Genomic DNA, 57671 nt, shown 5'->3' with positions numbered 1-57671 from the left:
CAGCACCTTGCGCATTTCACCGCTGCGCAGACGCACGGTGACGTAGGCGCCTTCACGGGCGACCAGCTGAGCGGAGGTACCCGCGGAGCGAGCGATCTGAGCGCCTTTGCCAGGCTTCAGCTCGATACCGTGGATGGTGCTACCGACCGGCACGTTACGCAGCGGCAGGTTGTTGCCGGCCTTGATGGGCGCGCCAGCGCCGGACAGCAGTTGGTCACCGGCAGCAACGCCCTTGGGGGCGATGATGTAGCGACGCTCGCCATCGGCGTACTTCAGCAGAGCGATGTGTGCAGTACGGTTCGGATCGTATTCGATACGCTCAACGACGGCAGGGATGCCATCCTTGTTGCGACGGAAATCGACCAGACGATAGTGCTGCTTGTGACCACCGCCGATGTGGCGAGTGGTGATACGACCATTGTTGTTACGGCCGCCGGACTTGCTCTTCTTCTCCAGCAAAGGAGCGTAGGGCGCGCCTTTGTGCAGATCAGAGTTGACCACCTTGACCACAAAGCGGCGGCCAGCGGAGGTCGGCTTGCATTTTACGATTGCCATGATGCCCCCTGATTACTCGGCGCTGCTGGAAAAGTCGAGATCCTGGCCCGGCTGGAGCGCGATGTACGCTTTTTTCCAGTCGTTACGCTTGCCCAGACCACGAGCGGTGCGCTTGGTCTTGCCCTGGACGTTCAGGGTGCTGACGCTGCGAACCTTGACCTCGAACAGCTGCTCGACGGCCTTCTTGATTTCCAGCTTGGTTGCATCGGTGGCAACCTTGAATACGAACTGCTTCTGGCTGTCCGCCAGCATGGTGGCCTTCTCGGAGATGTGCGGGCCAAGCAGCACTTTGAATACGCGTTCCTGGTTCATGCCAGCAGCTCCTCGAATTTCTTCACGGCGGACACAGTGACCAGCACCTTGTCGTAGGCGATCAGGCTGACCGGGTCGGAACCCTGGACATCACGCACGTCGACGAAAGGCAGGTTGCGGGCGGCCAGATACAGATTCTGGTCGACAGCGTCGGTCACGATCAGCACGTCGCTCAGGCCCAGGCCGTCCAGCTTGCTGACCAGGGTCTTGGTCTTGGGCGCGTCGACGGCGAAGTCGTCAACCACGACCAGACGATCCAGACGGACCAGCTCGGCGAGGATGGAGCGCAGTGCAGCGCGGTACATCTTCTTGTTCAGCTTCTGGCTGTGATCCTGGGGCTTGGCTGCGAAAGCCACGCCACCGGAACGCCAGATGGGGCTGCGGATGGTACCGGCACGGGCACGACCGCTGCCCTTCTGACGCCAGGGCTTCTTGCCGCCGCCGCTGACTTCGGAACGGGTCTTCTGGGCACGGGTGCCCTGACGACCGCCAGCCATGTAGGCCACGACTGCCTGGTGAACCAGGGTCTCGTTGAATTCACCGCCGAAGGTGTGCTCGGAGACTTCGATAGCTTGAGAGCCATTCACATTGAGTTGCATGTTCTCTCTCCTCTCAACCACGGGCCTTGACAGCGGGACGCACGATCACGTCACCACCCGGCGCGCCGGGGACGGCACCCTTGACCAGCAGCAGGTTGCGCTCGGCGTCTACACGCACGACTTCCAGCGACTGAACGGTTACACGCTCCGCACCCAGGTGACCGGACATTTTCTTGCCCTTGAACACTCGACCAGGAGTCTGGCACTGGCCGATGGAACCAGGTGCACGGTGGGAAACGGAGTTACCGTGGGTGTTGTCCTGACCACGGAAGTTCCAGCGCTTGATGGTACCGGCGTAGCCCTTACCTTTGGACTGACCAGTGACATCAACCATCTGACCGGCTTCGAACAGGGCTACGGTGACTTCGTCGCCAGCCTTGTACTCACCGTCTTCCAGGCGGAATTCGAGGACGCTACGACCAGCAGCAACGCTGGCCTTGGCGAAGTGACCGGCTTGCGCCTTGGTCACGCGGGAAGCACGACGCTCGCCCACGGTTACCTGAATGGCACGGTAGCCATCGGTTTCTTCGCTTTTGAATTGGGTTACGCGATTCGGCTCGATCTCAATGACCGTAACCGGAACGGAAACGCCTTCTTCGGTGAAAACGCGGGTCATACCGCATTTACGACCGACTAAACCAATCGTCATGTTGAGAACCTCTTGAGTGTACGGGGCTTTCACCCGCTATGGCCGCCCATTTCAGAGCGTTACACGACTGAAACCTTGACGGTCTCAGCCGAGGCTGATTTGCACTTCAACGCCAGCGGCGAGATCGAGCTTCATCAGCGCATCGACGGTCTTGTCGGTGGGCTGAACGATGTCGAGCACACGCTTGTGGGTACGAATTTCGTACTGGTCACGAGCGTCCTTGTTGACGTGCGGAGAAATCAGCACTGTGTAACGTTCCTTGCGGGTTGGCAGAGGAATCGGACCACGCACCTGAGCACCAGTACGTTTCGCGGTTTCCACGATTTCCTGGGTAGATTGATCGATCAGGCGATGATCAAAAGCCTTCAACCGAATACGGATTTGTTGATTTTGCATTTGACCTCAGACTCCAAGCTTTCCCCTCGGGCAAAAAGGTGCCCGATTAAAGGAGGCGCAATTCTAAGGATGTCGCTGACAGCTGTCAAGAACGCCTCTTTTGCCATCTGTCAATTTCATGAGGCAAGAAAAAAGGCCCCGAAGGGCCTTTTTTCGTTTCAGATCAATCGATTACTCGATGATCTTGGCAACCACGCCGGCGCCGACGGTACGACCGCCTTCACGGATGGCGAAACGCAGACCATCTTCCATCGCGATCGGAGCGATCAGGGTGACAACCATCTTGATGTTGTCGCCCGGCATCACCATCTCGACGCCTTCCGGCAGCTCGCAGTTACCGGTCACGTCGGTGGTGCGGAAGTAGAACTGCGGACGGTAGCCCTTGAAGAACGGGGTGTGACGACCACCTTCTTCCTTGGACAGCACGTACACTTCGCACTCGAACTTGGTGTGCGGCTTGATGGTGTTCGGCTTGGCCAGAACCTGGCCACGCTCCACGTCCTCACGCTTGGTGCCACGCAGCAGCACGCCGACGTTCTCGCCAGCACGGCCTTCGTCCAGCAGCTTGCGGAACATCTCGACGCCGGTGCAGGTGGTCTTGACGGTGGCCTTGATGCCCACGATCTCGACTTCTTCCTGGACCTTGACGATGCCACGCTCGACACGACCGGTTACCACGGTGCCGCGACCGGAGATCGAGAACACGTCTTCGATCGGCATCAGGAACGGCTTGTCGATGGCGCGCTCGGGCTCGGGGATGTAGGAGTCCAGGGTTTCGACCAGCTTGCGCACGGCGGAAACGCCCATCTCGTTGTCGTCCTGGCCGTTCAGGGCCATCAGCGCGGAGCCGATGACGATCGGAGTGTCGTCGCCCGGGAAGTCGTAGGTGTTCAGCAGATCGCGAACTTCCATTTCGACCAGTTCCAGCAGCTCGGCGTCATCAACCATGTCGGCCTTGTTCAGGAACACGACGATGTAGGGAACGCCTACCTGACGGGACAGCAGGATGTGCTCGCGGGTCTGCGGCATGGGGCCGTCAGCAGCCGAGCAAACCAGGATCGCGCCGTCCATCTGGGCAGCACCGGTGATCATGTTCTTCACGTAGTCGGCGTGGCCGGGGCAGTCGACGTGCGCGTAGTGACGGATCGCCGAGTCGTACTCAACGTGGGAGGTATTGATGGTGATACCGCGAGCCTTTTCTTCCGGCGCGTTGTCGATCTGGTCGAAACCACGAGCGGAACCGCCCCAGGTGTCGGCACAGACTTTGGTCAGCGCTGCGGTCAGAGTGGTCTTGCCATGGTCGACGTGACCGATGGTGCCCACGTTCAGGTGCGGTTTGTTACGTTCGAATTTTTCTTTAGCCACGAGATAAAACCTCTAGTCAAAGCGCTGATTAAGCTTGTTTCTTGATGATGGCTTCGGCGATGTTCGACGGAGCTTCGGCGTACTTGGAGAACTCCATGGAGTAGCTTGCGCGACCCTGAGACATGGAGCGGACATCCGTAGCGTAGCCAAACATCTCGCCCAGCGGAACCTCGGCACGGATGACCTTGCCGGTCACGGTGTCTTCCATACCCTGGATCAGGCCACGACGACGGTTCAGGTCGCCCATGACGTCGCCCATGTAGTCTTCCGGGGTCACGACCTCGACCTTCATGATCGGCTCGAGCAGCACGGCACCACCCTTCTGGGTGAGCTGCTTGGTCGCCATGGAGGCAGCGATCTTGAACGCCATCTCGTTGGAGTCGACGTCGTGGTAGGAACCGTCGAACACAGCGGCCTTCAGGCCAAGCAGCGGATAGCCGGCAACGATACCGTTCTTCATCTGCTCTTCGATGCCCTTCTGGATCGCCGGGATGTATTCCTTCGGAATCACACCACCCACGACTTCGCTGACGAACTCCAGACCTTCCTGACCTTCGTCGGCCGGTGCGAAGCGAATCCAGCAGTGACCGAACTGGCCACGACCACCCGACTGACGAACGAACTTGCCTTCGATCTCGCAGGTGTTGCGGATGGTTTCGCGGTAGGCGACCTGAGGCTTACCGATGTTCGCTTCCACGCCGAATTCGCGCTTCATGCGGTCCACCAGGATGTCCAGGTGCAGCTCGCCCATGCCGGAGATGATGGTCTGACCGGACTCTTCGTCGGTCTTGACGCGGAACGAGGGGTCTTCCTGGGCCAGCTTGCCCAGTGCGATGCCCATCTTTTCCTGGTCGGCCTTGGTCTTCGGCTCGACGGCGACCGAGATCACCGGCTCCGGGAAGTCCATGCGCTCGAGGATGATCGGCTTCTCGATCGAGCACAGGGTGTCACCGGTGGTGACGTCCTTCATGCCGATCAGGGCGGCGATGTCGCCAGCGCGAACTTCCTTGATCTCTTCTCGGGTGTTGGCGTGCATCTGCACCATACGGCCGACGCGCTCCTTTTTACCCTTCACCGAGTTGATGACGGAGTCACCGGAGCTCAGTACACCCGAGTAGACGCGGGCGAAGGTCAGGGTACCCACGAAGGGGTCGGTAGCGATCTTGAACGCCAGAGCCGAGAAGGGCTCGTTGTCGTCTGCATGACGCTCGTCGGTGATTTCCTCGTTGTCCGGGTTGGTACCCTTGATCGCAGGAATCTCGATAGGCGCCGGCAGGAAGTCGATCACGGCGTCCAGAACCAGGGGCACGCCCTTGTTCTTGAAGGACGAACCGCAGACGGCCGGGACGATTTCGCAGGCGATGGTACGCTGACGCAGGCCGGCCTTGATCTCGTCGATCGACAGCTCGCCCTCTTCCAGGTACTTGTTCATCAGCTCTTCGTTGGCTTCGGCAGCAGCCTCGACCATGTTGGAGCGCCACTGCTCGGCATCGGCCAGCATGTCCGCAGGAATCTCTTCCTCGCGGTAGGTCATGCCCTGGTCGTCATCGTTCCAGAAGATGGCCTTCATCTTCAGCAGGTCGATCTGGCCCTGGAAGTTCTCTTCCGCGCCAATGGCCAGCTGAACCGGGACCGGAGTGTGGCCCAGACGCTTCTTGATCTGCTCGACGACGCGTAGGAAGTTGGCGCCGGCACGGTCCATCTTGTTGACGTAGACGATGCGCGGTACGCCGTACTTGTTGGCCTGACGCCATACGGTTTCGGACTGAGGCTCGACACCGGAGGTGCCGCAGAACACCACGACCGCACCGTCCAGCACGCGCAGGGAACGCTCCACCTCAATGGTGAAGTCCACGTGGCCGGGGGTATCGATGATGTTTACGCGGTACTTGTCGTACTGCTTGGTCGAACCGGACCAGAACGCGGTGGTGGCAGCGGAGGTGATGGTGATACCACGCTCCTGCTCCTGCACCATCCAGTCCATGGTCGCAGCGCCGTCGTGAACCTCACCCATTTTGTGGTTCACGCCGGTGTAGAACAGAATCCGCTCGGTAGTAGTCGTCTTACCTGCGTCCACGTGGGCGCAGATACCGATGTTCCGATAGCGGTTAATAGCGGTTGTACGAGCCATAAGGTCCTCGCTTGATTGGAAGCGCTAGGCTTAGAAGCGGTAGTGCGAGAAGGCCTTGTTGGCTTCTGCCATGCGATGCACGTCTTCGCGCTTCTTGACTGCGGCACCCTTGCCTTCAAAAGCGTCCATGAGTTCACCCGCCAGGCGCAGAGCCATGGACTTCTCACCACGCTTGCGCGCGGAGTCCACCAGCCAGCGCATGGCCAGGGCATTACGACGGGAAGGACGAACCTCAACCGGCACCTGGTAGGTAGCACCGCCGACACGGCGGGACTTCACTTCGACCAGCGGAGCGATGGCGTCGAGCGCTTTTTCGAAAACTTCCAGGGGTTCGGCATTCTTGGAACGCTCTTTGACCTTGTCCAGAGCACCATAAACGATACGCTCGGCAACGGCTTTCTTGCCGCTCTCCATCACGTGGTTCATGAACTTGGCCAGGATCTGGCTTCCGTATTTCGGATCGTCAAGTATTTCGCGCTTGGCCGCTACACGACGTCTTGGCATTGATAAGCCCTCAAAACGGTCTTCAGGTTAGCTCGGGACTCGTTGCCCGACCTTACTCTTATCGACTCGAACAAAAAGAAAGGTGATTACTTCGGACGCTTGGTGCCGTACTTGGAACGGCCCTGCTTGCGGTCCTTCACACCGGTGGTGTCCAGCGAGCCGCGCACGGTGTGATAACGCACACCCGGCAGATCCTTGACCCGGCCACCGCGGATCAGCACGACGCTGTGTTCCTGCAGGTTGTGACCTTCACCGCCGATGTAGGAGGTGACTTCGAAGCCGTTGGTCAGACGCACACGGCAGACCTTCCGCAGTGCGGAGTTGGGCTTCTTGGGAGTGGTGGTGTACACGCGGGTGCACACGCCACGACGTTGCGGGCAGTTTTGCAGCGCAGGTACGTCGGATTTCTCGACGATACGCTTGCGTGCACTACGCACCAGCTGGTTGATAGTTGCCATCTATAGCTCCACTGATTGTCTTGCGACATAAACGAAATAGCAGAACGTCAGTCCTGCCCATTTTCGGGGAACGAAAGTCTAAAGAGCTTCAGCGCTCCAGTCAAGACAAAGCCCCCGGACGCCTAGGGCGCCGGGGGCTTTGTCAAGCGAGACCTGCTACCGAACTCAGCTGGCGCTGGAGTTCAGCGCTTCGGTCAGGGCGGCTTCGGCCTCGCTGGCGCTCACGCGCTGCGGCTTGCCGAGTTCGCGCTGGCGCTTGCGCTCGCTGTGGTAGGCCAGACCGGTACCGGCCGGGATCAGACGACCCACCACCACGTTTTCCTTCAGGCCGCGCAGGAAGTCGCGCTTGCCGGTCACGGCGGCTTCGGTCAGGACACGGGTGGTCTCCTGGAAGGAAGCGGCCGAGATGAAGGACTCGGTGGACAGCGAAGCCTTGGTGATACCCAGCAGCACGCGCTCGTACTTGGCGACGAAGCGATCATTGCCGACCAGCTGCTCGTTCTCTTCCAGGACGTGGGTCAGTTCGACCTGATCGCCCTTGATGAAGCTGGAGTCGCCGGTGTCGCTCACCTCGACCTTGCGCAGCATCTGGCGCAGGATGGTCTCGATGTGCTTGTCGTTGATCTTCACGCCCTGCAGGCGGTACACGTCCTGGATCTCGTTGACGATGTACTTGGCCAGCGCGCTGACACCCAGCAGACGCAGGATGTCGTGCGGGTTGCTCGGACCGTCGGAGATGACTTCGCCGCGGCTTACCTGTTCGCCTTCGAAGACGTTCAGGTGGCGCCACTTCGGAATCAGCTCCTCGTAGGGATCGGTGCCGTCGGTCGGGGTGATGACCAGACGACGCTTGCCCTTGGTTTCCTTGCCGAAGGAGATGGTACCGCTGATCTCCGCCAGGATTGCCGGCTCCTTGGGACGACGCGCTTCGAAGAGGTCGGCCACGCGGGGCAGACCACCGGTGATGTCGCGGGTCTTGGAGGTTTCCTGGGGGATACGGGCGATAACGTCACCCACATGCACCTTGGCACCGTCGCTCAGGTTGACCAGCGCGTTCGGCGGCAGGAAGTACTGGGCCGGTACGTCGGTACCCGGCAGCAGCAGGTCCTTGCCGTTGGCGTCGATCAGCTTGACGGCCGGACGGATGTCCTTGCCGGAAGTCGGGCGATCCTTGGCGTCGAGCACCTCGATGTTGGTCAGACCGGTCAGTTCGTCGGTCTGGCGCTTGATGGTGATGCCCTCCTCCATGCCGACGAAGGCCACGGTACCGTCCATCTCGGTGACGATGGGGTGGGTGTGCGGGTCCCACTTGGCCACGATGGCGCCAGCGTCGACCTTGTCGCCTTCCTTGACCGAAATCACCGCACCGTAGGGCAGCTTGTAGCGCTCGCGCTCACGACCGAAGTCGTCGGCGATGGCCAGCTCACCGGAACGGGACACGGCAACCAGGGCGCCATCGGCACGTTCGACGTGCTTCAGGTTGTGCAGGCGGATGGCACCGCCGTTCTTGACCTGGACGCTGTCGGCCGCGGAGGTCCGGCTGGCCGCACCACCGATGTGGAAGGTACGCATGGTCAGCTGGGTACCCGGCTCACCGATGGACTGGGCAGCAATGACGCCGACCGCTTCACCGATGTTGACCTGGTGACCACGGGCCAGATCGCGACCGTAGCACTTGGCGCAGATGCCATGACGGGTTTCGCAGGTGATCGGCGAACGCACCACGACTTCGTCGACGCTGTTGAGCTCGAGGAACTCGACCCAGCGCTCGTCGACCAGGGTGCCGGCCGGCACGATGATCTCTTCGGTACCCGGCTTGGGCACGTCGCGGGCGATGACCCGACCCAGAACGCGCTCACCCAGGGGCTCGACCACGTCGCCGCCTTCGATGTGCGGGGTCATGATCAGGCCGCGCTCGGTACCGCAGTCGACCTCGGTCACCACCAGATCCTGGGCCACGTCGACGAGACGACGGGTCAGGTAACCGGAGTTCGCGGTCTTCAGGGCGGTATCCGCCAGACCCTTACGGGCACCGTGGGTGGAGATGAAGTACTGGAGTACGTTCAGTCCTTCACGGAAGTTGGCGGTGATAGGCGTCTCGATGATGGAGCCGTCCGGCTTGGCCATCAGGCCACGCATGCCGGCGAGCTGACGAATCTGGGCCGCGGAACCCCGGGCGCCGGAATCGGCCATCATGTACATGGAGTTGAAGGACTCCTGGTCGACTTCCTTGCCCTCGCGGTCGATGACCTTCTCTTTCGAGAGGTTGGTCATCATCGCCTTGGACACTTCGTCGTTGGCCTTGGACCAGAGGTCGATCACCTTGTTGTACTTCTCGCCCTGGGTCACCAGGCCGGAGGCGTACTGGCTCTCGATCTCCTTCACCTCGGCGGTGGCGGCATCGATGATGCGGGCCTTCTCGTCCGGAATGACGAAGTCGTTGACGCCGATGGAGACGCCGGACAGGGTCGAATAGGCGAAACCGGTGTACATCAGCTGGTCGGCGAAGATGACGGTGTCCTTGAGACCCACCACGCGGTAGCAGTGGTTGATCAGCTTGGAGATGGCCTTCTTCTTCATCGACTGGTTGACCACGTCGTACGGCAGACCGGCGGGCACGACCTGGAACAACAGCGCGCGGCCGACGGTGGTGTCGACGATGCGGGTGTTCTTGGTCAGGCTGCCGTCCTTGTGACGGATGGTCTCGTTGATGCGCACCTTGACCTTGGCGTGCAGGGCGGCTTCGCCGGCACGGAAGACGCGATCGACTTCCTGCAGGTCGGCGAACACGCGGCCTTCGCCCTTGGCGTTAATGGCTTCACGGGTCATGTAGTACAGACCCAGAACCACGTCCTGCGACGGCACGATGATCGGCTCGCCGTTGGCGGGCGACAGGATGTTGTTGGTCGACATCATCAGAGCGCGCGCTTCCAGCTGGGCTTCCAGCGTCAGCGGCACGTGCACGGCCATCTGGTCACCGTCGAAGTCGGCGTTGTACGCGGCGCAGACCAGCGGGTGCAGCTGGATCGCCTTGCCTTCGATGAGGACCGGCTCGAACGCCTGGATACCCAGACGGTGCAGGGTCGGGGCGCGGTTGAGCAGCACGGGGTGTTCGCGGATGACTTCGGCGAGAACGTCCCAGACCTCGGGCAGTTCGCGCTCGACCATCTTCTTGGCGGCCTTGATGGTGGTCGCCATGCCGCGGGCTTCCAGCTTGCCGAAGATGAACGGCTTGAACAGCTCCAGAGCCATCTTCTTGGGCAGACCGCATTGGTGCAGACGCAGGGTCGGGCCCACGGTAATCACGGAACGACCGGAGTAGTCGACGCGCTTGCCCAGCAGGTTCTGACGGAAACGACCCTGCTTGCCCTTGATCATGTCGGCCAGGGACTTCAGCGGGCGCTTGTTGGAACCGGTGATGGCACGACCGCGACGGCCGTTGTCCAGCAGGGCGTCAACGGCTTCCTGCAGCATGCGCTTCTCGTTGCGCACGATGATGTCGGGCGCAGCCAGGTCGAGCAGCCGCTTGAGGCGGTTGTTCCGGTTGATGACGCGACGATAGAGATCGTTCAGGTCGGAGGTCGCGAAGCGGCCGCCATCCAGCGGCACCAGCGGACGCAGGTCCGGCGGCAGCACGGGCAGCACGGTCATGACCATCCACTCCGGCTTGTTGCCGGAGCCCTGGAAGGCTTCCATCAGCTTCAGGCGCTTGGACAGCTTCTTGATCTTGGTCTCGGAATTGGTCTGCGGAATCTCTTCGCGCAGGCGGCCGATCTCGTGCTCCAGATCAATGGCGCCGAGCAGTTGGAACACGGCTTCCGCACCCATGCGGGCGTCGAAGTCGTCGCCGAACTCTTCCAGTGCCTCGAAGTACTGCTCGTCATTGAGCAGCTGGTACTTCTCGAGGGTGGTCATGCCCGGATCGATCACCACGTAGCTCTCGAAATAGAGCACGCGCTCGATGTCACGCAGGGTCATGTCCAGCAGCAGGCCGATACGGGACGGCAGCGACTTCAGGAACCAGATGTGGGCGACGGGCGAAGCCAGCTCGATGTGGCCCATGCGCTCGCGGCGCACCTTGGCCAGGGCGACTTCCACGCCGCACTTCTCGCAGATCACACCGCGGTGCTTGAGGCGCTTGTACTTTCCGCACAGGCACTCGTAGTCCTTGACCGGGCCAAAGATCTTGGCGCAGAACAGACCATCGCGCTCGGGCTTGAAGGTACGGTAGTTGATGGTCTCCGGCTTCTTCACTTCACCGAACGACCAGGAACGAATCATCTCGGGCGAGGCCAGACCGATACGGATGGCATCGAACTCCTCGAGTTGACCCTGGTTTTTCAACAGATTGAGCAAGTCTTTCAAGGCCTTTCCTCCTCACGGACCGGAGGCGACCGCCGCGCGGTCGCCTCCTCTAGGGTCTCGTGTTATTCGGTTTCCAGTTCGATATCGATGCCGAGCGAGCGGATTTCCTTGATCAGTACGTTGAAGGACTCGGGCATGCCGGCCTCCATGCGGTGATCCCCGTCCACGATGTTCTTGTACATCTTGGTCCGGCCGTTCACATCGTCCGACTTCACCGTGAGCATTTCCTGCAGGGTGTAAGCCGCGCCATAGGCCTCCAGTGCCCAGACCTCCATCTCCCCGAAACGCTGACCACCGAACTGCGCCTTACCACCCAGCGGCTGCTGGGTAACCAGGCTGTAGGAACCGGTGGAACGGGCGTGCATCTTGTCGTCCACCAGGTGGTTCAGCTTGAGCATGTACATGTAGCCGACGGTAGTGGTGCGCTCAAAGGCGTTGCCGGTGCGGCCGTCGTACAGACGCATCTGGCCGCTCTCGGGCAGATCGGCCAGCTTCAGCATAGCCTTGATCTCGCGCTCCTTGGCACCGTCGAACACCGGCGTGGCCATGGGGACACCACCGCGCAGGTTCTTCGCCAGGTCGAGGATTTCCTGATCGCTCAGGTCGTCCAGCTTCTCCTGACGGCCGCCGATCTCGTTGTAGATCTCGTGCAGGAAGCCACGCAGTTCGGCGACCTTGCGCTGCTCTTCGATCATCACGTTGATCTTCTCGCCCAGACCCTTGGCCGCGAGGCCCAGGTGGGTTTCGAGGATCTGACCGACGTTCATCCGCGAAGGTACGCCCAGCGGGTTCAGCACGATGTCCACCGGCGTGCCGTTGGCGTCGTAGGGCATGTCTTCGACCGGCATGATCACCGAGACCACACCCTTGTTACCATGGCGACCGGCCATCTTGTCGCCCGGCTGGATGCGGCGCTTGATGGCGAGGTAGACCTTGACGATCTTCAGTACGCCCGGCGCCAGGTCATCGCCCTGCTGCAGCTTGCGCTTCTTGTCTTCGAACTTGTCGTCCAGCAGCTGGCGACGGTCGGACAGGTAGGCCTGGGCCTTTTCCAGCTGCTCGTTGTGAGCATCTTCCGCCATGCGCAGCTTGAACCACTGACCGCGCTCGAGGCCGTTCAGGTACTCGTCGGTGATGACGGCACCCTTCTTGACCGCCGGACCGCCTTCGGCGACCTGACCGACCAGAGCCTGACGCAGACGCTCGAAGGTCGCGCCTTCGACGATGCGGAACTCTTCGTTCAGATCCTTGCGGATCTCGTCGAGCTGGGACTTCTCGATGGCCAGGGCGCGGGAGTCGCGCTCGACACCGTCACGAGTGAAGACCTGGACGTCGATGACGGTACCCTTGGTGCCGGTGGGCACGCGCAGGGAGGTGTCCTTAACATCGCTGGCCTTCTCGCCGAAGATGGCGCGCAGCAGCTTCTCTTCCGGGGTCAGCTGGGTTTCGCCCTTGGGCGTGACCTTGCCGACCAGGATGTCACCGGCACCGACCTCGGCACCGACATAGACGATACCGGCCTCGTCCAGCTTGTTCAGCGCAGCCTCACCCACGTTCGGAATGTCGGAGGTGATCTCCTCCGGGCCGAGCTTGGTGTCACGGGCCACACAGGTCAGTTCCTGGATGTGGATGGTGGTGAAGCGATCTTCCTGGACCACGCGCTCCGACAGACAGATGGAGTCTTCGAAGTTGAAGCCGTTCCAGGGCATGAAGGCCACGCGCATGTTCTGACCCAGTGCCAGCTCGCCCATGTCGGTCGAGGGGCCATCGGCCAGGATGTCGAACTTGGCCACCTGATCACCCTTGCTCACCAGCGGACGCTGGTTGATGCAGGTGTTCTGGTTGGAACGGGTGTACTTGGTCAGGTTGTAGATGTCGACGCCGGCTTCACCGGTCTCGACTTCGTCATCGTTGACCCGCACCACGATACGGCTGGCATCGACGGAGTCGATCACGCCGCCACGACGGGCCACGACGCAGACGCCGGAGTCACGGGCGACGTTGCGCTCCATGCCGGTACCCACCAGCGGCTTGTCCGAACGCAGGGTCGGCACGGCCTGACGCTGCATGTTCGAACCCATCAACGCACGGTTGGCGTCGTCGTGCTCGAGAAACGGAATCAGCGAGGCGGCGACGGAGACGACCTGCTTGGGCGAAACGTCCATCAGGGTGACGTCTTCAGGCGCCTTGACGGTGAATTCGTTCAGGTGACGCACGGCCACCAGCTCGTCGATCAGCCGGTTGTTGTCGTCCAGCCCGGCGGAGGCCTGAGCGATCACGTGGTTGGCTTCTTCGATGGCCGACAGGAAGACGATCTCGTCGGTGGCCACGCCGTCCTTGACCATGCGGTACGGGCTTTCGAGGAAGCCGTACTGGTTGGTGCGGGCATAGGCAGCCAGGGAGTTGATCAGGCCGATGTTCGGACCTTCCGGCGTTTCGATCGGGCAGACCCGGCCGTAGTGCGTCGGGTGTACGTCACGGACTTCGAAGCCGGCGCGCTCACGGGTCAGACCGCCCGGGCCGAGTGCGGAGACGCGGCGCTTGTGGGTGATCTCCGACAGCGGGTTGTTCTGGTCCATGAACTGGGATAGCTGGCTGGAACCGAAGAATTCCTTGATCGCGGCAGCCACCGGCTTGGCGTTGATCAGATCCTGCGGCATCAGGCCTTCGCTTTCGGCCATGGACAGGCGTTCCTTGACGGCACGCTCCACCCGCACCAGGCCCACGCGGAACTGGTTCTCGGCCATTTCACCGACGCAACGGACGCGACGGTTGCCCAGGTGGTCGATGTCGTCGACGATGCCCTTGCCGTTACGGATGTCGACCAGGGTCTTGAGCACGTCGACGATGTCTTCGCGGCTCAGGACGCCCGAGCCTTCGATGGCATCGCGACCGATACGGCGGTTGAACTTCATGCGGCCGACGGCGGACAGGTCGTAACGCTCGGCGCTGAAGAACAGGTTGTTGAACAGGGTCTCGGCAGCTTCCTTGGTCGGCGGCTCGCCAGGACGCATCATCCGATAGATCTCGACCAGGGCTTCCAGCTGGTTGCCGGTGGAATCGATCTTCAGGGTATCGGAGATGAACGGACCACAGTCGATGTCGTTGGTGTACAGCGTCTCGAGCCGCACGACATTGGCCTTGGCCATCTTGGCCAGCATGTCCAGGGTCAGCTCGGTGTTGCACTCGGCGATGATCTCGCCGGTGGACGGGTGCACGATGGCCTTGGCGGTGGTACGGCCAATGACGTAATCGAAGGGCACTTCCAGTTCGGTGATGCCGGACTTCTCCAGCTGGTTGATGTGGCGAGCGGTCACGCGACGGCCCTGCTCTACGATCACCTTGCCGGTTTCGTCCTTGATGTCGAAGCTGGCGATGTCACCACGTAGGCGCTGGGGCACCAGCTCCAGATTCAGGGTCTCGCCCTTGATGTGGAAGACGTTGGTGTCATAGAAGGCATCCAGCACTTCTTCGGTGCTGTAGCCGAGCGCGCGCAGCAGTACCGAGGCCGGCAGCTTGCGGCGACGGTCGATACGCACGAAGACGGCGTCCTTGGGGTCGAACTCGAAGTCCAGCCAGGAGCCGCGGTAGGGAATGATGCGCGCCGAGTACAGCAGCTTGCCCGAGCTGTGGGTCTTGCCGCGGTCGTGATCGAAGAACACGCCCGGGCTGCGGTGCAGCTGGGACACGATGACACGCTCGGTACCGTTGATGATGAAGGTACCGTTCTCGGTCATCAGGGGGATTTCCCCCATGTAGACTTCCTGCTCCTTGATGTCCTTGATCGCCTTGTTCGACGACTCGCGGTCGAAAATGATCAGGCGAACCTTGACCCGCAGCGGGACGGCGAAGGTCACGCCGCGCAGGACGCATTCCTTCACATCGAAAGCCGGCTCGCCTAGGCGATAGCCGACGTATTCCAGGGCCGCATTGCCGGAATAGCTGATAATCGGGAAAACGGACTTGAAGGCCGCATGCAGGCCGATATCGCGGAACTGGTCTTTGCCTGCGCCCGCCTGCAGGAATTCGCGGTACGAATCCAGTTGGATAGCCAGCAAATAGGGCACGTCCATGACGTGCGGCAACTTGCTAAAGTCCTTGCGGATACGTTTTTTCTCAGTGTATGAGTAAGCCATCAGCGTTCCCCAGCTTGGTCACCAGCTTGTTTGGCCTCTCCGACGGGAGCAGCCGGAAAATCGTGCAAACCCTTGGTTTGCCGCACCCCGAGAGCGAGGTGGATACAGCGCGTTTTGCCAGGCGGATATGCTCGCCCTGCACAAAACGGCAAAAGGCCGGTGGCGTTCGCCACCAGCCATCAGCCGAACGTGAGACGTTGCGGCTGTAGACGCAAGAACCGAACTTACTTGAGCTCGACCTTGGCGCCTGCTTCTTCCAGAGACTTCTTGGCAGCCTCGGCTTCCTCTTTGGAAACGCCTTCCTTGACCACGCCCGGGGCTCCGTCAACGACAGCCTTGGCTTCTTTCAGGCCCAGGCCGGTCAGTTCACGAACGACCTTGATGACGTTCACTTTCTTGTCGCCGGCTTCGGTCAACATGATGGTGAATTCGGTCTGCTCTTCGACGACGGCAGCGGCAGCAGCCGGGCCAGCGGCAACGGCGGCAGCGGCGGTCACGCCGAACTTCTCTTCCATCGCCTTGATCAGTTCCACCACTTGCATGACGGACATTTCGGATACGGCGTTGATGATGTCTTCGTTGGTCAGAGCCATGACTCTATATTCCTATAACAGGGTGCGGCCTCAGGCCGCAAATAATAAGAAAGACTTGCAGGAAACGCAGCACGCCTGATCAGGCGGCGGCAGCTTCCTTTTGGTCGCGAATGGCGGCGAGGGTACGAGCCAGCTTGCTGGTAGCGCCCTGGATGACGCTCATCAGCTGGGACACAGCTTCGTCGTAGGTCGGCAGAGTTGCCAGTACGTCGATCTGGTTAGCCGGAATGAGCTTGCCTTCGAACGCGGCGGCCTTGATCTCGAACTTGTCCTGACCCTTGGCGAAATCCTTGAAGATGCGGGCGGCAGCGCCCGGATGCTCTTGGGAAAACGCGATCAGGGTCGGGCCCTTGAAGGTGTCGTTGAGGACGTCGAAAGACGTACCTTCAACGGCACGACGCAGCAGGGTGTTACGTACGACACGCACATAGACACCGGCCGCGCGGGCCTCTTTACGGAGTCCGGTCATGGCACCCACAGTCACGCCACGGGCATCGGCCACGACAGCGGACAGGGCACCTTGGGCAGCCTCGTTGACTTCAGCGACGATAGCCTTCTTGTCTTCGAGTTTGATTGCCACGGGTTTAACTCCTGGATGTTACCGTTTCGCCCGATGGACTGGGCGGCGTTTTGGTGTCTGACTCGGTAACCGAATCGGGAGCACCATCTGCGTAGGCTAGGGTTTCCCCGGTTTAAGACCTGCGTCCCCTACGGTCTTGGACAGCCCCCGCCAGGCAGGGACCCCAATCTTGGCGCCGTGCCCGAGGGCACGGCGACTTGCAACTTGCTTAGGCTTCCAGGGAAGCCTGGTCGATCTGCAGACCCGGACCCATGGTGGAGCTCAGGGTGATGCGCTTGACGTAGATGCCCTTGGAGGTCGAGGGCTTCAGGCGCTTCAGGTCGGCCAGCAGAGCTTCAACGTTCTGCTTCAGCTTCACGGGCTCGAAATCGATCTTGCCAACGGAAGCGTGGATGATGCCGTTCTTGTCGGTACGGAAACGCACCTGACCAGCCTTGGCATTCTTGACGGCGGTAGCGACGTCCGGGGTCACGGTGCCAACCTTGGGGTTGGGCATCAGACCGCGCGGGCCGAGCAGCTGACCCAGCTGGCCAACAACGCGCATGGCGTCCGGCGAGGCGATGACGACGTCGTAGTTCAGGTCGCCGGCCTTCATTTCGGCAGCCAGTTCGTCCATGCCGACTTTCTCGGCACCAGCGGCCAGTGCAGCTTCGGCATTGGCACCCTGGGTGAACACGGCAACGCGAACCGACTTGCCAGTGCCGTTGGGCAGCACGGTGGCGCCACGGACGACCTGGTCGGATTTACGCGGATCCACGCCCAGGTTCACGGAGACGTCGATGGACTCCTTGAACTTGATGGTGGACAGCTCGGCCAGCAGGGCTGCAGCTTCTTCGAAGCCGTACTGCTTGCCAGCCTGGATTTTTTCGGCGATAGCCTTTTGACGCTTAGTGAGCTTGGCCATTACACGCCCTCCACATTCAGACCCATGCTACGAGCGGAACCGGCGATGGTACGCACGGCGGCGTCCATATCGGCGGCGGTGAGATCGGCATTCTTGGTCTTGGCGATCTCTTCCAGCTGGGCGCGGGTGACGGTACCGACCTTCTGGCTGTTGGGACGAGCGGAACCGCTCTGAATGCCAGCAGCCTTCTTGAGCAGCACGGAAGCCGGGGTGCTCTTGATTTCGAAGGTGAAGCTGCGGTCGCTGTACACGGTGATGATCACCGGGGTGGGCAGACCGGGCTCCATGCCCTGAGTGCGGGCGTTGAACGCCTTGCAGAATTCCATGATGTTGACGCCGTGCTGACCCAGCGCCGGACCGACCGGCGGGCTCGGGTTGGCTTGAGCGGCCTTAACCTGCAGCTTGATGTAAGCCTGAATCTTCTTAGCCATGTGCTACTCCAATGATGGGTTCAACGCCCCGCGGGGCTCCCCAATTACTTGCTATATCCCAGTGACGACAAAACCCCGCAGCCTGGGCTACGGGGTGAGGGATGCGGACAACCTAGACCTTTTCGACCTGGCTGAACTCGAGCTCCACAGGGGTCGACCGACCAAAGATCAGTACCGCCACGTGGATGCGGCTCTTCTCGTAATTCACTTCTTCGACGACGCCATTGAAGTCGGCGAACGGACCATCTACCACTCGAACCGTCTCGCCAGCCTCGAACAGGGTCTTCGGCTTGGGCTTGTCGCTGCTGTCGGAGACACGACGCAGGATGGCGTCCGCCTCACGATCAGTGATGGGTGCCGGCTTGTCGGCGGTACCGCCGATGAAGCCCATGACCCGAGGGGTATCCTTGACCAGGTGCCAGGTCCCTTCGTTCATTTCCATCTGCACCAGGACGTAGCCCGGGAAAAACTTACGCTCGCTCTTGCGCTTCTGGCCATTGCGCATTTCCACCACTTCTTCGGTGGGCACGAGAATGTCGCCGAACTGGTCTTCCATTTCGTGCAGCTTGACGCGCTCGATCAACGAACGCATGACATGCTTCTCGTAACCCGAGTAGGCATGCACGACGTACCAACGCTTAGCCACGGCGAACCCTTTCAACCAACAATCGTGGAAACCAGCCAACCGAGCAGGGAGTCGAGCCCCCACAACAACAAAGCCATCACGAGCACCACGGCAACCACGATCAGCGTGGTCTGAGTGGTCTCTTGCCGGGTAGGCCAGACAACCTTGCGAATCTCGGTACGGGCGTCTTTCAGCAAGCCGAAGAAGGCCTGCCCCTTGGCGGTCTGCAGGGCAACAAAGGCAGCAATGGCTGCCAGCACCAACAGACCTACCACTCGATACAGGATGGACTGAGCAGCGAAGTAGTGGTTGGCAACAACACCGACCGCTACCAGAACGACAACCACCAGCCACTTCAGCGCATCGAAGCGCGACTCTTTGGCTTCCGCCTTGATGCTCATTGCATGAATCCTGTAAGGAGTGCCAGATGGGAATCTGGCAGGCCAGGAGGGAATCGAACCCCCAACCTGCGGTTTTGGAGACCGCCGCTCTGCCAATTGAGCTACTGGCCTGTAACTTGAATCAGGCCGACCATTATGCCGGCCTGACAGCCCAAGATCAATCGATTACTCGATGATCTTGGCAACCACGCCGGCGCCGACGGTACGACCGCCTTCACGGATGGCGAAACGCAGACCATCTTCCATCGCGATCGGAGCGATCAGGGTGACAACCATCTTGATGTTGTCGCCCGGCATCACCATCTCGACGCCTTCCGGCAGTTCGCAGTTACCGGTCACGTCGGTGGTGCGGAAGTAGAACTGCGGACGGTAGCCCTTGAAGAACGGGGTGTGACGACCACCTTCTTCCTTGGACAGCACGTACACTTCGCACTCGAACTTGGTGTGCGGCTTGATGGTGTTCGGCTTGGCCAGAACCTGGCCACGCTCCACGTCTTCACGCTTGGTGCCACGCAGCAGCACGCCGACGTTCTCGCCAGCACGGCCTTCGTCCAGCAGCTTGCGGAACATCTCGACGCCGGTGCAGGTGGTCTTGACGGTGGCCTTGATGCCCACGATCTCGACTTCTTCCTGGACCTTGACGATGCCACGCTCGACACGACCGGTTACCACGGTGCCGCGACCGGAGATCGAGAATACGTCTTCGATCGGCATCAGGAACGGTTTGTCGATGGCGCGCTCGGGCTCGGGGATGTAGGAGTCCAGGGTCTCGACCAGCTTGCGCACGGCGGAAACGCCCATCTCGTTGTCGTCCTGACCGTTCAGAGCCATCAGCGCGGAGCCGATGACGATCGGAGTGTCGTCGCCCGGGAAGTCGTAGGTGTTCAGCAGATCGCGAACTTCCATCTCGACCAGTTCCAGCAGCTCGGCGTCGTCAACCATGTCGGCCTTGTTCAGGAACACGACGATGTAGGGAACGCCTACCTGACGGGACAGCAGGATGTGCTCGCGGGTCTGCGGCATGGGGCCGTCAGCAGCCGAGCAAACCAGGATCGCGCCGTCCATCTGGGCAGCACCGGTGATCATGTTCTTCACGTAGTCGGCGTGGCCGGGGCAGTCGACGTGCGCGTAGTGACGGATCGCCGAGTCGTACTCAACGTGGGAGGTGTTGATGGTGATACCGCGAGCCTTTTCTTCCGGCGCGTTGTCGATCTGGTCGAAACCACGAGCGGAACCGCCCCAGGTGTCGGCACAGACTTTGGTCAGCGCTGCGGTCAGAGTGGTCTTGCCATGGTCGACGTGACCGATGGTGCCCACGTTCAGGTGCGGTTTGTTACGTTCAAACTTTTCTTTAGCCATCGACACTCTCTCCCTTCACGAATTGAGCAAAGCAATGCCGCCATTAAAACAAAGGCAGATATTTTCATATCTGCCTTTTTAAGATGGAGCTCATGAGCGGATTTGAACCGCTGACCTCACCCTTACCAAGGGTGTGCTCTACCAACTGAGCTACATGAGCGAAACATTTGCCAGTCAAACTGGAGCGGGTAGCGGGAATCGAACCCGCATCATCAGCTTGGAAGGCTGAGGTTCTACCACTGAACTATACCCGCAGAGCCTAAACGCTCTAGCAATCTGGTGGAGGGGGAAGGATTCGAACCTTCGAAGTCTGCGACGTCAGATTTACAGTCTGATCCCTTTGGCCACTCGGGAACCCCTCCAAAGTGAGGCGGCATTTTCTTCATCCGCCCTCCTCTTGTCAAGGATCTTTTTAAAATCTCCTTAACAATCAGTGCTTTCGCCTCGCTCGCTAGCGTTATCAGCGAAAGCGGGCGCAGTTTATGCAACCAAGGCGGAGTGCGCAACCCCAAAACGCAAAAAAAGCTTAAAAAACAAAGGCCGCCCTAGCGGCGGCCTTTGTTTGCAGACGGCGACCCCCGATTACAGCTGGGGACCGGCCGCCACGATGCCTTCGGAGACGCCGGAGAACTTCTTGAAGTTCTCGACGAACTTGCCGGCCAGCTCCCGTGCAGCGGCGTCATAGGCGGCGCCATCCTGCCAGGTGTCGCGCGGATTGAGCAGGACGCTGTCCACGCCCGGCACGGCGACCGGGACGTCGAGATTGATGACCGGCACATGGCGAGTCTCGGCACCGATAAGGGCGCCGCTCTGGATGGCCGCGATCACCGCGCGGGTGGTGGGGATGTTGAAGCGCTTGCCCACGCCGTAGCCACCACCGGTCCAGCCGGTGTTGACCAGGTACACCTTGGAGCCGAAACCCTGGATGCGCTTGATCAGCAGATCGGCGTACTCGGCCGCCGGGCGCGGGAAGAAGGGCGCGCCGAAGCAGGTGGAGAAGGTCGACTTGATGCCGGGACCGGAACCCATCTCGGTCGAGCCGACCAGGGCGGTGTAGCCGGACAGGAAGTGGTAGGCCGCCTGCTCGTTATTAAGGATGGAAACCGGGGGCAGCACGCCAGTGAGGTCGCAGGTCAGGAAGATGACCGCATTGGGCTCGCCACCCAGGTTGTGCTCGGCGCGCTTGTCGATCAGCTCGCGCGGATAGGCCGCCCGGCTGTTCTGGGTCAGGCTGTCGTCGGCATAGTTGGGCTGACGGGTCTGGGGATCCAGGACCACGTTCTCCAGCACCGCGCCGAACTGGATGGCCTTCCAGATCACCGGCTCGTTCTTCTCGGACAGGTCGATGCACTTGGCGTAGCAGCCGCCTTCCATGTTGAAGACGGTGCCCACGCCCCAGCCATGCTCGTCGTCACCGATGAGGTAGCGGCTCTGGTCGGCGGACAGGGTGGTCTTGCCGGTGCCGGAGAGGCCGAAGAACAGGGTGACATCCCCCTCCTCGCCCACGTTGGCGGCGCAGTGCATCGGCAGCACATCCTTTTCCGGCAGCAGGAAGTTCTGCACCGAGAACATGGCCTTCTTCATTTCACCGGCGTAGCGCATGCCGGCGATCAGCACCTTGCGGGCCGCGAAGTTGATGATGACGGTACCGTCGGAATTGGTGCCGTCACGCTCGGGCTCGCAGACGAACTCGGGCGCGTTGAGGATCTCCCAGGCCGGCTTGGATTGGGGATTGTATTCGGCCGGATTGATGAACAGGCAGCGGCCGAACAGGTTGTGCCAGGCCGTCTGGGTGCGCATGACGACGGGCAGGTAGTGCTCGACATCGGCGCCTACATGGACGTGGGAGACGAATTGATCACGCTCGTCCAGGTAGGCGCTGACGCGCTCCCACAGCGGAGCGAACTTCTCCTCCGGGAAAGGCCGGTTGATCGGCCCCCAGTGGATGGCGTCGCGCGTGGTGGCTTCCTCGACGATAAAGCGATCTACCGGCGAACGCCCCGTGCGATGCCCCGTCTTGACGACCAGCGAGCCATTGGCGGCCAGCTCTCCTTCGCCACGTCGCAGGGACTCTTCCACTAACTGCGCGACGCTGATATCGGTATACACGTTGGCTTTCGTCATTTCGTTCCCCATGGCCCTGGGCCGTTCCTCATGCTTGTAGCTCTTACACGGCAGAACTACACGTTGCGGGATTATGCCAGAAAGCCTTCGGGCTTTTGCAACGGCTAGTGCCGGGTATTTCCCGGGGTTTGCGTGCCGCCGCCCGCAAAAATCTGCGCGATATCGGCAGCGTCGAACACCTGCTGCTCATTGCAAAACTGACAATCGACCCGAATTTGTCCGTCCTGTTCATCGAGCAGACTCTCGACGTCCGGCTGCCCCATGCTGATGAGGGCGTTGGCCGCCCGATCGCGGGAACAGCTGCAACTGAAGTCCACCGGTTGCTCGTCGAACAGACGCACCGTTTCCTCGTGGAACAGGCGGTGCAGGATCACCTCGTTGTCGAGGCCCAGCAGTTCTTCGGCGGTGAGGGTATCGGCCAGGGTGACGACGTGCTCCCAGCTGTCCTGGCGGGCCTGGGCATCCTTGATACGCGACGGCGGCAGCTGCTGGAGCAACAGGCCTCGGGCGCGGCGACCATCGGCGTTCAGCCAGAAACGGGTGGGCAATTGTTCCGAGGTGGCGAAGTAGCCGGACAGGCATTCGGCCAGGTTCGCGCCCTCCAGCGGGACGATGCCCTGGTAACGCTGACCGTGGCGGGGATCGATGGTCAGGGCCAGGACGCCATCGGGCATGAGTTCGCCCAGGGAGGCGGACGCGGTGATCTCGCTTTCTTCGTAGCGGGCGATGCCGCGCACCTCGCGCTCGCTGGAGCACTCGACCATGAGCAGCGGAATCGGTCCGCTGGAACGCGCCTGCAGCACCAGCAGCCCTTCGAATTTGAGGGTCCCGCACAGCAGCGCGGCCGCCGCCAGCATCTCGCCCAGCAATTGGGCGACGGGCTCGGGATAGGTGTGCTTGGCGAGGACCTCGACATAGCTGCGATCCAGGGTGGCCAGTTCGCCGCGGACATCGGTTTCGTCGAACAGGAAGCGCTGGGTGAAATCGTGGGAAGTCATGAACTACCTATATAAGGAAGGAGGCCGCGAAGCCTGACGCTGCGGCACATGCCAGGGCCGCCGAGCGGACCTGGCCATTGAGAGGATCCGGCGAGTCGCGACGGGATCAGTCGTCGAACGGATGGACGTACTCGCGGAACTGGTGGATCTGGCGCCGCTGCTTCTTGGTGGGACGGCCGTCGGTCTGCAGGCCGAGGTTGCCCGCCTTGCGCGCCGCAGCGGCCTGCTCGCGCGCCTTGAGGCTTTCCGGCGTCTCGGTATAGAGCTGCTGGGCCTCGGGCGCACCGCGGCGATTCTGCGACAGGGCGACGATCACCACGGTCTTTTCGTCATAGCCCTGACGGATGGTGAGGACATCGCCGACACGCGGCTCCTTGCTGGGCTTGCAGCGTTCGCCACGGCACTGGATCTTGCCGCCTTCGAGGGCCGCCTTGGCCAGCGCGCGGGTCTTGAAAAAACGTGCCGCCCAGAGCCATTTATCAAGGCGCATCCGTTCTTCAGTGTGATCTACTGCATACATCGAATAAAAGGTCCCCTATTGGGTCTTAGACTCTTCTCAAGAACTCTAAACCATCGGACCGACGCTGCAAGCGCGCCTCTGGAGAGCCATGACCACATTCTTTCCTTCCGACCTGACCGGTCAGACCCGCTGCGCGGGGTGCCAGCAGTCGGAACCCCTGGGCTTCGACTTCGACTTTGCCTATCAGCCCATCGTGGATCTGGGCAGAGGCGCGGTCTTCGCCCGGGAAGCGCTGGTGCGCGGACCAGGCGGCGAAGGCGCGCTGTCGGTGCTCAATCAGGTGACCGACAGCAACCGCTATAGATTCGACCAGCTCTGCCGCACCAAGGCCATCGCCACCGCGGCGGCCCTGGGCATGCAGGAGAGTCTCTCGATCAACTTCCTGCCCAACGCCGTCTATCGTCCGGAATTGTGCATCCGCAGCACTCTGGCCGCCGCGCGCGAGCATGGCTTTCCCCTGGAGCGCCTGATCTTCGAGACGGTGGAAACCGAGCACGTGGCCAGCAACCACCTGACGCACATCCTGCGCGAATATCAGCAATTCGGCTTCAAGACCGCCATCGACGACTTTGGCGCCGGTCATTCCGGCCTGACCCTGCTGGCCGAATTCCAGCCGGACCTGGTCAAGCTCGACATGGCGCTCATCCGCGGCATCGACCAGGATCAGGTGCGACGGACCATCGTGCGCAACCTCATCGTCATGTGCCGCGAACTGGGTACCCAGGTGATCGCCGAAGGCGTGGAGACCGTCGCCGAACGCGATTGCCTGCGGGACCTCGGGATCGAGCTGATGCAGGGCTATCTGTTCGCCAAACCAGCCTTCAAGCAGCTCGTTGATCCGCAACATTTAGGCGGAGGCCACTGATTTCAAGGAGCAGCGATGAGCAATTCCGCCGAACCGGTCATTATCGGCCTGAGTGAGTGGGTGGCCCTGCCCGATCTGGGCGTGGTCGGGCTGAGAGCCAAGATCGACACCGGCGCCAGTACCTCGGCGCTGCATGCGACAGAAGTCCAGCCGTTCATGCGTGGCAAGGAGCGCTGGGTGAGATTCACCGTGCACCTGGGCACCCTGGTCCAGTCCCGGCACCGCCATTGCGAAGCACCGCTGGTGGCGAAAAAGACCATCCGCAGCTCCAATGGCATCGCCCAGACCCGTTACGTCATCCGTACCCTGCTGGCCCTGGGCGAGTGCCAGTGGCCGGTGGAATTCACCCTGGCCTGCCGCAAGAGCATGCGCTATCGCATGCTGCTCGGCTCCAAGGCGTTGATCGATGGTGGCCTGCTGGTGAATCCGGCCGTCTCCTATGCGCAAGACAAACCCCAGTTGTCCCTTACTCCGGCCTCCGGTGCCCCATGAAAATCGCCGTTCTCTCGCGTAACCCCAACCTGTATTCCACCAGGCGCCTGGTCGAGGCCGGCGTCAGCCGCGGCCATGAGGTGGTCGTGGTCGACACCCTGCGCGCGTACATGAACATCGCCAGCCACAAGCCGCAGATCCATTACCGTGGCAAGCCGCTGGAAGGCTTCGATGCGGTCATCCCGCGCATCGGCGCCTCGGTGACCTTCTATGGCTGCGCGGTGCTGCGCCAATTCGAGATGCAGGGCGTCTTTCCGCTCAACGAGAGCGTGGCCATCAGCCGTTCGCGCGACAAGCTGCGCTCCCTGCAACTGCTCTCGCGCAAGGGCATCGGCCTGCCGGTGACCGGCTTCGCCCACTCGCCGGACGACGTACCGGACCTGATCCAGATGGTCAACGGCGCCCCCCTGGTGATCAAGGTGCTGGAAGGCACTCAGGGCATCGGCGTGGTGCTTTGCGAAACCGAGAAGGCGGCCGAGTCGGTGATCGAGGCCTTCATGGGGCTCAAGCAGAACATCATGGTGCAGGAATACATCCGCGAGGCGGGCGGTGCGGACATCCGCTGCTTCGTGGTCGGCGACAAGGTGATCGCGGCGATGAAGCGCCAGGCGGCACCCGGGGAATTCCGCTCGAATCTGCATCGTGGCGGCACCGCCAGCCTGATCAAGATCACCCCCGAGGAGCGCATGACCGCCCTGCGCGCGGCCCGGGCCATGGGCCTGAGCGTGGCCGGGGTGGACATCCTCAGATCCAACCACGGCCCGCTGGTGATGGAGGTCAACTCCTCGCCCGGCCTGGAAGGCATCGAGCAGACCACCGGCAAGGACGTCGCCGGGATCATCATCGAATACCTGGAAAAGAACGCCGAGCCGGGGCTGACACGGACCAAGGGCAAGGGCTGAGGCCGTGGTTTGGGAGGTTGGGCTGTGCTGGCGTCTGGCCCAACCTCCCTATCTCCTGATAGATCGCGCGCGAGCCCGATGTCGAGGCCATTTCGCTATGTCACAGCATCGCGGCCATGGAGGTCCGCCGATGCGGCCGCTCCTACAAAGTGCAGAAGCAGCGTTCGGCGTCAGCTGGCGCTGCGGGGCAGCAGCAGGCCCAGGGGCAGCAGTACCCGGGCTTCCACCCCGCCACCTTCGCGATTGCGCAGCTCGGCACTGCCGCCGTGCTGCGCGGCAATGCGCTTGACGATCGCCAGCCCCAGCCCGGAGCCGCTGACAGTGCGGGCGCGATTGCCGCGGGTGAAGGGATTGAAGATGTCCTGCAGGTCCTTGGGATCGATACCGGGACCGCGATCCATCACGCTCAGGGCGACATAGGGCGCCGTGGCCGAGCCTGCAACCTGCCCGACCACCTCGATACCGCCCCCGCCGCCATGGCGCAGGGCGTTTTCCACCAGGTTGGTCAGCAGCCGCTTGAAGGAGATGCGTCGCACCGGCAGCGGCGGCAGCACGTCCAGCATCAGCCGTACCCGCTCCGTCTCCTGGTTGTAGGGCGCCACCACCTGGCGGGCCAGTTCGTTGAGGTTGGTGAGCTCCTGGGGCTCGTCCCGCCCATCGCGCACGAAGGCGAGGAACTGGTCGAGGATGGCGTTCATGTCCTCGATGTCGCGGATCATGTCCTCGGCTTCTTCGCGCTCCGCCGGCGGCATCAGTTCCACCGCCAGACGCAGGCGGGTCAGGGGCGTGCGCAGGTCGTGGGAGACCCCGGCCAGCATCAGTTCGCGTTCGCGGCCGGCCTGCTCGACGTCTTCGGCCATCTGGTTGAAGGCGTGGTAGACATCCTGGATCTCGCTCGGGGCATCGGTCTCCGGCAGCCGCACGCTACGGCCCTTGCCCAGTTCGCGCGCGGCGTTCACCAGGCGCCGCAAGGGCTGGTTGAGCTGACGCACGAAGACCCAGGCGGCGCCCACGGACAGCAGGCCGATGGCGAAAAACCAGCCGAGCACGCTCCAGATGTGCTGGCCACGCAGCGGGTGGGCCATCAGCGGAATCTTGATCCAGTCCGGTCCCAGGCTCGGCGCCAGCACCCAGAGCGCCGGACCGTGCTGGACCCGCACCCGCACCTCGGTCTCCTCGCCCAGTTCCTGTTTCATCTGGCGCTCGAAGATCTCGCTGTAGGGCCAGTGGTATTCGCCGGCCGGCACGGTTTCCGGTGATTCATAACGCAGACCGGCGGCCTGGGCGATGCGCGGCCGCTCGGACTCCGGGGTGGCCCAGTAGGCCTTGAGCGTCAGGGCCGCGCCATGGCTGTACTGGCGATCGACCAGGACGTCTTCGTTAAGCAGCAGATAGACCAGGGTCAGCGCCTTGGAAAACAGCACCGCGAGCAGGACCATCCACAGCGAGCGGGCGAAGAAACTCTGGGGAAACCAGCTGGGCGCCTTCATTGGCCAGGATTTCCGCGCAAAACGGCGCGAAAGCCATCACAACCTCTGGGATTGCAGGGTCCAGATAGGCCACCGGACACGGACACATTCGGATACATTTGCTCGTCCATTTCTTCCCTTCAACCTGGAGTTCTCTCGTGTCCGACATCTGCCAGACCGGCCTGGACATCGGCTTCGCCTCGCTCAGCTACGCGCAGATCGCCTTTCTCGGCGTGGTGCAGGGTATCACCGAGCTGCTTCCCATTTCGTCCACGGCGCACATGCGGGTGGTACCCGCCCTGCTCGGCTGGCGTGATCCCGGCTCGGCCTTTTCCGCCGCCATGCAGATGGCGGCGCTGGCCGCGGTGATCAGCTATTTCTGGCGCGATGTGAGTGGCGTGACCCGCGGCAGCCTGGCCGCGGTGCGCCAGCGCGACTTCGACAGCCCGGACTTCCTGCTGGCGGTGATGATCGTGCTGGCGACCATTCCCATCTGCATCGCCGGTCTGCTGCTGGCGCCCCTGCTCAACGCCTGCGACTCGCCACTGCGGGGCCTCAGCGTCATCGGCTACGCCTGCCTGGCCATGGCCGCCCTGCTGGCGCTGGCGGAGCGGATCTGCCGGCACAACAGGGACATCTCGCAGATGCGGCTGCGCGATGCGCTGATCGTGGGGATCGCCCAGGTGGGCGCATTGATTCCGGGCGTGTCCCGTTCCGGTTCGACCCTGACCGCGGCCATGTTCCTCAATCTGCGTCGCGAGGAAGCCGCGCGCTTCTCCTTCCTGCTCGGCCTGCCGGCCATCGCCCTGGCCGGACTCAAGGAGCTGGTGGTGCTCTGGCACGCGCACATCCCGGCCGAAGCCTGGTCGCTGCTGCTGGTGGGATTAGTGGTGGCCAGTCTGTCGGCCTTCGCGGCGATCTGGGGCCTGATGCGCTTTCTGGAGCGCTTCTCGACTTGGCCCTTCATCATCTACCGCGCCCTGCTGGGGATTTTCCTGCTGGTGGGTGTGCACCAAGGGCTGTTCGCTTAAGCAAGGATCTGCCGGGACGGACTGCCCCGGCACCTATCCTACTTGCCGGCGCCATCCGGCACGAAGACGTAGCCCACGCCCCAGACGGTCTGGATATAGCGCGGCTTGGACGGATCGGGTTCGATCATCCGGCGCAGGCGCGAGATCTGCACGTCGATGGAGCGTTCCAGGGCGTCCCATTCGCGGCCGCGGGCCAGGTTCATCAGCTTGTCGCGGGTCAGCGGCTCGCGGGCGTGGTCAACCAAGGCCTTGAGCACGGCGAATTCGCCGGTGGTGAGCATGTGGGTCTCTTCGCCGCGCTTGAGTTCGCGGGTGGCCAGGTGCAGGGCGTAGTCGCCAAAGGTCACCACCTCGTCGGTCCCGGCGGGGGCGCCAGGCACCACCGGCGCCTGACGGCGCAGCACGGCCTTGATGCGGGCCACCAGCTCCAGCGGATTGAAGGGCTTGGCCAGATAGTCGTCAGCGCCCTGGTCGAGGCCCTGGATGCGGCTGCCTTCGTCACCCTTGGCGGTCAGCATGATGATGGGGATGCGGTTGCCGCTCTCGCGCAGCCGGCCGCAGGCGGACAGGCCGTCTTCGCCGGGCATCATCAGGTCCAGCACGACCAGGTTGAAGACCTCGCGCGCCAGCAGGCGGTCCATCTGTTCGGCGCTCTCGACGGTGCGCACGCGATAACCCTGCTCGGCCAGAAAACGCTCCAAGAGGCGACGCAACCGGGCGTCGTCGTCGACGACCAGGATCTTTTCACCTTCCGGGGCAACGGGGGTGCTCATAATATCTCCTTGTGATCTAGCACTGGATTATGCCGTAGGCCATCCGACCGCGGCATTGGGCCATTGTTAGCAGATTTTGCCCACTCTGGGGCGGCGGTGCCGGCATGGGAGGCAGGGCTCTGGCGGGCTCGGGTATACTGCCGCCCGCTTTTTCTCGTGCAAGCCAGGTAGCCCGATGGATATCAATAGCCGCATCGCCGAAGAGCTCGGCGCCCGCCCGCAACAGGTCGCCGCCGCCGTGGCCCTGCTCGACGAAGGGTCGACCGTGCCCTTCATCGCCCGTTACCGCAAGGAAGTCACCGGCAGCCTGGACGACACCCAGCTGCGTCATCTCGAAGAGCGGCTGCGCTATCTGCGCGAGCTGGAGGAGCGCCGCGGCGCGGTGCTGGCCTCCATCGAGGAGCAGGGCAAGCTGACCCCCGAGCTGGCCCGCGAGATCAACCTGGCCGACACCAAGACCCGCCTGGAAGACCTCTATCTGCCCTACAAGCAGAAGCGCCGCACCAAGGGCCAGATCGCCCTGGAAGCCGGCCTCGGCCCGCTGGCGGAGGCGCTGCTGCAGGATCCGACCCTGACCCCGGAGTCCGAAGCCGCCGGCTATGTCGACGCCGACAAGGGCGTGGCGGACGTGAAAGCCGCCCTGGAAGGCGCCAAGTACATCCTCATGGAGCGCTTCGCCGAGGACGCCGACCTGCTGGCCCGGCTGCGTAGCGTGCTGCAGCAGGACGCCATCCTCAGCGCGCGCCTGGTGCCAGGCAAGGAGACCGAAGGCGCCAAGTTCAGCGACTACTTCGAGCATGACGAGCCCTTCAAGGCGGTGCCCTCGCACCGCGCCCTGGCGATCTTCCGCGGCCGCAACGAGGGCATCCTCAGCGCCGCGCTCAAGCTCGGCGAAGAAGGCCCGGGCATCGCCCATCCCTGCGAAGGCCTGATCGCCGCGCATTTCGAGCTGAAGAACCAGGGCCGCGCCGCGGACAAGTGGCTTTCCGAGGTGGTGCGCTGGACCTGGAAGGTCAAGCTCTATACCTCCCTGGAAACCGACCTGCTCGGCGAGTTGCGCGAAAAAGCCGAGGAAGAGGCCATCGCGGTCTTTGCCCGCAACCTGCACGATCTGCTGCTGGCCGCGCCGGCCGGTCCGCGCACCACCCTGGCGCTGGACCCGGGTCTGCGTACCGGCTGCAAGGTCGCCGTGGTGGACGCCACCGGCAAGCTGCTGGCCACCGACACCGTCTATCCCCATGCGCCGCGCAATCAGTGGGACCAGACCCTGGCCACCCTCGGCGTGCTCTGCACCAAGCATGGCGTGGACCTGATCGCCATCGGCAACGGTACCGCCAGCCGCGAGACCGACAAGCTGGCCGGCGAACTGATCAGCAAGTACCCGGGACTCGGCCTGACCAAGGTGATGGTCAGCGAAGCCGGCGCCTCGGTGTATTCCGCCTCGGAACTGGCCGCCCGGGAATTTCCCGAACTGGACGTCTCCCTGCGCGGCGCCGTGTCCATCGCCCGCCGCCTGCAGGATCCGCTGGCCGAGCTGGTGAAGATCGAGCCCAAGTCCATCGGCGTCGGCCAGTACCAGCACGACGTCTCCCAGCTCAAGCTGGCGCGCAGCCTGGACGCCGTGGTGGAAGACTGCGTGAACGCCGTGGGCGTGGACGTGAATACCGCCTCCGCCGCCCTGCTGGCGCGGATCTCCGGGCTCAACGCCACCCTGGCGCAGAACATCGTGCAATTCCGCGATGCCAACGGCGCCTTCGCCACCCGCGAGGCCCTGAAGAAGGTGCCGCGCCTGGGCGACAAGACCTTCGAGCAGGCCGCCGGCTTCCTGCGCGTCATGAGCGGCGCCAATCCGCTGGACGCCTCGGCGGTGCACCCGGAGACCTATCCCCTGGTGCAGCGCATCGCCGCCGACACCGGCCGCGACATCCGTTCGCTGATCGGCGATTCGGCCTTTCTCAAGCGCCTGGATCCGAAGAAGTTCACCGATGAGAGCTTTGGCCTGCCGACGGTGACCGACATCCTCCAGGAACTGGACAAGCCGGGTCGCGATCCGCGTCCGGAGTTCAAGACCGCGGTGTTCCAGGACGGCGTGGAAAAGCTTTCCGACCTCAAGCCCGGCATGGTGCTGGAGGGCGTCATCACCAACGTCACCAACTTCGGTGCCTTCGTCGACATCGGCGTGCACCAGGACGGCCTGGTGCACATCAGCGCCCTGTCGGAGAAGTTCGTCAAGGATCCCTACGAGGTGGTCAAGGCGGGCGACATCGTCAAGGTCAAGGTGATGGAGGTGGACGTGCCGCGCAATCGCGTGGGACTGTCCATGCGCATGGGTGACACTCCCGGCGAGAAGGTCGACGGCAAACCCGGCGGCCAGGCCCGCGGCAACGGTGGCAAGCCGCGCACCGACAAGGGCGCTCCGCGCCAGACCCAGGCCGCGCCGGCCAACAATGCCATGGCGTCCCTGTTCGCCAACGCCAAGCAACTGAGGAAATAGGCATGAGCGGTTCTCTCGCAGGCAAAGACAGCGCCTTCAGCACCCTGCTGGGCATGACCATCCACAAGGCCGAGGGGGGCGAGTCCGAGGTGCGCATGAGCGTGCAGGACAGGCTCATCAACCTGCACGGCAAGCTACACGGGGGTGCCATCTTCTCGCTGATCGACACCGCCCTGGGCCAGGCCAGCCACAGCCTGTTCGACGGCCAGGCCGGCAGCGTGACCCTGGAGTGCAAGGTCAACTACGTGCGTGGCGTCAGCGACGGCGAACTGGTCTGCCGCGCCCGGGTGATCCACCCGGGCCGCAAGACCCATGTGCTGGAAGCCCAGGTGCATCAGGGCGACAAGCTGATCGCCCTGGCCCAGGCGACCTTCGCCTGTCTGTGACCGGCCGGAGCGGGCGGCAGCGAAGCGGCGCATGTCGCCCTTTGCCGTCGCCTGAGCTACGCTGGGAGACAACTGAGCGGGTTGCGGTCTGAGGCTTGAACCCGGACCGCAGCAGTGACTGCTGCCCCCGCGTCGGCCCTGGCCGGCAACCCTCATTTCAGTCGGTTTCTTCTACCCTGCCCGGGGCGAGTACCGCCATAGGAAGTCAACTTGAGCGATATCCTGTCCCGCCGCCTGGCCCTGCTCGGCGCTGACCCCACCCTTCTGGCCGAATGCCTGCACGGCATCGAGCGCGAGACCCTGCGGGTGGATGCCCGTGGCCAGCTGTCCAAGCGCCCCCATCCCCGGGCGCTGGGCTCGGCCCTGACCCATCCGCAGATCACCACGGACTACTCCGAGGCCCTGCTCGAATTCATCACGCCCACCGGCACCCGCACGCCCGAGGTGCTGGACGCCCTGGATCGGGTGCACCGCGCCGCGGTCGCCGAACTCGACGGCGAGCGTCTCTGGAGCGGCTCCATGCCCTGCGCGCTGCCGGCGGAGGACGAGATCCCCATCGCCGACTACGGCAGCTCCAACATCGGCCGGCTCAAGCACGTCTACCGCCGCGGCCTGGCCCTGCGCTACAGCCGCACCATGCAGTGCATCGCCGGCATCCACTACAACTTCTCGCTGCCGGAAGCGGCCTGGGAGCTCCTGCGCCAGCAGGAAGGTGACGCCCGCGATGCCCGCGACTACCAGTCGGCGCGCTATATCGCCCTGATCCGCAACTTCCGCCGCTACAGCTGGCTGCTGATGTACCTGTTCGGCGCCTCGCCGGTGCTGGACGCAGGCTTCCTGCGGGGTCGACCGCATCGGTTGCAGACCCTCGACGAGCGGACCCTGTACCTGCCCCATGCCACCAGCCTGCGCATGAGCGACCTGGGCTACCAGAGCAACGCCCAGGCCAGCCTGACGCCGGACTACAACGACCTGACCACCTATACCGAGAGCCTGAGACGCGCGGTGGGCACGCCCTACCCGCCCTACGCGGAGATCGGCACGCACCAGAACGGCGAGTGGGTGCAGCTCAACACCAACATCCTGCAGATCGAGAACGAGTACTACGCCACCATCCGCCCGAAGCGCGTCACCCGCAGCGGCGAACGGCCGGTGCAGGCGCTGATGGCGCGCGGCGTGCAGTACATCGAGGTGCGCTGCCTGGACATCGACCCCTTCCTGCCGTTGGGCATCGATACCACCGCCGCGCTGTTCCTCGACGCCTTCCTGCTCTATTGCGCCCTGGAAGGCAGCCCGCCGCTCAACGGCGAGTGCAGCGAATGCACCGACAACTTCGCCAGCGTGGTGCGCGAAGGCCGCAAGCCCGGCCTGCGCCTGCAGCGTCATGGCGCCTCGGTGACCATGATCGACTGGGCGGCGGAGATGCTCGACCAGATCGAGCGCTGCGCCGAAACCCTGGACGCCAGCCTGGGCGTCGACGCCCATCGCCGGGCGGTGGCGGTGCAGCGGCAGAAGGTCGCTGACGTCCGCCTTACCCCCTCGGCGCGGGTGCTGCAGGAATTGCGCGAACGCGGCGAGAGCTTCGCTGACTTCGGTCTGCGCCAGAGCGAGGCCCATGCGGCCTATTTCGCCAGCCACCCGCTTAGCGCCGGCGAGCAGGCCTGCTATGCCCAGATGGCACGCCAGTCGCTGGAAGAGCAGGCGGAGATCGAGGCGGCGCCCCAGGGGGATTTCGATACTTTCGTGGCGGCCTATCAGGCGAGCATTCTGGCGACGATCGGGGTGTAGATGCGTAGGTTGGGTTGAGACGGTTTAATCGTCGAAGCCCAACGGTGCGGTGCCAAAGAGTTTGTTGGTGCCCTAGCTGATTATCGTGTTCTGCTGGTGGATCTTGTTTCGCCCCCTCGGGCGAGTCACTTTTGCCAATCGCCGCAAAAGTAACCAAAACCGCTTGCCCCGACCATCCGGCCCTACGCTGCGCTCCGGGTGACTCGCGTTGCTCGCCCTTCGGGCCAGCCTACGGCTGTTACTTCGCTACGCTACGTTTCGCTCACGCCAGCGCCGTTCCGAGGTCGGTCCAGATGGGCCATCCTTGGCCCACTGGACCTCTCGCCGCATCCATGCGGCTCGACCCACTTCACGACACTGGCGCTCGCCTTGCTGAACGGGGCGACTCGCCAGCCTGGAGGTTCTGGATGAAGAACCCTGAACAGCCCGTAGCCCGTAGCCCGTAGCCCGTAGCCCGTAGCCCGTAGCGTGGACAACGGCGAAGCCTTGTCCACTGAGAGCGGCGGTGCCCATTAGTGGAAAACGCTGCGCGGTTTTCCACGCTACGTCTCCAGGCGTCAGTGGGCGACTCGATGGTTGACGAGTGCACCTTCCGGTATCGATGCAGGAAAGGCCAGCTCCACCTTGCGCTATCGCGGCCATGGGCCGCTCCTACGGGTGTGCCTTGAATCTGTAGGAGCGGCCCATGGCCGCGATGACGAGGGGCTTTGTAACGTTGGGCTTCGACGATGCAGCCGTCTCAGCCCAACCTACGAGCGCGCCCTTACAACCCCTTCTCGAAGATCTTCGAATTGCGCTGAAAGTTGTACAGCGATGCCCGCGCCGCAGGGAGCCGCTCCACGCTGCTGGGTTCGAAGCCGCGTTCGCGGAACCAGTGGGCGGTCTTGGTGGTGAGCACGAACAGGGTGCTCAGGCCGCGCTCGCGGGCGCGTTGTTCGATGCGGGCCAGCAGGGCGTCGCCGCGACCGCCGTGGCGGTAGTCGGGATTGACCGCGAGGCAGGCCAGTTCGCCCGCTGCTGAGTCGGCGATGGGATAGAGCGCCGCGCAGGCGATGATCAGGCCTTCGCGTTCGACGATACTGAATTGCTCGATCTCGCGCTCCAGCACCTCGCGGGAACGGCGCACCAGGATGCCCTGCTCTTCCAGCGGGCGGATCAGCTCCATCAGGCCGCCGACGTCGGCGATGGTCGCCTCGCGCAGGGTCTCGAAAGGCTCCTGGGCCACCAGGGTGCCGCTGCCGGCGCGGGTGAAGAGTTCGGTGAGCAGGGCGCCATCCTCGGCGTAGCCGACGATGTGACAGCGGCGTACGCCGCCGCGGGTGGCCTGGGCAGCGGCGTCGAGCAGTTCGGCCTGGTAGGAGCTGCCCAGGCGCGCCAGATGGGTGGGGATCTGCTGCGGGCCGATCTCGCGGATCAGGGCGCCGTGTTCGTCCAGCAGGCCCGGTTCGGCGCCGTAGAGCACCAGCTTGTCGGCGCCCAGATCGATGGCGGCGCGCATGGCGACATCTTCGCAGGCCAGGTTGAAGGTCTCGCCGGTAGGGGAATAGCCCAGCGGCGAGAGCAGCACGATGGTGCGCTCGTCGAGCAGGCGGCCGATGCCGCGGCGGTCGATGCGGCGGACTTCGCCGGTGTGGTGGAAGTCGACGCCATCCTGCACCCCGACCGGACGGGCGGTGACCAGATTGCCGCTGGCGACGCGCAGCCGCGAGCCCTGCATGGGCGAGGCGGCCATGTCCATGGACAGGCGCGCTTCGATGGCGCTGCGCAGGCTGCCGACGGCATCGATCACCGCTTCCAGGGTCGGGCCGTCGGTAATGCGCAGGTCGTTGTAGAAGCGCGGCTCGATGCCGCGCGCGGCCAGGCGCGATTCGATCTGCGGACGGGAGCCGTGCACCAGCACCAGACGCACCCCCAGGCTGTGCAGCAGCACCAGGTCGTGGACGATGTTGCCGAAGTTGGGGTGGGCGACGCCGTCACCGGGCAGCATGACGACGAAGGTGGCGTCGCGGTGGGCGTTGATATAGGGCGAGGCGTGGCGGAGCCAGTTGACGTATTCGTGCATCGAGACGAAGACCCTTGGAGGATAGGCGGGAGGGTGAACGAGGGCAGGCAGGGCGTTCAGCGTCGTCGCAGCACGGGGGTTCCTCGACAGGGAGCGGATGGGCAGACAGCCTCAGTAGACCGTCTGGAGTTTACAAAAAGTCACGCCGAACGCGCGGGCCTGTTCATCGGACCGCGGCGGCCGCGCCCAGGCAGTAGTGGCCGATCAACTGCTGCAGCAGCGTGACGGTAGGCGCGATCCGCGCCAGCGCCAGGTGCTCCTCGGGCTGGTGCGCGCAGCTGATGTCGCCGGGGCCGAGCACCAGCACCTCCTGGGTGATCGCCTGCAAATAGGGCGCCTCGGTGGCGAAGGCCACGGCCTCGGCGCTATGGCCGGTGAGCCGCTCGGCCAGGCGCACCAGTTCGGCCTCGGCGGACTGCTCGAAGGGCGGCACGGCGGGAAACAGCGGCTGGTAGTCGATCCGCACCTCGAAGCGTTCGGCGACCGGCAGCAGCCGCCCGCGGATGGCCTGGCGCAGGGCTTCGGGCTGCATGCCCGGCAGGGGGCGCAGGTCGAATTCCAGGGCGCACTGGCCGCAGATGCGGTTGGGATTGTCGCCGCCATGGATGCAGCCGAGGTTGAGGGTCGGCTGGGGCACCAGGAACAGCGGATTGCGGTATTCGCGCTGCCACTGGGCGCGCAGGTCGAGCAGCTCGCCCATCACCGCCTGCATGGCGTCCAGGGCGCTGTGACCCAGGCTCGGATCGGAGGAATGGCCGCTCTGGCCGAGGATGTCGATGCGCTCCATGAGGATGCCCTTGTGCAGGCGGATTGGCCGCAATCCGGTCGGCTCGCCAATCACCGCGGCGCGGCCCAGGGGGCGGCCGGCTTCGGCCAGCACCCGGGCGCCGTCCATGGAGGATTCCTCATCGCAGGTGGCCAGCACGATCAGCGGCTGGCGCAACTGCCGCGGATCCAGTTCGCGCACCGCCTCGAGGATCAGCGCGAAGAAGCCCTTCATGTCGCAACTGCCCAGGCCGTACCAGCGATCGTCGGCGTCGCGCAGACGCAGGGGATCGGCCTGCCAGAGGGCGGCGTCATAGGGCACGGTATCGGTATGGCCGGCCAGCACCAGGCCGCCCGGCCCGCTGCCCAGGGTGGCGATCAGGTTGAACTTGCCGGGTGCTACTTCTTGGGTCTCGCAGGCGAAGCCCAGGGCGCCGAACCAGTCACTCAGGCGGGCAATGACGCCGGCGTTGGACTGGTCCAGGGCAGGCTGGGTGCAGCTCACCGAGCTTTCGGCGATCAGGGTCGAGAACAGAGCTTTCAGCGCGGGCAGGGTCATGCGGGGTCTCCTGGTCACGCCTCCATCATGGCGCCATCCGCCGCGCGATGAAACCTTCATGCGCCAGGGGGGCGGGACGGGCTAAACTAGCACCCACGTTCTCGCCGTCCGTCGTCATGACGCGCTCGGCACGGAGCCGGACCGTTCTCTTCCGGCGCCAGGATCCTCCAATGGCCAAAGAAACCGAAATCAAGCTGCGCGCCAGTGCGGCCACCCTCGACGCCCTGCGCGCTCATCCGCTGCTGAAGAAGCGTTGCAAGGACGGCTGGCAGCGCCACGAGCTGTCCAACTGCTATTACGACACCGACACCCGCGACCTGGCCCACGCCAAGGTCGCCCTGCGCGTACGGCGTGATGGCGAGCGCTTCATTCAGACGCTCAAGAGTCGCGGCCAGAGCTTGGCCGGGCTGTCCGAGCGCAACGAATGGGAATGGCCGCTGGCCGATGCCACCCTGGACACCGCGCTGTTCGACGACAGCTGCTGGCCGGCGGAACTGGCCGACCTGGACCTGCGCCGCCTGCAGCCGGTGTTCGACACCGATTTCGTCCGCGACGCCGCGGAGATCGCCTGGGGCCGGGGCAAGGCCCGGACCATCATCGAAGTCGCCCTCGACCAGGGCGAGGTGCGTGCCGGCGACCAGCGCGAGGCCATCGCCGAGGTCGAGCTGGAATTGCGCCAGGGCGAACCGGCCGCGCTGCTGGAATTGGCCGAGCAGCTGGCCACCGAATTCCCGCTGATGCCCTGCGACATCAGCAAGGCCGAGCGCGGCTATCGCCTGCACGATGCGGCGAGCTACACCCTCTACCTGTCCGCGCCGGAACTCGACGCCGAGACGCCGCTGGACGAGGCCGTCGCCCGCCTCGGCTGGCACCTGCTGGCCGGCAGCCAGCGCCTGGCCGAACAGTATCGCTGGAATGGCCACTGGCGCCTGCTGGTGGACTGGGTGCACCAGCTGATCGACCTGCGCGCCCTGCTCGGCAGCCTTGGCCAGGCCGCTCCGCGGGCCACCAGCCGCGACCTGCGCCAGGCCCTCGACGAGTTGCTCGCCGACTGGCGACCGCTGGCCGCCATCGGCCAGGACGACGAGGAGGCCCGCCGCCAGGCACCGCAGCGCTTCGCCGCCGAACTGGAGCAGCCGCGCTGGGGCCTGTTCTCCCTGCGCGCTGCGCGCTGGCTGCACGAGCGCGCCTGGACCCAGGGTCGCACCGGCCGTGGCGAGCGCCAGGGCGCGACGCCCCTGGGCCAGTGGCTGCCGCGCTTCCTGGCCCTGGAAGCGGCCGAGCTGCCGCTGCTGCGCGCCATCACCGAACCCGAGTTGATCGAGCAGCAGCTGCCGCGCCTGGAGCGCATGCAGGTCTGGCTGCACCTGGCGCGGGGCGCACTGGACCTGCCCGAAGCCGATCGGCTGTATGGCGAACTGGGCAAGCTGGCGCCGCTGAGCGCCCATGGCGATCTCGCCGGGGTGGCCGAGCAGGCGCGCCTGGTGCATGGCCTGGCGCCCTGGAAAGCCCTGGCCTGAGCTGCCGAATGGCAGGAACGCCTGGCGCATCCGGCCGTCCATCCTGATGGCACAAGGCCGCGAGCGATTCCTTAATACAAAATCGCTATGCTGGAGGAGGCGACCAACCTGGCGGGTACCGCAGGCGGGTCGTCCCCGGTCAGGCACCGGGCGCCACCCCGAGTGCGACCACCTTTTCAAGGAGTCCAGATGTCCGCCATAGCTTCCCCTTCCGCTGATCGTTGGCTCGACCTGGGCGACATCCTGCGCGAGCTGGTCAGCCAGCAGCGGATCGACCAGCAGACCGCCGAACAGTGCCTGCTCCTGCGCCGCGGCTCGGCCAATCCGCAGCAGCATCCGCTGGAGTTCCTGGCGGCGCAGAGCGTGGACGACCTCAGTCGCCCAGGGCGCAAGCTGGATCTGGACAGCCTCACCCGCTGGCTCGCCGAGTATTCGGGCCAGCCCTTCTACCGCATCGATCCGCTCAAGGTGGACGTGGCCTCGGTCACCCCGCTGATGTCCTACGCCTTCGCCCAGCGCAACAAGATCCTCGCCGTGGCGGTGAGCCCGGACGAGGTGACGGTGGCCAGCGCCCAGCCCTTCGTGCACAGCTGGGAGAGCAACCTCACCCATGTGCTGCAACGGCCGATCAAGCGCGTGGTGGCCAGCCCGGCGGACATCACCCGCTACACCCAGGAATTCTTTCGCCTGGCGCGCTCGGTCACCGGCGCCTCGGCGGTGGAACAGAAGACCAGCGGCGTCGGCAACTTCGAGCAGCTGGTCAATCTCGGCGCCGCCGACGGCGAGCCGGATGCCAACGACGCCCACATCGTCAACATCGTCGACTGGCTGTTCCAGTACGCCTTCCAGCAGCGCGCCAGCGATATCCACGTCGAGCCGCGTCGCGAGCAGGGCGCGGTGCGCTTTCGCATCGACGGGGTGCTGCACACCGTCTACCAATTCCCGGCCCAGGTCACCCTGGCGGTGGTCAGCCGGATCAAGAACCTCGGCCGGATGAACGTCGCCGAGAAGCGCAAGCCCCAGGACGGCCGGATCAAGACGCGCATGGCCGGCGAGAAGGAAGTCGAACTGCGCCTGTCGACCATGCCCACCGCCTTCGGCGAAAAGCTGGTGATGCGGATCTTCGACCCGGACGTGCTGCTCAAAAGCTTCGACCAGCTCGGCTTTTCCGCCGACGACCTGCGCCGCTGGGCCGGCATGACCGGGCAACCCAACGGCATCATCCTGGTCACCGGCCCCACCGGTTCGGGCAAGACCACCACGCTGTACACCACCCTCAAGCAGCTGGCCACGCCCGAGGTCAACGTCTGCACCATCGAAGACCCCATCGAGATGGTCGAGGACGCCTTCAACCAGATGCAGGTGCAGCCCAACATCGAGGTGACCTTCGCCAGTGGCGTCAGGGCGCTGATGCGGCAGGACCCGGACATCATCATGATCGGCGAGATCCGCGACCTGGAAACCGCCGAGATGGCCATCCAGGCGGCCCTGACCGGGCACTTGGTGCTCTCCACCCTGCACACCAACGATGCCCCCAGCTCGGTGAGCCGCCTGATCGAACTGGGCGTGCCCTACTACCTGATCCGCGCCACGGTGCTCGGCGTCATGGCCCAGCGGCTGGTGCGGACCCTCTGCCCGGCCTGCAAGACGCCCACCGAACTGGATCCGGCCGCCTGGCAGGAGTTGACCAAGCCGTGGAACGCCCCGCTGCCCACCGGCGCCATGCAGCCGGTGGGTTGCCCGGAATGTCGGGACACCGGCTATCGCGGTCGTGCCGGGGTATACGAAATCCTCACCCTCTCCGATAGTCTGCGCGAACTGGTGACGGCGGATACCGACATCACCGCGCTGCGGCGGCAGGCGTTCAAGGAAGGCATGCGCAGCCTGCGGCTGTCCGGTGCGCAAAAGATCGCCGCCGGCTTCACCACCGTGGAAGAAGTCCTGCGCGTCACGCCCCAGAGCGAACGTTAGGTCCAGCAGCCCGCGAGCGGAACAAGGATAGCCAGCCGTGCAGACAATCGTCGTGAACCCTGCCGTGGGTGCCGAGGACGCCGAGCAGCGACGTCGCCGCCAGGAGGTCCTGGCGGCCTATGGCCTGCTAGACGGCCAGCCGGAGCCAGCGCTCGACGACCTCGTGGAACTGGCCGCCACCCTCTGCGACACCCCCATCGCCGCGGTCAACCTGCTGGGTGAGCAGCAGCAGCTGTTCATCGCCGAACGCGGCCTGGGCGTGGCGGAAATTCCCCTGGCGCTGTCCTTCTGCCAGCACCTGCACGACGCCCGGGAGGCGCGGCAGATCGAGGACCTGAGCCAGGATCCGCGCTTCACCGACAATCCCCTGGTGACCGATCCGGCCGGGCTGAGATTCTATGCCGGCGCCCCGCTGCGGACGGCCGAAGGCGTCTTTCTCGGCACCCTCTGCGTGCTCGACTGGCAACCGCGCGAACTGAGCGCCGCGCGCCTAAGCGGCCTCGAACGCCTGGCGCGCCAGGTGCTGCGCCTGTTCGAGACGCGGCTGCAGGCGGCCTCGCCGGCGCGGCACAGCACCCTCGACGAAACCCACTACCGCGCCCTGATGGACGTCAATCCGCAGATCATCTGGTTCGCGCGGCCCGATGGCAGCTTCGAATACGCCAATCGCTACTGGTATGAATACAGCGGCCTGAGTCCGGCCAGCGTGGTCGCCGATCCCGATCTCTGGGCCGGCGCCATCCACCCCGAGCAGCGTCCGCAGCTGTTGCGGCGCTGGCGCGAGGTGCGCGAGCAACGCGTCGCCGGCAGCCTGGAATTGCAGCTGCGCGATGCCGAGGGTCACTATCGCTGGTTCGAAACCCGCACAATGCCCTTCACCAATGCCAGCGGCGAGATCGAGCACTGGGTGGGCGTGGCCCAGGACATCGACAGCCGCAAGCGGGCGGAAACGGCGCTGCGGGAGAGCGAGGCCTTCGCCCACCTGCTACTCGAATCGACCCACGAGGGCTTCTGCGCCCTGGATCGCCAGGGCCGCGCCACCCTCTGCAACCGCGCCTTCCGGCAGATGCTCGGCCTGCCCGAGGACCGCGACATCCTCGGCGAGCGCCTGGACACCCGGCTCAGCTCCGCCCGCAGCGAGGATGGCGCCCGGGCCCTGCAGCGCGCCGCCAGCGAAGGCGCCACCCTGCACCTGTCCGCCGACGCCCTGCTGCGCGAGGACGGCAGTCTGCTGCCGGTGGAATGGCGCGCCCAGCCACTCTGGCGCGATGGCGAGGTCCAGGGCGCCATCTGCACCTTCGTCGACCTCAGCGAACGCATCCGCAGCCATGACCGCCAGCGCTTCCTGCTCGAACTGGGCGACCTGCTGCATGGCGTGACCCACACCGGCGAGGTCGCCTCGGTGCTGGGCGACAGCCTTGGCCACCTGCTGGCCGTGCAACGCATCGGCTATGCCCGGGTCGGCCGCGACGGTAGCCTGACCATCGACAGCGACTGGCTCGAACAGGGCCGAACCCACCGTCTCAACCTGCCCAGCCTGGCGCACTGGCACACCTCGGCGGTGGAGGAACTGCGCCGCGGCATCATCGTCAGCGTGGAAGACAGCACCCAGGACAGCCGCCTGGGCGAGATGCGCACCCAGCTGGTGGACCATGGCGTGCGCGCCGGCCTGGTGGTGCCCCTGCTCGCCGAAGAACAGCTGGTCGGCCTGCTGTTCCTCTATGCCGACACGCCCCGCCACTGGACCATCGGCGACGTCGCCCTGGTGCGCGAGGTGGCCGAGCGCATCCGCATCGTCATCGAGCGCACCGCCGCGGCCGACGCCCTGCGCCTGGCCGAGCAGCGCATCGCCCTGGCCATGGACGTGGCCGACCTGGGCGTCTGGGACTATGACATCGACCGCGATCTGATCAGCTGGGATTCGCGCCTCGCCCATCTGGTCGGCGCCACGGAGCGCCGCTGCACCCTGCGCGGCGCGGCGCTGCTGCGCGCCCTGCACCCCGCCGATGCGCCCCGGGTGCGGGCCTATGTCAGCGCGGCCATCCAGGGCGGCGGCAATGCCTATGACCTGCGACTGACCTTTCGCGTCCGCAGTCCGCGTCAGGGCGAACCGGTGTGGCTGAGCATCCGCGGCCGCGAACGCCTGGAGCCCGGCGGTCAGCGGCGGCTGGTGGGCATCGCCCGCGACATCACCCGCGAACGCCATGACGCCGATCGCATCAGTGAGACCAATCGCCAGCTGCGCCGGCAGATCGAGGAGCGCCGCGCCGCCGAAGCCCGCCAGCACGCCCTCATCGAACTGGGCGACCGCCTGCGCGAAGGCGACCCGGAAAGCGCCGGGGTGGCCGCGGCGCTGGAACTGGTGGGTACCCTGCTGGGCCTGCGCCGGGTCGGCTATGCCCGTCTGGACGAGAGTCGCGGCACCTTCGTCCCGCACCAGATGTGGACGCCCAATGGCCACTTCGACCCGGCCCTGGCCTATCCGCTGCTTGCCCCCGACAGCCTGGGCAGCCAGGAGGGCGAAGCGCCCCTGGTGATCGACGACGTCAGCCAGGACCCGCGCGCCCAGGCCAATGCCCAGCACCTGCTCGACCTGGAGATCGCGGCGCTGGTGGACATTCCGCTCTATGAGGATGGCCGCCTGCGCGCGCTGTTCGTCGCCCACGACCAGCGCGCCCGGCTGTGGACGGAAGGCGAGGTGCAATTTCTGCGCGACGTCACCGACCGGCTCTGGTCGGCGATCTGCCGGCAGCGCTCCCAGGACGCCCAACGCGAGAGCGAGGGCCGTTTCCGGCTCATGGCCGACAGCGCCCCGGTGCTGATCTGGGCCTGCGACGCCGACGGCCAGCTGCAATTCGTCAACCAGCGCTTCGCCAGCGAATTCGATCTGCACGACGCCGATCTGCACGACCAGGGCTGGAGCGCCCTGCTGCCGGACAGCGAATGCCCGGCCTTCGAGGGTGCCTTCAAGCAGGCCGTCGCCACCCACAGCGCCCTGCGCGCCGAGGTGCGGGTGCGCAATGCCCAGGGCGAATGGCGCTGGCTGCGCCTGGAGGGCACCCCGCGCCTGGAGCTCGACGGCGAATTCCATGGCCTGGTGGGCTGTGGCGTGGACGTCACCGAGGCGCGCCAGACCACCGACCAGCTGGAGCAGCGCATCGCCGAACGCACCCAGGAACTGGGACGCAGCCATGCGCGGCTGATCGCCGAGATCTACGAGCGCGAGCGCACCGAGGAAGCCCTGCGCCAGTCGCAGAAGATGGAAGCCATCGGTCAGCTCACCGGCGGTATCGCCCACGACTTCAACAACATGCTCACCGGCATCGTCGGTGCCCTCGACCTGATCCGCCTGCGCATCGCCAACGGCCGCATCCAGGACCTGGATCGCTACATCAACGCCGCGGTCAATTCGGCCGACCGCGCCGCCGCCCTCACCCACCGGCTGCTGGCCTTCGCCCGCCGGCAGACGCTGGATCCGCAGCCGGTGGACGTCCACCAGTTGGTCGCCTCGCTGCAGGACCTGCTGGTGCGCACCGTGGGCGAAAACGTCGCCCTGCGCCTGGATCTGGCACCGGTCGCCTGGCTCGCCCACAGCGATACTCACCAGCTGGAAAACGCCCTGCTCAACCTGGTCATCAATGGCCGCGACGCCATGCCCGCCGGCGGCGAGCTATGCATCGCCACCGCCAACCTCAGCCTCGACGCCGAGGCCGCCGCGCGCGAATCCCTGACGCCGGGCGACTACGTGCGCCTGAGCGTGGCCGACACCGGCACCGGCATGCCGCCGGAGGTCAAGGCCAAGGCCTTCGAACCCTTCTTCACCACCAAGCCGGCCGGCCAGGGCACGGGACTCGGCCTGTCGATGATCTACGGCTTCGTCAAGCAGTCCGGCGGCACCGCGCGCATCGACACCGAACAGGGCCAGGGCACCACCATCAGTCTCTATCTGCCACGCCATCCGGAGGTGGCGGCCGCCGCCAGCGATCAGCCGACGCTCAAGGTCGCGCCCCGCGCCGAAGCGGGCCAGACCGTGCTGGTGGTGGAGGACGAATACGCGGTGCGCATGATCGTGCTGGAGGTGCTCGCGGAGCTGGGCTACACCGCCCTGGAGGCGAGCGATGCCGATGGCGCCCTGCCGATCATCGAGAGCGATCAGCGGCTGGATCTGCTCATCAGCGACGTCGGCCTGCCCGGCATGAACGGCCGTCAGCTCGCCGAGATCGCCCGTGGTCGGCGGCCCGAGCTCAAGGTGCTGTTCATCACCGGCTATGCCAAGAACGCCAAGGTGCGCGGCGAATTCCTCGGCGAGAACATGGACATGCTGATCAAGCCCTTCGACATCGACGCCCTGGCCGAGCGCATCCACAGCATGATCCAGCACTAGGCACCGGCGCAGAAGCCAGCGCACGGCGCTGGAACTCGAAGGACGTCTGAGCTCTCTATAGGAAACCTCAAGAAGGAGATCTCATCCATGCGCCTGAAGAAGCTTGCTCTGGTTTCCCTGATCGGCCTGCCGCTGCTGGCCGCGACCACCGCCGCCAATGCGGATGCCCGGTTCTGGCGGCATGCCGCGACCCTCGGGGCGACCTCGGGCTCGTTCTATACCACCAGCCGTGACGACCACAAGATCGTCGCCGCTACCCAGGACGACGCCAGCTCCTACCTGGCCAGCAACGGCCAGATCCGTGGCCCCTACCTGGAAGCCGCGCTGCGCGACATGCGCGCCGCCGAGCCGGGCCTCAAGGCCAGCGACAACGAGCTCGCCATGCGTATCCTGACCCAGTAAGGGCCAGGCAAAAAAGAACCCCGCCGGCCAGGCCGTGCGGGGTTCTTTTTTGCCCGCAATCCGGGCGGCGGATGGCGCCTCAGCTTTCGCTGGCGGCGCGATAGCCGTCGGCGTCGAGCAGCTTGTCCAGCTCGGCCGCATCCTGCGGCTTGAGCTTGAAGAACCAGGCGCCATAGGGCTCGCCATTGACCTGCTCGGGGGCGTCGGCCAGGGCCTCGTTGACGGCGATCACCTCGCCGCCCACCGGGGCATAGATGTCCGAGGCCGCCTTGACCGATTCCACCACCCCGGCCTGGTCACCGGCGGCGAGGGTCTTGCCGACTTCCGGCAGTTCGATGAAGACCACATCGCCCAGGGCTTCCTGGGCATGGTCGGAAATGCCGACGGTCACGCTACCGTCGGCTTCCAGACGGGCCCATTCGTGGCTGGCGGCATAACGCAGGTCGGCGGGAATCTGGCTCATGAGAGGTCCTCGGGGCTGGCACGGTTAAAAGGCAAGGGTAGCCTGCCAACCCCGGGGACCGCCATCGCTGGCCGGGCTTATTTGGGGCCGATGCTGGCGCAGCTGCTGCTGTCGACGTACTTCTTCAGGGTCGCCCACTGGGGTCGATCCACGCCGTTGATGGGTTCCACCGCCAGGTTGTAGTTGCCCCAGCCGGGGCCGGCGGCCCAGTAGCTGGCCGGAATGCAGTGCTGCTTGAGATAGGCCAGCATGTTGTCCATGGCCACCAGCCAGCGCGGATCGTCGTCCGGCACGCCGAATTCGCCGATGTAGCCCTGCTTGCCGTTCTTCTTCAGCCAGTCGACGAAGGGCTTGACGCGATTCACCCCGACCATGGGGTCGAAGCCGCTCATGTCCTTGCTGGCGTACTGGCCGCCGCCGTCATTGTCGAAATAGACGTGGGCGGAAAAGATCAGCTTGTTGGCCGGGTCCTTGAGCGCCAGCAGCGGATCGTTCCACTGCGGCCAGCGCGCGGCGCTGGACCAGCCATTGCCCTCGACGATGATGGGATGGACGCTGTCCACGGTACGGATGCCGTTGATGCCGTGCTGGGCGGCGGTCGGCCAGAAGGCCACGGCGTCGTGGGGCTCGTTCATGATGTCGTAACCGAAGAGCGCCGGGTGCTTGCCGAAGCGGAAGGCCAGGCGATAGGTCACGTCCCAGTAGTTGAAGTAGGTGACCTTGCCGGCGCCGATCACCTCGCCGCGATAGCGCGCATAGTTGTGCAGGTCGAGGATCACCTTGACGCCATGCTTCTGGGCGTAATTCAGCGTCTGGGTGATCAGGGCGCCATAGTCCGGATCCAGCATCGAATTCAGGGTGGGCTGGATGCGCTCCCAGATGATCGGAAAGCGCACCAGCTTGATGCCCTTGGCGCTCCAGTCCTTGAAGTGCTGTTCGCTGGGAAAGATGTAGTTGCGGTTGTTGAGGCCGGGTAGCACCTGGCTGGCGAAGCCGGCACCGGAGAAGTTGAGACCGACCAGATCGACCGCCTGGGCCGAACCCAGAAGAGCGCTGCTCAGGGCCAGGGTACCGGCCAGCCGCAGGGAAAACTGGCGCAAGCGCCGGGTAAAGGATTGCATGACTGCACCTGTGAAAAGAAAGACTCCCCGCCCCCGCAAGCTAGCGGGTTCTGGCGTAGGCGAGTTCAGGCGACCGCGTCCGCTTGCGGCGCCACTGGGTGCGACTTCGTCGTCATTGTTGGGGCAGCTATCGGCGTCAGCTGCGCCAGCTTTAGTGAATTTTTTCGTTCAAAAACAGATGGTTACGCTTTGATTTACGTCAGATAGCCGGCGCTTTTCCGCAGACTTCGGCGCAGTCTCGCTAACACCTTGAATCGACAGGACTTTCCGTATCCGTGAAAGAACGAGCGCAGCGGCCGAGCACCCAAAAAGACTGACTTGTGAGAAAGAGTCATTTTCAAGACCGGGATGCAGAGATGCCCAGGGTGGCTGCAGGACCGGTCCCGGAACGTTCGCCGGCAGCCGGGCTCTATCCTGCGAGCCCCTCGCGAGAGCCCTGCCATGCCCCTGAGCACGCCCTATCCCTTGCGTACCCTGGCCCTGACCCTGGCCGCCATGACCCTGCTCGGCTGCGGCGAGACCGCACGGCTGCAGCGCGAAGCCGGCTACGGGCCGACGCCAACCTTGCCGGAACCCCACAAGACGCTGTTTCCTACCATCAACGTGGCCCCGGCAGTCGGCTGGCCCGAAGGCGGCAAGCCCACTGCCGCGCCCGGCACCCAGGTCCAGGCCTTCGCCCGTGGCCTGGACCATCCGCGCTGGCTCTATGTGCTGCCCAATGGCGATGTGCTGGTCGCGGAAAGCAATGCGCCCAAGCGCGAGGAATTTCCCGGGATCAAGAACTGGATCGCCGGCCTGTTCATGAAGAAGGCCGGCGCCGGGGTGCCCAGCGCCGATCGCATCACCCTGTTGCGCGATGCCGACGGCGATGGCGTGGCCGAAACCCGCAGCGTCTTCGCCGAACATTTGCATTCGCCGTTCGGCATGGTGCTGGTGGGCGAGGACTTCTATGTCGCCAATGCCGATGCCCTGGTGCGCTTCTCCTATCGCCCCGGTGCGACTCGCCTGGAAGGTCAGCCGGTGACGGTCACCGAGCTGCCGGCGGGCATCAATCACCACTGGACCAAGAACGTCATCGCCAGTCGCGACGGCAAGAAGCTCTATCTCACCGTGGGCTCCAACAGCAACGTCGGCGAAAACGGCCTGGACATCGAGGAAGGCCGCGCCGCCATCTGGGAGCTGGATCGCGCCAGCGGCCAGAAACGCCTGTTCGCCACCGGCCTGCGCAACCCCAATGGGCTGGACTGGGAGCCCAGCACCGGCAAACTGTGGACGGTGGTCAACGAACGCGACGAGATCGGCAGCGACCTGGTGCCGGACTATGCCACCTCGGTGCAGGACGGCGGCTTCTATGGCTGGCCCTACAGCTACTGGGGCAAGACCGTGGACAGCCGGGTACAGCCGCCCCGCCCGGATCTGGTGGCCAAGGCGCTGACCCCCGACTACGCCCTGGGCACCCACACCGCCTCTCTGGGCCTGGCCTTCGCGAGCGCCGACAGCGGGTTGCCGACGGCGTTTCGCCAGGGGATGTTCGTCGGCCAGCACGGCTCCTGGAATCGCGATCCCAAGAGCGGCTACAAGGTCGTCTTCGTGCCCTTCCAGAACGGCAAGCCCAGCGGCGCGCCGCGCGACCTGCTGACCGGTTTCCTCAACGGCAAGGAAGAGGCCCAGGGACGTCCGGTCGGGGTGGTCAACGATGGCCGCGGCGGCCTGCTGGTGGCCGACGATGTCGGCAATACGATCTGGCGGGTCAGCGCCCAGCGTCCCTGAGCCGTGTTAATCCGGCCTTAAGCGCCCTGGCCTAGGCTGGAGGCTGACCATCCTGGAGATGGTCACCGCTCTTGCCGAGGCCGGCCCGGAGCGGTACAACCGCTCAACCGCCTGGGAAAATCCGATGAGAATACTGCTGGCCGAAGACGACATGCTGCTGGGCGACGGCATCCGCGCCGGCCTGGCCCTGGAAGGCGATACCGTCGACTGGGTGACCGATGGCCAGGCCGCCCAGGCTGCGCTGGAAACCGATCCCTTTGATCTGGTGGTGCTCGACATCGGCCTGCCCCGCCGCTCGGGACTCGAGGTCCTGGCCGCGCTGCGCAAGCGTGGCGACGCCACCCCGGTGCTGATCCTCACCGCCCGCGACAAGGTCACCGACCGGGTCACCGGCCTGGACACCGGCGCCGACGACTACCTGACCAAGCCCTTCGACCTGGACGAACTGCTCGCCCGGGTGCGCGCCCTCACCCGCCGCAGCGCCGGCCGGGCGCTGCCGCAACTGGAGCACAACGAGCTGCGGGTCGATCCGGCCACCCACCGGGTGACCCTGGCCGGCCAGCCGGTGGAGCTGGCACCGCGGGAATACGCCCTGCTGCGCCTGCTGCTGGAAAACATGGGCAAGGTGCTCTCGCGCAATCGCCTGGAGCAGGCGCTCTATGGCTGGGACGGCGACGTCGAGAGCAATGCCATCGAGGTCCATATCCATCACCTCAGACGCAAGCTCGGCACCAGCCTGATCCGCACCGTGCGCGGCATCGGCTACGGTATCGACCAGCCCGAGCGGCCGGCTCCATGACCGACGGCCCGGCCGTCTCGCTGCGCCGGCGGCTGCTGACGCTGCTGCTGTGCGGCATCTTCGCCTGCTGGCTGATCGCTGCCCTGGTGACCTACCAGCTGGTCCTGCGCCAGGTGAATCGCCTGGCCGACGAGGACATGCTCGACTTCGGCTCGGCCGCCCTGCACCTGGCCACCCTGGGCGAGGGCGGTGACCGCAGTCTGCCGCCCGCGGCCCGGGCCCTGGAGCGCAGCCGCACGGCTATCGCCGACCTGCCGCTGTTCAAGCGGCGCAACGCCCTGGGCTATCTGCTGCAGGCCGGCGACCAGCGCCTCGGCACCCCGGCGCCGCCCGCCGGCCTGGCCGACCAGCCGCCCGGCTTCAGCAGCCTGCTGGCCGAAGGGCAGCACTGGCGGGTGCTGCGGCTGAGCAGCGGCGAAGGGCGCATCTGGATCTACGAAAACCTGGCCGATCGCCGCGGCGCCACCAACCTGCTGCTGCTCGGCTCGCTGTTTCCCCTGGCCCTGGCCCTGCCGGTGCTGGCCGCGCTCATCTGGTTTGGCGTCACCCGCGGTCTGGAGCCCCTGCGCCAGCTGGCCGCGCAGATCAAGCAGCGCTCCGCCCAGCGCCTGGAGCCATTGCCGCTGAGCCGGGTGCCGCTGGAAGCTGCGGTCCTGGTGGAGGAGATCAATGCCCTCCTGGAACGCCTGGACGGCGCCCTGGAGGCGGAGCGCCGGCTGACCAGCGACGCCGCCCACGAGATCCGCACGCCCCTCGCCAGTCTGCTGACCCACACCCAGGTCGCCCTGAGATCCAGCGATCCCCAGGCCCACGCCCGCGGCCTGGTGCAGGTGCGTCGCAGCGCCGAACGCATCAGCCAGCTGATGGAACAGATCCTGCTCCTGGCGCGGCTGGACAGCGGCGCGCTGCAGGAGCAGTTCGTCCCCGTCCATCTCGGCCGGCTGGCGGCGGATACCCTGTCGGAACTCGCGCCCCTGGCCATCGAGAAGAACATCGACCTGGTGCTGGAGGATCAGGAGGTCAAGCTGTCGGGTATTCCCACCTGGCTGGGCGTGCTGCTCACCAACCTGGTCGGCAACGCCATCCGCTATACCCCCAGCGGCGGCCAGGTGCTGGTCCGGGTCGTCGAGGAGGTGCCCGGACAGGTCCGTATCGATGTCTGCGACAGCGGCCCCGGGGTCAGTCCGGAAGAACGGGCGGTGATCTTTACCCGTTTCTACCGCAGCGAGAGCGCTGGCCAGAACGTCGGCAGCGGACTGGGGCTACCCATCGTCAAGCGCATCGTCGAAATCCATGGCGGCAGCCTGCACCTGGGCGAAGGCCTGCAAGGACGCGGGCTGGGGGTGTACGTCGAGCTGCCCGGCCTGGCCTGATCCGGCCACCTACGACCAAGGCCATCTTTTACCCGGGCCGGCCTAGGGCTTACAGTGCAGGGATTCGCCACACGCGAATGCAGTCCTGCCTTCTGGAGAGCCCGGCCCATGTCCATGATCCTATACCACACTCCCGCCTCGCCCTTCGGTCGCAAAGTCGTGGTGATGCTCCACGAGACGGACCTGATCGAGCAGGTGGAGGTGGAAATCGTCCAGCAGACGCCACTCAACCCCAATCGCGACGTTCTCGATACCAATCCCGCCGGCAAGATTCCTGCCCTGCGCCTGGCCGATGGTACCTGCCTGCATGACAGCCGCGTCATCCTCGACTACCTGGATACCCTGCACGCGCGCACCCCGCTGATCCCGCGCCAGGGCCCGGAGCGCTGGCGGCGCCTGACCCTGGCCTCGCTGTGCGACGCCATGATGGAAGCCGCGGTGCAGATCCGCTACGAGAGCTTCATGCGCCCACCGGGCATGCAGTGGAAGCTCTGGCTGGACAACCAGCAGGAAAAGATCGCCCGGGCGCTGGACTACTTCGAGCGCGAGGCCATCACCGAACTGGAGGGCGAATTCGACGTGGCCAGCCTGGGCATGGCCTGCCTGCTCGGCTACCTGGACTTCCGCATCCCCACCTGGGCCTGGCGCAGCGACTGCCCACGCATCGCCGCGTGGTACGCCCGTACCGGCGACCGGCCCTCGCTGCAGGCCACCCGCCCCTGAGCCGGCGCTAGGCCTGCTGCCAGAGCCGCTCCAGATTGCGAAAGCCCCACTCTTCCGGATCTTCCCGCCGCACGATGCGTTCGTCGGCGGGCGGCCGGGCCAGATCCAGCAGCCGCTGCGGCAGTGGCGTGCGCGAGCGGGCGGAAAAGAACACCCGTACCCGCGGGGTCAGCAGGCTGTCCGGGTGCTGCTCGACCACCACCGCCAGCTGCTCGTTGCTCAGCCGCACCAGGGAGCCGATCGGATAGATGCCCAGCGTCTTGACGAAGGCCTGGAACACCCGGGGATCGAAGTGCCCCTTCCACTCCGCCATGCGCCGGATCGCCTCGGCCGGACTCCAGGCGGTCTTGTAGGGCCGGGTCGAGGAGATGGCGTCATAGACGTCGCAGACCGCGGCGATGCGCGACAGCAGGCTGATCTGGGTACCGGCCAGGCCATGGGGATAGCCGCTGCCATCGAATTTCTCGTGATGGTGCAGGCAGACGTCGATGACCTCTGCGGGCGCGCCCCACTGCCGCAGCAGTACGACGCCTTCCTCCGGATGCCGCTGCATCACGGCGAATTCCGCCTCGGTCAGCCTGCCCGGCTTGTTGAGCACCTCGACGGGGGTGCGCATCTTGCCCACGTCATGCAGCAGTCCGGCCTGGCCGGCCAGTTGCACCTGCTCCGCCGAAAGGTCCATCTGCCGCGCCACCGCCGTCATCAGGGCGCAGACCGACACGGAATGGATGTAGGTATACTCGTCGGCCGTGCGCAGCCGCGTCAGGCTGATCAGTGCCGTGGGGTGCCGCAGCACCGACGCCGAGATCTGCTCGACCACGGTCGCCACTTCGCTCAGCTCGATGGCCTGGCCCAGGCGCACGTCCTGGAACAGCCGCGCCACCTCCTGCTTGGCGTGGGCGCTCACCGCCGACGCCTGCGCCATTTCCTGCGGACAGCTGATGGCGGCGACCGGTGCGGTACTCGCAACCGTGGCCGGAGCGGCAACAGGTGGCACAACGGGGGGCGCAGCAACGAACGACGCGCCAACGGGCTCAGGAAGCACCACCGGATTTACGGCATCTGGGCATTTGGCCGGTGGCGGGCAATCCAGCCCTTTGGCGATATCGATCCACACCGCGGTTACCGCGCTGTCCTGGATCTTTTGCAGGTCGCGCGGCTCCTGCAGCAGGAAGCGCGCCTTCCAGAACGGATGGTCGATCCAACTGCCTTCGAATTTGTGGATGTACATGCCGAGGCAGACCTCGGCACTGGTAACCTTTTTGAGCATGGCGTTCACTTCGCAGCTGATCAGCAGCAGCCATCCAGAGGCGGATGATCGCAAAATGCTATGTCACGCCAAAGACTATCGCCCCAAGTTCTAGACGAGAGAATCCATGCACCTCCTGACCGGTATCACCGTCTCTGCGCTGCTCCTGTTGAACACCCTGGTCATGATCGGTCCGCTACTGGTATTCGCCCTGATCAAGCTGCTGCCCCTTGTCGCACTGCGCGACCTCTGCTCCCGGGTGGTCACCGCCATCGCCGAGACCTGGGCCGAGATCAACAAGGCCATCTTCGCCCGCCTCACCCCCACCGTCTGGGACATCTGCGGCACCGAGGCGCTCAGCCGTGACCGCTCCTACCTGGTCATCTGCAATCACCAGTCCTGGGTCGATATCCCCGCGCTCATCGAGACCTTCAACGGCAAGGTGCCCTATTTCAAGTTCTTCCTGAAGAAGGAGCTCATCTGGGTACCCTTCCTGGGGCTCGCCTGGTGGGCGCTGGACTACCCCTTCATGAAGAGATACACCCGCGCCCAGCTGGCCCGCCGCCCGGAACTCAAGGGCGCGGACCTGGCCATCACCCGCCGCGCCTGCGAGAAATTCCGCCGCCAGCCGGTGACCATCGTCAACTACCTGGAAGGCACCCGCTTCACCGCCGCCAAGCATGCGGAGCAGCAGTCGCCCTATCGCCACCTGCTCAAGCCCAAGGCCGGCGGCATGGCCTTCGTCCTCGCCGCCATGGGCGAGCAGCTGGACACCCTGCTGGACGTCACCCTGGTCTATCCCGACGGTCGCGTGCCCGGCTTCTGGGACCTGCTCTGCGGACGAGTCAAACGCGTTATCATCGATATTCGCGCGCGACCTCTGGATCCGGCGCGCTGGGCGGGTGACTACAGCGAAGATGCGGAATTTCGCGCAGGCTTCCAGCAGTGGGTCAGCACGCTCTGGGCAGAGAAGGACCAGCGGATCGAGGCGCTGCTAGATTCCCGCTCGCGCTAAAGGAGCGGGGCACCCTGCCGCCGCCAGACAGTCAGAGAGCGGGTAGTCGGCTGTCTCGACAAGGACCTCCCATGCCCTCCCCGACCCTGGATACCACCACGGCCCGCTGGCTTCCCTGGCTGATCGCCGTGGCCTTCTTCATGCAGTCGCTGGACGCGACCATCGTCAACACCGCCCTGCCGCGCATGGCCGCCGACCTCGGCGAGAATCCGCTGCGCATGCAGGGGGTGGTGATCGCCTACCTGCTCACCGTCGCGCTGCTGATTCCCGCCTCGGGCTGGATTTCCGATCGCTTCGGCAGTCGCCGCGTCTTCTTCACCGCCATCGCCCTCTTCACCTTCGGCTCGCTGCTCTGTGCCCTGGCGCCCAGCCTCAACCTGCTGATCGCCGCCCGGGTCATCCAGGGCCTCGGCGGTTCGCTGATGCTGCCGGTGGGGCGCTTGGTGATCCTGCGCGTCTATCCGCGCAGCGAGCTGGTCCGCATCCTCAGCTTCATCACCATTCCCGGCCTGATCGGCCCCCTGGCCGGCCCGGCCCTGGGTGGCTGGCTGGTGGAAGCCGTGTCCTGGCACTGGATCTTCCTGATCAATCTGCCGGTGGGCATCCTCGGCTGCCTGGCCACCCGCCGCCTGCTGCCGGACCTGCGCAGCCCCCTGCCGCAACGCTTCGACGGCCTGGGCTTCCTGCTCTTCGGCACGTCCATGATCCTCATCAGCATCGCCCTGGAAGGCCTCGGCGAATTGCACCTGCCCCATGTGCGGGTGGTGCTGCTGCTGATGGCCGGCATGGCCTGCATGGTCGCCTACTGGCTGCGCGCCCTGCACCACGATCAGCCGCTGTTCTCCGCCGAGCTGTTTCGCATCCGCAGCTTCGCGGTGGGCATCTTCGGCAATCTCTTCGCCCGCCTCGGCAGCGGCGCCCTGCCCTTTCTCATCCCGCTGCTGTTCCAGGTGGGCCTCGGCTACTCGCCGACCCAGGCCGGCCTGCTGATGATGCCCCTGGCGCTGTCGGCGATGCTGGCCAAGCCCATCGCCGGTCCGCTGATCGGACGCCTCGGCTATCGCCGCCTGCTGGTGGGCAACACCCTGCTGCTGGGTTGCCTGATCGCCAGCCTTGCCCTGATCGGCCCCTCGACGCCCTTCGTCTGGCTGCTCATCCACCTCGGCATCCTCGGCGCGGTGAATTCCATGCAGTTCACCGCCATGAACACCATTACCCTCATCGACCTGCACGACCAGCAGGCGGCCAGCGGCAACAGCCTGCTGTCGGTGGTGATGCAACTGGCCATGAGCTTTGGCGTGGCCTGTGCGGCCGCCCTGCTGGGCGGTTTCCAGGACGACTATGGCGACACCGAGGTGCTGTCCGCCTTTCGCGCGACCTTTCTCTGCGTCGGCGCCCTGTCGATGCTGGCGGCGGCGATCTTCCTGCAGGCCTCGCGCGAGACCGGGCGCCGGGTCAAGCCGCTGGCGGCCGAACCGGAAAAGAGCGCGCAGAACGTGGAATGAAGCCTGCTGCCGCGCCACTCGGCACGGCAGAAACGAAAAACCCCGGCCTGGCCGGGGTTTTTCGTGAGCTTCGGGCGACGTCAGGTGTCAGATGACCTGTACGTGCTCTGCCTGCATGCCCTTCTGGCCTTGCACGACTTCGAAGCTGACCTTCTGGCCTTCAGCCAGGGTCTTGAAACCTTTGCCTTCGATTGCGCGGAAGTGAACGAACACGTCCGGACCGCTCTCGGGAGTAATGAAGCCGTAGCCTTTGGTTTCGTTGAACCATTTGACGGTGCCGTTCTGACGATTCGACATGACGGGTGTTGCTCCTTGGAATAACGGGTTTGTTATGACAGGTGCTGGCGCGGCAGCGCGTTGCATAGACCAGGCACCCGGTACTGAGTTGCAAGGAGTAACAAGAATCGAGCAGCAAGGGGTGGACGGAAAGCCTACCGCCTCAGGTCACGATCGACGGCGACCCAAGCAAACACAGTTCTCGAACTCTACGCCATATTTTTCTGGAAAGCGATTACCCTCCGGAGACCGAAATCGTTTTTGACAAGAGGTAATTTGTCGCGCCATGCAAGGTACTGTGGAGCCGGTTTTCGACCACCCGGACAGCGGCGCAAACCCTCGCCAGTCCTGCTTCCGCGCTTCTTTCCCGCCGTTTCGAATGGCCCGGGCCCGCGGCCCCGACCATGAAATCCCCCTGCAAGGAATACCGATGAACGTCACCCCTGTGGAACTGCTGATCAGCGATTGCGATGGTGTGCTGGTCGACAGCGAAATCCTCGCCGAACGCGTCGTCCTCGACGGCCTGGCCGCCCATGCACCACGCGCCGAACTCGAAGCCCTGCTGCACGGGACCTTTGGCCTGACCACCCGGGACATCTTCGCCCTGGTCGAGCAGCGCTTCGGCATCACCCTGCCGCCCGCGCTGTTCAGCGACCTGCGCACCCAGGCGGAAACGCTGATCTCCACCAGCGTGGCAGCCATTCCCGGGGTGAAGCGTGCCCTGGAGAGCATCGACCTGCCGCTGGCGGTCGCCTCCAACAGCCTCAGGCACAGCGTCGAATCCTCGGTCCGCCGGGCCGATCTGGTCGAGCGGGTGGCGGGCCATATCTTCAGCGCCGACATGGTGGCCCAGCCCAAGCCGGCACCCGATGTCTATCTCCTGGCCGCCAGGACGATGGGTGTCGCGCCGGAGCGCTGCCTGGTGATCGAGGACAGCACCACCGGCGTGCGCGCGGCGCTGGCGGCCGGCATGCGCGTCATCGGCTTTACCGGCGCCAGCCACATTCCGCCCAGCCATGGCGAGACCCTGAGCGCGCTGGGCGTGACCGCCCTGATCGCGCACATGGACGAACTCCCCGCCACCGTCGCCCGCCTCCGCGCCGCCGCCAGCGGCGGGCAATAAAAAAGGGGCCCTCAGGGCCCCTTCGCGTTCCGCCTCGGCGAAATCAGGACAGGACCGCACCCACCGCCTTGGGCAGCGCGACCGGTGCCAGGTCGGCGCTGGCGTTCCAGGCCGACTCGCTCAGCTGGGTTTCCAGCAGCTGGCGATGGATCGCCTCGCGATGCTGTTGCAGGACGATGTCCAGGGCGCGGCTGGGGGTCAGTTCGACGTCGTCGAAGGTGACGATCTGACCCGGCTCCAGGGCGCGCTTGAGCACGCTGTGCTTGAGCAGGCCGATCGGCAGGTGATCCGGGCACTCGGCGATCTTGACCGCTTCGCCGCGCACGCTGTAGCCACCGATGCCGCGCTCGATGACGTCGCCGGCCGCCATGGGCTTCTTCATGATG

At 64.7% G+C, this 57671-nt stretch carries 48 protein-coding genes and 4 tRNA genes (2 of these 52 running past the window's edge); 18 read left to right on the top strand and 34 right to left on the bottom strand.

The annotated features are described in order from the left end of the window. The 25 genes from rplB to CFE50_RS01385 all read right to left on the bottom strand — a co-directional run. Positions 1-555 carry the 5' portion of a 50S ribosomal protein L2 gene (gene rplB, locus CFE50_RS01505; protein WP_007161248.1) on the bottom strand. The gene continues 267 nt to the left of window position 1, outside the view, so the window shows 555 of its 822 coding nt (coding positions 1-555); it begins with the start codon at positions 553-555; its stop codon lies beyond the left edge, outside the window. 12 nt (positions 556-567) lie between these two features. Next, entirely contained in the window at positions 568-867 is a 300-nt protein-coding gene (gene rplW / locus CFE50_RS01500; protein ID WP_007161249.1) for a 50S ribosomal protein L23, read from the bottom strand. After that, complete coding sequence (rplD, locus tag CFE50_RS01495; protein ID WP_007161250.1) at positions 864-1466, bottom strand: 50S ribosomal protein L4; 603 nt, start codon at positions 1464-1466, stop codon at positions 864-866. Before rplD ends, rplW begins: the two co-directional genes overlap by 4 nt. 13 nt (positions 1467-1479) lie before the next feature. Beyond that, entirely contained in the window at positions 1480-2115 is a 636-nt protein-coding gene (gene rplC, locus CFE50_RS01490; protein WP_007161251.1) for a 50S ribosomal protein L3, read from the bottom strand. A gap of 84 nt (positions 2116-2199) precedes the next feature. Next, positions 2200-2511 carry a 30S ribosomal protein S10 gene (gene rpsJ, locus CFE50_RS01485; RefSeq protein ID WP_003243886.1) on the bottom strand — a complete coding sequence of 104 codons (312 nt, stop codon included), beginning with the start codon at positions 2509-2511 and terminating at the stop codon, positions 2200-2202. Between the two features lie 171 nt (positions 2512-2682). Continuing rightward, complete coding sequence (tuf, locus tag CFE50_RS01480) at positions 2683-3876, bottom strand: elongation factor Tu (protein WP_027603089.1); 1194 nt, start codon at positions 3874-3876, stop codon at positions 2683-2685. A 28-nt stretch (positions 3877-3904) separates the two neighbouring features. Next, complete coding sequence (gene fusA, locus CFE50_RS01475) at positions 3905-6007, bottom strand: elongation factor G (protein WP_144958240.1); 2103 nt, start codon at positions 6005-6007, stop codon at positions 3905-3907. Between the two features lie 30 nt (positions 6008-6037). Next, a complete protein-coding gene (rpsG, locus tag CFE50_RS01470) occupies positions 6038-6511 on the bottom strand; it encodes a 30S ribosomal protein S7 (protein ID WP_007163088.1) in 474 nt (157 codons plus the stop codon). Positions 6512-6597: 86 nt separating this feature from the next. Then, on the bottom strand, positions 6598-6969 hold the full coding sequence (gene rpsL / locus CFE50_RS01465) for a 30S ribosomal protein S12 (protein ID WP_007163089.1): 372 nt from the start codon (positions 6967-6969) through the stop codon (positions 6598-6600). A gap of 165 nt (positions 6970-7134) precedes the next feature. Beyond that, a complete protein-coding gene (gene rpoC / locus CFE50_RS01460) occupies positions 7135-11334 on the bottom strand; it encodes a DNA-directed RNA polymerase subunit beta' (protein WP_017641871.1) in 4200 nt (1399 codons plus the stop codon). Positions 11335-11396: 62 nt separating this feature from the next. Beyond that, a complete protein-coding gene (gene rpoB / locus CFE50_RS01455) occupies positions 11397-15470 on the bottom strand; it encodes a DNA-directed RNA polymerase subunit beta (RefSeq protein WP_286729829.1) in 4074 nt (1357 codons plus the stop codon). A gap of 224 nt (positions 15471-15694) precedes the next feature. Continuing rightward, a complete protein-coding gene (rplL, locus tag CFE50_RS01450; protein ID WP_017641869.1) occupies positions 15695-16063 on the bottom strand; it encodes a 50S ribosomal protein L7/L12 in 369 nt (122 codons plus the stop codon). 79 nt (positions 16064-16142) lie between these two features. Further along, a complete protein-coding gene (gene rplJ / locus CFE50_RS01445) occupies positions 16143-16643 on the bottom strand; it encodes a 50S ribosomal protein L10 (RefSeq protein WP_017641868.1) in 501 nt (166 codons plus the stop codon). 208 nt (positions 16644-16851) lie between these two features. Beyond that, positions 16852-17547 (bottom strand): 50S ribosomal protein L1, encoded by a 696-nt coding sequence (rplA, locus tag CFE50_RS01440; RefSeq protein ID WP_007163094.1) that lies wholly within the window; start codon positions 17545-17547, stop codon positions 16852-16854. After that, a complete protein-coding gene (rplK, locus tag CFE50_RS01435) occupies positions 17547-17978 on the bottom strand; it encodes a 50S ribosomal protein L11 (RefSeq protein ID WP_007163095.1) in 432 nt (143 codons plus the stop codon). The genes rplA and rplK overlap by 1 nt, the downstream gene beginning before the upstream one ends. Positions 17979-18090: 112 nt before the next feature. Next, positions 18091-18624 (bottom strand): transcription termination/antitermination protein NusG, encoded by a 534-nt coding sequence (gene nusG / locus CFE50_RS01430; protein ID WP_007163096.1) that lies wholly within the window; start codon positions 18622-18624, stop codon positions 18091-18093. Between the two features lie 11 nt (positions 18625-18635). Beyond that, complete coding sequence (gene secE, locus CFE50_RS01425) at positions 18636-19004, bottom strand: preprotein translocase subunit SecE (protein ID WP_027601417.1); 369 nt, start codon at positions 19002-19004, stop codon at positions 18636-18638. Between the two features lie 35 nt (positions 19005-19039). After that, positions 19040-19115, bottom strand: a tRNA-Trp gene (locus tag CFE50_RS01420). A 54-nt stretch (positions 19116-19169) separates the two neighbouring features. After that, positions 19170-20363, bottom strand: coding sequence for an elongation factor Tu (gene tuf / locus CFE50_RS01415; RefSeq protein WP_027603089.1), 1194 nt, complete (start codon positions 20361-20363; stop codon positions 19170-19172). Positions 20364-20447: 84 nt separating this feature from the next. Continuing rightward, a tRNA-Thr gene (locus CFE50_RS01410) sits at positions 20448-20523 on the bottom strand. 20 nt (positions 20524-20543) lie between these two features. After that, positions 20544-20617, bottom strand: a tRNA-Gly gene (locus CFE50_RS01405). A gap of 23 nt (positions 20618-20640) precedes the next feature. Further along, positions 20641-20725 (bottom strand) — tRNA-Tyr (locus CFE50_RS01400). 220 nt (positions 20726-20945) lie between these two features. After that, positions 20946-22487 carry a phosphoenolpyruvate carboxykinase gene (locus tag CFE50_RS01395; RefSeq protein ID WP_278440353.1) on the bottom strand — a complete coding sequence of 514 codons (1542 nt, stop codon included), beginning with the start codon at positions 22485-22487 and terminating at the stop codon, positions 20946-20948. 104 nt (positions 22488-22591) lie between these two features. Next, positions 22592-23485: an Hsp33 family molecular chaperone HslO gene (gene hslO, locus CFE50_RS01390; RefSeq protein ID WP_286729812.1), complete on the bottom strand. Its 894-nt coding sequence runs from the start codon at positions 23483-23485 to the stop codon at positions 22592-22594. A gap of 106 nt (positions 23486-23591) precedes the next feature. Further along, positions 23592-24005, bottom strand: coding sequence for an RNA-binding S4 domain-containing protein (locus CFE50_RS01385; protein WP_502694660.1), 414 nt, complete (start codon positions 24003-24005; stop codon positions 23592-23594). A gap of 88 nt (positions 24006-24093) precedes the next feature. Here CFE50_RS01385 and rimA point away from each other — a divergent pair, with 88 nt between their 5' ends. Genes rimA through rimK form a run of 3 tightly spaced genes read left to right on the top strand, consistent with a single transcriptional unit; the run spans position 24094 to position 26264 of the window. Beyond that, the gene (gene rimA, locus CFE50_RS01380) at positions 24094-24870 is read left to right on the top strand and encodes a S6 modification regulatory phosphodiesterase RimA (protein WP_027603086.1); all 777 of its coding nucleotides are present in this window, start codon (positions 24094-24096) and stop codon (positions 24868-24870) included. A gap of 15 nt (positions 24871-24885) precedes the next feature. After that, positions 24886-25362: a retropepsin-like aspartic endopeptidase RimB gene (gene rimB, locus CFE50_RS01375; protein ID WP_027598255.1), complete on the top strand. Its 477-nt coding sequence runs from the start codon at positions 24886-24888 to the stop codon at positions 25360-25362. Next, positions 25359-26264, top strand: coding sequence for a 30S ribosomal protein S6--L-glutamate ligase (gene rimK, locus CFE50_RS01370; protein ID WP_027598254.1), 906 nt, complete (start codon positions 25359-25361; stop codon positions 26262-26264). The genes rimB and rimK overlap by 4 nt, the downstream gene beginning before the upstream one ends. A 170-nt stretch (positions 26265-26434) precedes the next feature. On the opposite strand, the gene CFE50_RS01365 is transcribed toward rimK, so the two are convergent. Further along, positions 26435-27754, bottom strand: a complete 1320-nt coding sequence (locus tag CFE50_RS01365) for an ATP-binding protein (protein WP_027603085.1) — start codon at positions 27752-27754, stop codon at positions 26435-26437. A gap of 137 nt (positions 27755-27891) precedes the next feature. On the opposite strand from CFE50_RS01365, the gene CFE50_RS01360 reads away from it, so the two are divergent. After that, positions 27892-28764: an undecaprenyl-diphosphate phosphatase gene (locus tag CFE50_RS01360; RefSeq protein WP_286729802.1), complete on the top strand. Its 873-nt coding sequence runs from the start codon at positions 27892-27894 to the stop codon at positions 28762-28764. 38 nt (positions 28765-28802) lie between these two features. Here CFE50_RS01360 and ompR read toward each other — a convergent pair whose 3' ends face one another. Continuing rightward, on the bottom strand, positions 28803-29537 hold the full coding sequence (gene ompR, locus CFE50_RS01355) for an osmolarity response regulator transcription factor OmpR (protein WP_027598251.1): 735 nt from the start codon (positions 29535-29537) through the stop codon (positions 28803-28805). A 175-nt stretch (positions 29538-29712) separates the two neighbouring features. Between ompR and CFE50_RS01350 the strand changes: the two genes are divergently transcribed. From CFE50_RS01350 to gshA, 3 genes are all read left to right on the top strand, one after another. Next, the gene (locus CFE50_RS01350; protein ID WP_286729800.1) at positions 29713-32031 is read left to right on the top strand and encodes a Tex family protein; all 2319 of its coding nucleotides are present in this window, start codon (positions 29713-29715) and stop codon (positions 32029-32031) included. A 2-nt stretch (positions 32032-32033) separates the two neighbouring features. After that, a complete protein-coding gene (locus CFE50_RS01345; RefSeq protein ID WP_052504088.1) occupies positions 32034-32417 on the top strand; it encodes a PaaI family thioesterase in 384 nt (127 codons plus the stop codon). 210 nt (positions 32418-32627) lie between these two features. Further along, positions 32628-34205: a glutamate--cysteine ligase gene (gshA, locus tag CFE50_RS01340; RefSeq protein ID WP_286729796.1), complete on the top strand. Its 1578-nt coding sequence runs from the start codon at positions 32628-32630 to the stop codon at positions 34203-34205. Between the two features lie 763 nt (positions 34206-34968). Here the strand turns inward: gshA and argA are convergent. Both argA and argE read right to left on the bottom strand, forming a co-directional pair. Next, positions 34969-36267: an amino-acid N-acetyltransferase gene (gene argA, locus CFE50_RS01335; RefSeq protein WP_007161264.1), complete on the bottom strand. Its 1299-nt coding sequence runs from the start codon at positions 36265-36267 to the stop codon at positions 34969-34971. Between the two features lie 163 nt (positions 36268-36430). After that, positions 36431-37591, bottom strand: a complete 1161-nt coding sequence (gene argE, locus CFE50_RS01330) for an acetylornithine deacetylase (RefSeq protein ID WP_286729792.1) — start codon at positions 37589-37591, stop codon at positions 36431-36433. Positions 37592-37761: 170 nt separating this feature from the next. Between argE and CFE50_RS01325 the strand changes: the two genes are divergently transcribed. The 4 genes from CFE50_RS01325 (at position 37762) to CFE50_RS01310 (ending at position 45868) form a co-directional block, all read left to right on the top strand. Further along, the gene (locus CFE50_RS01325) at positions 37762-39111 is read left to right on the top strand and encodes a CYTH domain-containing protein (protein ID WP_286729789.1); all 1350 of its coding nucleotides are present in this window, start codon (positions 37762-37764) and stop codon (positions 39109-39111) included. 189 nt (positions 39112-39300) lie between these two features. Next, entirely contained in the window at positions 39301-41082 is a 1782-nt protein-coding gene (gene tfpB / locus CFE50_RS01320; RefSeq protein ID WP_027598246.1) for a type IV pilus assembly ATPase TfpB, read from the top strand. Positions 41083-41119: 37 nt separating this feature from the next. Then, a complete protein-coding gene (locus CFE50_RS01315) occupies positions 41120-45466 on the top strand; it encodes a PAS domain S-box protein (protein WP_286729786.1) in 4347 nt (1448 codons plus the stop codon). Positions 45467-45553: 87 nt separating this feature from the next. Further along, a complete protein-coding gene (locus tag CFE50_RS01310) occupies positions 45554-45868 on the top strand; it encodes a DUF2388 domain-containing protein (protein WP_286729784.1) in 315 nt (104 codons plus the stop codon). A 79-nt stretch (positions 45869-45947) separates the two neighbouring features. On the opposite strand, the gene gcvH is transcribed toward CFE50_RS01310, so the two are convergent. Further along, a complete protein-coding gene (gene gcvH / locus CFE50_RS01305; protein ID WP_007161270.1) occupies positions 45948-46331 on the bottom strand; it encodes a glycine cleavage system protein GcvH in 384 nt (127 codons plus the stop codon). Positions 46332-46408: 77 nt separating this feature from the next. Then, positions 46409-47452, bottom strand: coding sequence for a glycoside hydrolase family 5 protein (locus CFE50_RS01300; RefSeq protein ID WP_286729782.1), 1044 nt, complete (start codon positions 47450-47452; stop codon positions 46409-46411). A 441-nt stretch (positions 47453-47893) separates the two neighbouring features. Here CFE50_RS01300 and CFE50_RS01295 point away from each other — a divergent pair, with 441 nt between their 5' ends. The 4 genes from CFE50_RS01295 to CFE50_RS01280 all read left to right on the top strand — a co-directional run bounded on the left by CFE50_RS01295 (position 47894) and on the right by CFE50_RS01280 (position 52117). Then, positions 47894-49222: a PQQ-dependent sugar dehydrogenase gene (locus CFE50_RS01295; protein ID WP_502694659.1), complete on the top strand. Its 1329-nt coding sequence runs from the start codon at positions 47894-47896 to the stop codon at positions 49220-49222. 124 nt (positions 49223-49346) lie between these two features. Beyond that, positions 49347-50021, top strand: coding sequence for a response regulator (locus CFE50_RS01290; protein WP_027598241.1), 675 nt, complete (start codon positions 49347-49349; stop codon positions 50019-50021). Beyond that, entirely contained in the window at positions 50018-51394 is a 1377-nt protein-coding gene (locus CFE50_RS01285) for a sensor histidine kinase (RefSeq protein WP_042135380.1), read from the top strand. The genes CFE50_RS01290 and CFE50_RS01285 overlap by 4 nt, the downstream gene beginning before the upstream one ends. Positions 51395-51502: 108 nt before the next feature. Further along, on the top strand, positions 51503-52117 hold the full coding sequence (locus CFE50_RS01280; RefSeq protein ID WP_286729780.1) for a glutathione S-transferase: 615 nt from the start codon (positions 51503-51505) through the stop codon (positions 52115-52117). Positions 52118-52124: 7 nt separating this feature from the next. Here CFE50_RS01280 and CFE50_RS01275 read toward each other — a convergent pair whose 3' ends face one another. Beyond that, positions 52125-53387: a cyclic di-GMP phosphodiesterase gene (locus CFE50_RS01275; RefSeq protein WP_286729778.1), complete on the bottom strand. Its 1263-nt coding sequence runs from the start codon at positions 53385-53387 to the stop codon at positions 52125-52127. Positions 53388-53493: 106 nt separating this feature from the next. Between CFE50_RS01275 and yihG the strand changes: the two genes are divergently transcribed. Next, positions 53494-54381 carry a 1-acylglycerol-3-phosphate O-acyltransferase, YihG family gene (gene yihG / locus CFE50_RS01270; protein ID WP_286729776.1) on the top strand — a complete coding sequence of 296 codons (888 nt, stop codon included), beginning with the start codon at positions 53494-53496 and terminating at the stop codon, positions 54379-54381. Between the two features lie 71 nt (positions 54382-54452). Beyond that, positions 54453-55886, top strand: coding sequence for a multidrug transporter subunit MdtD (gene mdtD, locus CFE50_RS01265; RefSeq protein WP_007161278.1), 1434 nt, complete (start codon positions 54453-54455; stop codon positions 55884-55886). 87 nt (positions 55887-55973) lie between these two features. On the opposite strand, the gene CFE50_RS01260 is transcribed toward mdtD, so the two are convergent. Next, the gene (locus tag CFE50_RS01260; RefSeq protein ID WP_007161279.1) at positions 55974-56183 is read right to left on the bottom strand and encodes a cold-shock protein; all 210 of its coding nucleotides are present in this window, start codon (positions 56181-56183) and stop codon (positions 55974-55976) included. 409 nt (positions 56184-56592) lie between these two features. On the opposite strand from CFE50_RS01260, the gene CFE50_RS01255 reads away from it, so the two are divergent. Further along, entirely contained in the window at positions 56593-57285 is a 693-nt protein-coding gene (locus CFE50_RS01255; RefSeq protein WP_286729767.1) for an HAD family hydrolase, read from the top strand. A 43-nt stretch (positions 57286-57328) separates the two neighbouring features. Here CFE50_RS01255 and CFE50_RS01250 read toward each other — a convergent pair whose 3' ends face one another. Continuing rightward, positions 57329-57671: the final stretch of an NAD(P)-dependent oxidoreductase gene (locus CFE50_RS01250; protein WP_169886925.1), read on the bottom strand. The gene runs 872 nt beyond the window's last position; the window shows 343 of its 1215 coding nt (coding positions 873-1215); its start codon lies off the right edge, out of view; its stop codon occupies positions 57329-57331.

Source organism: Pseudomonas sp. PGPPP4 (assembly GCF_002256045.1).
GTDB lineage: Bacteria > Pseudomonadota > Gammaproteobacteria > Pseudomonadales > Pseudomonadaceae > Chryseomonas > Chryseomonas oryzihabitans.
The sequence above is the reverse complement of the archived record's forward strand: the minus strand, read 5'-3'. Positions and strand labels throughout refer to the sequence as shown.

Excerpts from the sequence above, each read along its gene's own strand:
- rplW (WP_007161249.1), bottom strand. The coding sequence starts at position 867 with ATGAACCAGGAACGCGTATTCAAAGTGCTGCTTGGCCCGCACATCTCC.
- rplD (WP_007161250.1), bottom strand. The coding sequence starts at position 1,466 with ATGCAACTCAATGTGAATGGCTCTCAAGCTATCGAAGTCTCCGAGCAC.
- rplC (WP_007161251.1), bottom strand. The coding sequence starts at position 2,115 with ATGACGATTGGTTTAGTCGGTCGTAAATGCGGTATGACCCGCGTTTTC.
- rpsJ (WP_003243886.1), bottom strand. The coding sequence starts at position 2,511 with ATGCAAAATCAACAAATCCGTATTCGGTTGAAGGCTTTTGATCATCGC.
- fusA (WP_144958240.1), bottom strand. The coding sequence starts at position 6,007 with ATGGCTCGTACAACCGCTATTAACCGCTATCGGAACATCGGTATCTGC.
- rpsG (WP_007163088.1), bottom strand. The coding sequence starts at position 6,511 with ATGCCAAGACGTCGTGTAGCGGCCAAGCGCGAAATACTTGACGATCCG.
- rpsL (WP_007163089.1), bottom strand. The coding sequence starts at position 6,969 with ATGGCAACTATCAACCAGCTGGTGCGTAGTGCACGCAAGCGTATCGTC.
- rpoB (WP_286729829.1), bottom strand. The coding sequence starts at position 15,470 with ATGGCTTACTCATACACTGAGAAAAAACGTATCCGCAAGGACTTTAGC.
- rplL (WP_017641869.1), bottom strand. The coding sequence starts at position 16,063 with ATGGCTCTGACCAACGAAGACATCATCAACGCCGTATCCGAAATGTCC.
- rplA (WP_007163094.1), bottom strand. The coding sequence starts at position 17,547 with ATGGCCAAGCTCACTAAGCGTCAAAAGGCTATCGCCGAAAAAATCCAG.
- rplK (WP_007163095.1), bottom strand. The coding sequence starts at position 17,978 with ATGGCTAAGAAGATTCAGGCTTACATCAAGCTGCAGGTTAAGGCCGCT.
- secE (WP_027601417.1), bottom strand. The coding sequence starts at position 19,004 with ATGAGCATCAAGGCGGAAGCCAAAGAGTCGCGCTTCGATGCGCTGAAG.
- tuf (WP_027603089.1), bottom strand. The coding sequence starts at position 20,363 with ATGGCTAAAGAAAAGTTTGAACGTAACAAACCGCACCTGAACGTGGGC.
- CFE50_RS01395 (WP_278440353.1), bottom strand. The coding sequence starts at position 22,487 with ATGACGAAAGCCAACGTGTATACCGATATCAGCGTCGCGCAGTTAGTG.
- hslO (WP_286729812.1), bottom strand. The coding sequence starts at position 23,485 with ATGACTTCCCACGATTTCACCCAGCGCTTCCTGTTCGACGAAACCGAT.
- CFE50_RS01385 (WP_502694660.1), bottom strand. The coding sequence starts at position 24,005 with ATGTATGCAGTAGATCACACTGAAGAACGGATGCGCCTTGATAAATGG.
- rimA (WP_027603086.1), top strand. The coding sequence starts at position 24,094 with ATGACCACATTCTTTCCTTCCGACCTGACCGGTCAGACCCGCTGCGCG.
- rimB (WP_027598255.1), top strand. The coding sequence starts at position 24,886 with ATGAGCAATTCCGCCGAACCGGTCATTATCGGCCTGAGTGAGTGGGTG.
- rimK (WP_027598254.1), top strand. The coding sequence starts at position 25,359 with ATGAAAATCGCCGTTCTCTCGCGTAACCCCAACCTGTATTCCACCAGG.
- CFE50_RS01365 (WP_027603085.1), bottom strand. The coding sequence starts at position 27,754 with ATGAAGGCGCCCAGCTGGTTTCCCCAGAGTTTCTTCGCCCGCTCGCTG.
- ompR (WP_027598251.1), bottom strand. The coding sequence starts at position 29,537 with ATGAGCACCCCCGTTGCCCCGGAAGGTGAAAAGATCCTGGTCGTCGAC.
- CFE50_RS01350 (WP_286729800.1), top strand. The coding sequence starts at position 29,713 with ATGGATATCAATAGCCGCATCGCCGAAGAGCTCGGCGCCCGCCCGCAA.
- CFE50_RS01345 (WP_052504088.1), top strand. The coding sequence starts at position 32,034 with ATGAGCGGTTCTCTCGCAGGCAAAGACAGCGCCTTCAGCACCCTGCTG.
- argA (WP_007161264.1), bottom strand. The coding sequence starts at position 36,267 with ATGCACGAATACGTCAACTGGCTCCGCCACGCCTCGCCCTATATCAAC.
- argE (WP_286729792.1), bottom strand. The coding sequence starts at position 37,591 with ATGACCCTGCCCGCGCTGAAAGCTCTGTTCTCGACCCTGATCGCCGAA.
- CFE50_RS01325 (WP_286729789.1), top strand. The coding sequence starts at position 37,762 with ATGGCCAAAGAAACCGAAATCAAGCTGCGCGCCAGTGCGGCCACCCTC.
- tfpB (WP_027598246.1), top strand. The coding sequence starts at position 39,301 with ATGTCCGCCATAGCTTCCCCTTCCGCTGATCGTTGGCTCGACCTGGGC.
- CFE50_RS01310 (WP_286729784.1), top strand. The coding sequence starts at position 45,554 with ATGCGCCTGAAGAAGCTTGCTCTGGTTTCCCTGATCGGCCTGCCGCTG.
- gcvH (WP_007161270.1), bottom strand. The coding sequence starts at position 46,331 with ATGAGCCAGATTCCCGCCGACCTGCGTTATGCCGCCAGCCACGAATGG.
- CFE50_RS01300 (WP_286729782.1), bottom strand. The coding sequence starts at position 47,452 with ATGCAATCCTTTACCCGGCGCTTGCGCCAGTTTTCCCTGCGGCTGGCC.
- CFE50_RS01295 (WP_502694659.1), top strand. The coding sequence starts at position 47,894 with ATGCCCCTGAGCACGCCCTATCCCTTGCGTACCCTGGCCCTGACCCTG.
- CFE50_RS01290 (WP_027598241.1), top strand. The coding sequence starts at position 49,347 with ATGAGAATACTGCTGGCCGAAGACGACATGCTGCTGGGCGACGGCATC.
- CFE50_RS01285 (WP_042135380.1), top strand. The coding sequence starts at position 50,018 with ATGACCGACGGCCCGGCCGTCTCGCTGCGCCGGCGGCTGCTGACGCTG.
- CFE50_RS01280 (WP_286729780.1), top strand. The coding sequence starts at position 51,503 with ATGTCCATGATCCTATACCACACTCCCGCCTCGCCCTTCGGTCGCAAA.
- CFE50_RS01275 (WP_286729778.1), bottom strand. The coding sequence starts at position 53,387 with ATGCTCAAAAAGGTTACCAGTGCCGAGGTCTGCCTCGGCATGTACATC.
- yihG (WP_286729776.1), top strand. The coding sequence starts at position 53,494 with ATGCACCTCCTGACCGGTATCACCGTCTCTGCGCTGCTCCTGTTGAAC.
- mdtD (WP_007161278.1), top strand. The coding sequence starts at position 54,453 with ATGCCCTCCCCGACCCTGGATACCACCACGGCCCGCTGGCTTCCCTGG.
- CFE50_RS01260 (WP_007161279.1), bottom strand. The coding sequence starts at position 56,183 with ATGTCGAATCGTCAGAACGGCACCGTCAAATGGTTCAACGAAACCAAA.
- CFE50_RS01255 (WP_286729767.1), top strand. The coding sequence starts at position 56,593 with ATGAACGTCACCCCTGTGGAACTGCTGATCAGCGATTGCGATGGTGTG.